We start from the raw sequence: 57,671 nt of genomic DNA, 5'->3' as shown, positions 1-57,671 counted from the left end.
GCAAGTTGGTGTAAATCATGTTTATTTGCTTTAGGAACTTCAATATCATTCAAGTTTTGAAAAGCTAGTGCTGCATATTTCATCATCTCTTTTTCTGCCTCTTCTCTAATCTTTAGTTCATTATATATGGCTGTAACCGCCTGAACTTTTTCCTGAATATCGGAGTTTTTATTGTTAATCCAACCCTGAAGTGCTAAAGAATTAGTTTTCGATAGTGCTTTTAAGAGCAGGAAAGTCTTCTTATTGGCAATAATATCACCGCCGACCTGCTTCCCAAATTTTTCAGGATCGGCATATACATCTAAAATATCGTCCTGTAGCTGAAAAGCAATGCCAATATTTTCGCCAAATTGTTCAATAAGATCGGCATCTTTTTTTGAAGCTCCAGCAATAATCGCTCCCAATTTGAGCGCGCCGCCCAATAGTACAGCTGTTTTAAGCCTGATCATGTTGATGTATTCTTCGATACTCACATCATCACGGCCTTCAAATTCCATATCCAGTTGCTGGCCTTCGCAAACACCTTGTGCTGTAGCATTAAAAGTATCCAGCACATCTTTAAGGAAAAACGGATTTACCTTAGCCAGATTTTTATTGGCTTCTACCATCATCACATCGCCACTTAAAATGGCGACATTGGTGCTCCATTTTTCATGCACGGTTGCCTGGCCTCTGCGTAGTGGCGCATTATCCATAATATCATCATGTACAAGGGTAAAATTATGGAAAACCTCAACAGCCATTGCGGCATGGATAGACTTGTTGGCATCTGCGCCAAACAATTCGGTAGCCATGAGTACCAAAAGCGGTCTTACTCGTTTGCCGCCAAGGTTAATGATGTAACTAATCGGATCATAAAGTTGCTTGGGGTGATCCGGGAACTTTAAATTTTGTATTGCTGTATCTAAAATCTGCTGTAATTGTTCTGTAGTATGCATGCTTTGTTTAAACACTGTGTTTCGGGCACAAATGTCTTAATTTTTTAATCAGGAATAAGGGTGAAATCAATTTGACGCTTAGAAAGGTCAACTTTTTTTACACGGATCATCACTTCATCACCCAGTTGGTATTTTTTCTTCTTTCTTTGGCCCACAATACAGTAGTTTTTTTCGTCAAGAACGTAAAAATCGTCAGATATATCGCGTAAACGGATCATACCTTCGCATTTATTCTCTTCGATTTCTACATACATGCCCCACTCGGTGACACCCGAAATAATGCCTTTGTATTCCGTACCGATATTGTTTTCTAAATATTCGGCCTGTTTGTATTTAATCGAAGCTCTTTCGGCATCAGCAGCCCGTTTCTCCATCGCCGATGAATGAACAGAGGCAACTTCGTAAAACTCCATATCGGCCGATTTTCCTCCGTCTAAATAAGTTTGTAGTAAACGGTGGGCCATCACATCGGGGTAACGGCGTATAGGCGAGGTAAAGTGTGTATAATATTCGAAAGCCAGGCCGTAATGGCTGGTTTTTTTAGTCGTATAAATTGCTTTGGCCATAGAACGGATGGCCAGTGAGGTTAAAATATTCTGCTCTTTTTTGCCTTCCACCTCGCTCATTAAATGGTTTAGCGATTTGGCAATTTCCTTATCCGATTTGGTGTTGATTTTATAGCCAAAACGGGAAGCAAAGTTGGCAAATGTGTTAAGGGTTTCCATGTTTGGCGAATCGTGCACCCGGTAAACAAAGGTTAATTTTTGCTTACCCTTGCTCTTTTTGGCAATAAACTCGGCCACTTTGCGGTTGGCCAGAAGCATGTAATCTTCAATCAGTTTATGGGCATCTTTACGCTCTTTCACATACACGCCTATAGGTTTACCAGTTTCATCGAGCTTAAATTTTACTTCGGTACTCTCAAAGCTGATGGCACCATTTTTAAACTTGCGGTCGCGGAGAATATAGGCCAACTCATTCAGTTTCAGTATTTCGGTTACGTAATCGCCGGTTTTACTTTCAATCACTTCCTGAGCTTCTTCATATGCAAATCTCCGGTCGGAATGGATAACTGTTCTGCCATACCATTCATTTTGGATGTTCGCCTGCTCATCGAGCTCAAAAACAGCTGCGAAGCACAGTTTATCTTCGTGTGGGCGAAGCGAGCATACCCCGTTACTTAAACGCTCAGGTAGCATCGGGATTACACGATCAACCAGGTAAACGGATGTAGCGCGGCTATAAGCTTCTTTATCAAGCTCGCTTCCCTGAATTACGTAATGCGAAACATCGGCAATGTGGATGCCGATTTCATGGTTTCCGTTTGGTAATTTCTGGTATGAAATAGCATCATCAAAATCTTTGGCATCAGCCGGATCAATGGTAAAAGTTAAAACATTCCTAAAATCCTTGCGTTTGGCAATTTCGGCAGCCGGAATTTCTTCGGGAATGGCATTGGCTTCTCTTTCTACCTGTGGCGGAAATTCTAAAGGAAAACCATATTGCGCTAATATGGCATTCATTTCGGTATTGTTCTCACCCTGGTTGCCCAGTACATGTTTAACTATGCCAATTGGGTTTTTAGCACTCTCAGGCCAGTCGGATAGGGTGACCAAAACCCTTTGGCCACTTTTTGCACCATGTGTATCGGCCAACGGCACAAAAATATCGTGCATCATTTTTTTATCATCGGCAATTACAAAGGCAAAGCGGTCCGAAATTTTAATGACTCCGGTAAAATCAGATTTGGCCCTTTTAATGATTTCGATTACTTCGCCATCATTTTTGCGGCCGCTCTTTTTGGCAAATACATAAGCTTTTACGGTATCGCCATGCAAGGCATTTTTAAGCTTTCGGGGCGCAACAAAAATGTCTTTTTCAAACTCATCTTCGGGTACAATATAAGCTGAACCATCGGCAGTCATATCAACGGTACCAATAATGAAGTTCTGCAGTTCCTTAAGTTTAAATTTCCCTTTTTCGGGTTCTAAGAAAATGCCATTGTTTTTGCCTTCTTTTAATATCTCTAAAATCGTTTCTCTTGATTCATGATCGTTTAGGTTTAGTTTGGCTGAAACCTGTTTGTAATTGAGCAGTTGATTATTGTTTTTTTCAAAAACGTCACTAACCAATTGATTCAGAACCAATTTTATATTTGCCGATTTTTTCTTTGCCATACGCTAAACTGAATTTACCGAAGATACAGAAAAGATAGGGAAATGGTGGGTTTTAGGACGTAAAAATGGAAGAGGGATGATGTAATATGTATGAGGGAAGATGGATGATGGAAGAGGTAAAATGGAATATGTATAATGGAAGGTAGCAAGAAACCTCTAGTTACTATTCTGTTAATTTAAGCTCTACATAGGTAATATTTTTGCGCTCCGCCGTGTAACTGAGGTGGATATTCCCTTTTTTATCCTGAATAATGGCCGGGTAGCTGAATTCGCCTTTTAAATGATTTTCGAGAGTATAAATATCTTTCCAGTTTTCGCCATCGGTAGATATGGCCAGCTTTAATACAGTCCGGCCTTCCCACCAGTTTTTACCAGCCGTTTGTGGATTGTAAATGAGCAATTGGCGGCCGTCTTGTAGGGTTACGGCATCGCTGCCCGAATTCGGGTTAGGCAATTGTGTAGGCTTAAGTTTCGACCAGGTTTCACCATTATCAGCAGACCAGCTTTCTACAATTACATTTTGCCGGCTTCTGCACAGCAGCTGTAATTTGCCATTGGGATAGCTAAGAATAGATGGCTGAATAACGCCAAAAGTATCGCAATTGATATTGATTTTTTTCCAGTTTTTGCCTTTTGCATCTGATTTTTCAATATGGATATTCCATGTTTTTTCATCCAGGCTTTCTGTACTCGATGGGTAGAGGATATTTCCGTTTGCTAACTGTATGGGTTTATTTTTAATGGGACCTAAAAAATCTTTAGGCAGTTTTTTAGCTTTCGACCACGTTTTGCCATTGTTGGCCGATGTTTTGTATTCGGCCCACCAGGTACGCGGATTTTGCCCTACTTTGTAATGTAAAAATAAGACCCCGTTTTCTGCTTTAAATAATACCGGATTCCAGCAGGCCAAACGACTGGTATCATTTTGTATCCCATTGGCAATTTCAACAGGCTGACTCCAGGTTTTGCCATTTTTTACAGCCGACCAGATGACCACATCTTTACTGCCTTCGTGTTTACCGCCAAACCAGGCCGCCATAATTTTTCCGTTCCCGAGGTTAACCAGGGTTGAGGCATGACAGGCTTCGAAAGGAACCTGGTTAAAAACAGGGCTTGACTGCACAATTTCTACTTTTTGTGCATAACCGTTGAAGGTGAAAAACAAAAGGGTAACTACGCTGAAAAATCTAAACATATTTATTGGTGCCCGGGAATGGCTGCTATAAGTTTTTGGGTATAAATGGCTTTAGGCGAGCTGAATAACTGCTCGGGAAAGCCTTCTTCTTCAATTTTTCCTTTGTTCATGACTAAAATACGGTCTGAAATGTGTTTTACCACAGCCAGATCGTGGGAAATGAAAATATAAGTCAGGCCAAATTCTGCCTGTAAAGATTTAATCAGGTTAAGAACCTGTGCCTGAACGGAAACATCGAGCGCTGATACTGATTCATCGCAAATGATGAATTTAGGTTGCAGCGCCAAAGCCCGGGCAATTACCACCCGTTGCCGCTGGCCGCCACTAAATTCGTGCGGATAGCGGTTGTAATGTTCTGCTTTTAAGCCAACCTTATCCAGTAATTCCAATACCTTTTCTTTTCGTTCGGCATCGTTTTGATAAAGTTGGTGTACCTGTAAAGGTTCAAGAATGGCTTGACCAATGCTTAGCTTCGGATTTAACGAAGCATAGGGATCCTGAAAAATAATCTGTATGTCTTTTCTAAGCTTTCTCAGTTCGCCTTTGCCCAGGTGTGTAATGTCTTGTTCGTTAAATACAATGCTGCCTGATGTTGGTTGTATAAGTCTTAAAATGGTACGGCCTAAGGTTGTTTTGCCGCAACCCGATTCGCCTACAAGGCCTAAGGTTTCTCCTGGGAAAACTTCAAAATTAATCTGGTCAACAGCTTTAACATAATCAGTAGTTTTACCGAACAATCCGTTGCGGATAGGGTACCAGGAGCATAAACCTTTAACTTGCAACAATGGTTTTTGCTGGTAAAGTATCTGCCGTCGTTGCGCAATTTCAGTTGCAGTTAACTGGTTCGATAGCTGTAAATAAGCAGGCATATCACCGGTTTCGTTGTTTAAAAAGTCGGCTATAACAGGTAATTTTTTTAATTGCAGGTGTGGTGAAGGTCTGCAGGCCAGTAAACCTTTGGTATAGGGATGTTGTGGATTTTCGAATACTGATTTTGCTGGTCCCTGCTCTACAATTTCGCCCTTATACATCACGGCAACTTCATCGGCGATTTCGTTTACCACACCTAAATCATGCGAAATAAAGATCATGGCCATATTGCGCTCTGTTTTGAGTTTAAGCAGCAATTGCAGGATGGTTTTTTGTACGGTAACATCCAGGGCAGTTGTAGGTTCGTCGGCAATAAGCAATTTTGGATTGCAACTCAATGCCATGGCAATCATTACCCGCTGTTTTTGTCCGCCCGAAATCTGGTGCGGGTAACTGTCGAATATTTTTTCGGGCCGGGGAAGCTGAACTTCGTTAAATAAGGCAATAGTTTGTTTTTTTGCTTCGGTTTTACCTACTTTCTGGTGCAGGATAATGGCTTCTGCCACCTGGTCACCACAGGTAAAAACCGGATTTAGGGAAGTCATGGGTTCCTGGAAAATCATCGAAATCTGATTCCCTCTAATCTGCCTAATTTCGTTAGTATTTAAATTAAGCAGGCTAATGTCTTCAAAATCAATGCCGCCGGTAATTTTTGTAAGGCGTTCATCATGTAAACGCATAATTGAAAATGAGGTAACTGATTTACCAGAGCCCGATTCGCCCACAATGCCTAAAACAGTGCCCTTTTTTACATTAAAGCTGATTTTTTTAACGGCGCTAAACCAGTTTTTATCTTCTTGGTTATAGAAATCGATATTTAAGTTCTCAACGTTTAGCATTAAATTTTAGAGATTATGATTTCTTTCGATCCATTTTCCAGACTATTGTATTCATCTAAATGATAGTGGCAATCTAACGGAGTTTCGTTTTGTGCCAGAAAAAGCAGGTGTTTTGCTAATGAGATTAATCCTGCCTGGTTTGCACTAATCACTATCTGATCATTCACTACATCAGTTCTAATGATAAAACCATCCTCCCAGTTGCAGACAGCACCGCTTTCTCTGGAGTATTGCGGGATGTTTAGTTTTAGCTCTCTCATCAGGCTACAATGGTAATGTTTTCTGCCGGAATTATGTCCATTCCTTTAAATTTTAACAATACCTGTGCCGTAGTAATTACATCTTTCTGGCAATAGGTAACAATCCGTGGCAGGTTCTTTTCTTCGTAGTATACCTGTTTCACCTGACTGCCGTTGATATCGTCTTTTGGGGTGGGAATATCCAAAATGGCTGCAAGCAGGTTGAGCGAAGTGAAATGTTTGTGGTCGCCAAATTTCCAGAGCTCCATGGTATCGATGTGGTTTACTTCCCATGGCTTTTTACCCGCTAATTGCAATTGGAGGGGAATTTCGATGCGGTTAATTAAGAGCCTGCGGCACAGGTAGGGAAAATCAAACTCTTTTCCGTTGTGGGCGCAGAACATTAAGTTTGGCGTTTGTTTATTGAGTAATGCCGAAAATTGCAAGAGTATTTCCCCTTCATCATGACCAGAAAAAGACTTGATTCGCAGTTTGTTTGTTTTTTCTTCTGTATAGAAAATACCCAGACTTATACAGATGATTTTACCAAATTCGGCCATTATACCTGCGCGCTCGTAAAATTCTTCTGCACTTTGGTCATGGTTGCGCTGGTAATGTGTTTTATGCTCCCAAAGCTCCTGAAAATGAGGAGGTACATCCTGAAATGACGGGTATTGTGGAACGGTTTCAATATCGAGCACCATTACCTGGTTTAGATCTAGCGTTTTTAACATACGTACAGTTTTCAGTTATCAATTTACAGTTTTCATTTCATAATTATAGCAGACGAACTTTATTTTATAAGTTTGGATATGGCGAAAAGTAAATTCGAGCAATCTTTAGCAGATGGCGCTCATCAACAACTTCAAGGTTTGGTTGGCAACTGGAAGGGCAATACCAAAACCTGGTTTGAAAAAGATATCCTGGCAGACGAATCGCCGTCAGCAGGTGCGATTACTTCTATTTTAGGGGCACGGTTCATTTCGTTCGATTATAGTGGAAGTTTAGAGGGAAAACCTTTTGAGGGTAAAATGATTATTGGTTTCGATATTCCTTATCAACGGTTTACGGTAAGCTGGGTAGATAGCTTCCACATGGGCACGCAGATTATGCTCTCGAGTGGTGAGGCTACCGCCAATGGGTTTTCTGTGTTTGGTGAATACGGGAGTCCGGAATATGGCGAACAGCTTTGGGGATGGCGCACGGTTTTAGCAATAAACAGTGCCGATGAAATTGTGCTTACGGCCTATAATGTTTCGCCGGAAGGAGAAGAAGCCAAAGCGACGGAAACAGTTTATAGGAGGATTTAAAGAAGTTGTTAGTCGGGATTTGCAAATCCCGACATAAGTTTAAATTTGTAAGGTGGGTTAAAAATCCACAACTCATTTATCCGAGATTACAAATCTCGAATAACAGTAAGTTTAAAACAGTGTGGGAGTAGTGGTAGCCAATACCGGAATTTTTAAATCCGTTTCGATTGCTTTGTTTAATTTTTCAATAAAATAGGCAGATAATAGGGGCGAAGCTAACTCTACGTTTTGGTGTACAAAGAAATAGAGGTTTTCGAGTCCTTGTGCCTTCCATTGTACAATTCTTTCTACCCATTCATCTAAACGCGTATAATCGCTTTCGTGATTTGCACCTACATAACGTATAAAGGCGGTTGGGCTAGTGAGGCGCATATGCAGCATATCGCGTCTACCTGCTGTATCTACAATAATATTGGCTACGCCGTTTTCCTGAAATAACTGAGCAAACTCGTCTGCAATAGCCGGATTCGAAAACCATTCTTCATTACGCACTTCTACACCCAGTGGAATTACTTTTGGAAATTCGCTTACTACGGTTTTAAGCCTTTCAAAATCTTTCGGCTTAAAATTATCGTGCAGCTGTAAGAAAGCCATACCGAGTTTGTCTTCAAAATTACTAATGGCATCGCAATATTGCTCAACTGGTTCCTTTACGTTAATTAGTCTTTTAAAATGGCTAATCGTATTGGTTAATTTCGGAAAGAATTTAAAATCAGCCGGTGTTTTTTGTGTCCAGGTGATTACCTGCTCGCTCGAAGGCATGCCATAAAAGGTTGCATTAAGTTCGATTGAATTGAACTGTGTTGCATAGTAAGTTAACTCATCTTTAGTACCTTTTGGGTAAAAGCCTTTTAAATCGGCCTTATTCCACTTTGCGCAACCTACATGAGCTGTAAAAGCCTGTTTGGGTTTATTGGCTGCTAAAATAGCTGCAGTTTCTGGTGCATCTATAGGGAGTTTAAAATCTATTATTGAGGGGTCTTCTACTTGGCCGAATTTCATAGTAAAATGTTTAAGATTTTCTTTAAGTTTTAACGGCTAAGTTAGCAAAGAAACACAAAGAAAATATTTTGCGCGCATAAAAAAGAGCGCCAAGTAAATACTTAGCGCTCTTTGCGAAAAACTTTTGTGTCCTTTGCGGTTAAGACTAGTAACCCAGTATCTTCAATACCTGCTTACTGTTTTGCTCTTCTCCAAAAACTTCGAAGTTGAAACTTTCGTCGCGGTTTCTGCGAATCAGAACATGTTTTGGACTAGGCAATAAGCAGTGGTGTATACCACCATATCCACTCAGTACCTCTTGATATGCACCAGTATGGAAGAAACCTAAATACTGAACTTTACGCGTTTTAGGCATAAACACACTGTTCATATGTGCTTCCTGATTGTAATAATCCTGTCCATCGCAGGTAATACCACCTAAGTTAACCCGTTCGTATTCAGCGTCCCAATTGTTGATAGGTAGTAAAATATATTTTTGGTTCAGCGCCCAAACATCAGGTAAGTTGGTGATGAAAGAACCATCCAACATTAACCAGCGTTCGCGGTCGTTTTGTTGTTTACGGCCTAAAACTTTATATAAAATACCCGAAGCTTCTGCTACGGTGTATTTACCAAATTCGGTAATAATATCTGGTTCCATTACTTCGTGAATGGCGCAGATTTCTTTAATCCTTTTCACAATTTCGTTTACCATGTACTCGTAATCGAAATCAAAAACCAGCGAATCTTTAAATGGCATACCGCCACCAATATCGAGAGTATCTAAATCAGGGTTGATTTTTTTGAATTTGCAATAAAGGGTTACATATTTCTCCAGCTCGTTCCAGTAGTATGGCGAATCGGTAATACCCGAATTGATAAAGAAGTGCAATAGTTTTACCCTGAAATTAGGGTTGTGAACGATTTTATTGTTGTAGAACTCAATTACATCTTCCATACGTACACCTAAGCGTGACGTGTAGAATTGCGAATCGGGTTGCTCCTCAGCAGCGATACGGATTCCCAGGTTACAAGGGGTATCGATATCTACCTCATCATCAAAAAGGTTAAATTCCTCTTTGTTATCTAAAACAGGAATAATGTTGGTGTAACCATCGTGCAGCATATCGATGATATACTGTTTGTACTGGTAAGTTTTAAAACCGTTGCAGATAATGGTAGTATCTTTGGTCAAAGCACCTTTTTTCTCCAGGGCATCAACCATTGGCATATCAAAAGCAGAAGAAGTTTCCAGGTGGATATTGTTCTTAAGTGCTTCTTCTACAATGTGTCTGAAGTGCGAACTTTTAGTACAATAGCAATATTTGTAATCGCCACGATAGTTGTTTTTTAAAATGGCAGTTTGGAAAAGAATCTTCGCCTGTTGAATTTTCTTACTCACCATGGGTAAATACGTGAAACGTAGGGGAGTGCCGTAAGTTTCGATCATTTCCATCAGGTTTAAATCCTGAAAATATAATTCATCATCTATAACATCAAAGCCTTCCTGTGGAAAGCCAACGCTTAGATCGAGAAATTCTGAGTAACTCTGCATTTACTTTTAAATAATTTTTGCAAAAATGTAATTTTAAATCGAGAATTAAACGGTATTGATAATATTTTTACTGTAGAGAAACGGATTGTAGCTTATAGTAGCAGTTGTTGAAAAGATGTTGTTGTAACGATACAATCGTTAGGCTATTTGGGCACGCGTTGGAAACGCGCGCCAGCAAGGAAAATAGGATGAAAATAAATAAAAAAAGTTAATTATGGCTTTGAAGCAGCTGATGCTAAATTGTCTTTTTTTGTCTGATATCTTATAAGTAATTCTTTTAAGGCTTTAAATTTAAAGTTTGAATTCATAACTTCTGATGAGAGTAGAGGTTCATCTGATAGTGCTGAGGATACAAGTTGTTTATAATTTGAGAAATCTAGCGGATAAGTACTACCTTTTTCTTCAAATAATAGTACTTCTCCTTGGCTTACATATACCTTAGATCTAAGGCTAGTTTGATTAGATATATTTTGGCCAGAATACCCCATTATTGATCCATATCTTAAATAAAACTTTCGCTGAGGGGTTGTGGCTAACCATTTCCCCAGAAATTTTTTGTCATCTGACCCTTTATATGTCAGTACAACGAGACTATCTTTGCCAGCCTGTCTTACAACTGATTTTACCGATTCTAATTTTAATCGAATTTTTGCTCCATTTGGGCCTGTACGATAGTATAAAGTGCCATCTGGTTCGTAACAATAAATCAAACCGACATGCTTAATAGATTTTAAATCGTAGTACCAGCCTCTTTGAAATAAAGCATCGGGACTTACTAGGCTTGAACAGCTAGCAAACACTATCACAGATAGTAATAAATAAAAAGGTTTCACTTATTATGGAGTATTAGTTTAATTTTGGAACCGGATAGTTATATTTTTAAAGGCCTTTGTTTAGAAGAAAAACAAGTAATGAGGTTATTGTCGAATTTCATAATTATTATTTAGCTAGAAGCTTTTCTATATTCTTTTTAAGCACGAATTGGAAGCGCGCGCCAGCGAGATAAAGGGGGCTTAACCTTTTCTTAAATATTTTGTTAAAATCACAATGGTTTGTCCTTCTACTTTACCCTCAATTTGTTTGGTATTATTGTGCACTAAACGGATGTTTTTAACCACTGTACCCAGTTTGGCACTGAGTGTTGATCCTTTAACATCAAGCGTTTTAACCAAAACTACGGTATCGCCTTCAAATAAACGTGCACCGTTGCTATCCTGATGAAACTCTACAGTGCCTTCCTGTTCATGGTCTCCGGTTTTTTTAGCCCATTCTAAAGTGTCCTCATCAAGGTATAATATATCCAGGCTATCAGCTGCCCAGCCTTCATTTCTTAAGCGGCTTAACATGCGCCAGGCCACAACCTGAACCGGAGCAAATTCCGACCACATGGTTTCTGTTAAAATTCTCCAATGACTGGCATCAAGCTGTTCGTTCTTTTCAATCTGGTCTAAGCAGGTTTTACAAACTAATATGCTATTGTCGGCATTGGCATTGCTGGTAGGCGGCACTTCGTAAACCGACAAATTGGTTTCGGATGTACATAATTCGCATTTATTGCCTGATCGGGTTTGTAGTTGTTGTACTAAAGACATCTGATTGAAAATTTTCGGCGAAAGTACTAAAACTTGCCGGAATAATCGAGTTTAACTTGCTGTTACTTTTCGGGCAAGTGGATTTCGGCCAGCATGCACCTTGCACTACCACCACCATTTTTTTCGATGGTATAAAGTGGCGCATAAATGATGCGGCTGTATTGTTCCAGAGCCGTGATCTGTTCAGGGGTTAACGATAAATAAGCCTGCTCTGACATTACCAGTAAGCTTTCGCCTTCTGCATTCGAAAGTTGTAACATATTGCCCGCAAACTGGTTCATTTGCCCTAAGCTAATCTCGATAATTTCTTTGCCGCTTCCTTTTAAACTGATACTAACCTGCAACCGCTCTTCTGGATTGCGGATCGAATCGAGGCAGACTACCGCAAAACGATCGCCAATGCACATCATCACATTGGTGTGGTAAATGGGGAAGTTGTCACTATCAACAGCTTGAAAAACAACAGGTTCATATCCCGTGAGCATGCAAAAGTTATTCAGAACTTCCTCATCGGTACGCACACTTAAGCAGGCGTAGGCAATTTTATTGGTGCGATCGAGTACCATACTGCCTGTTCCTTCTAAAAACGCATATTGCATTTCGTAAAAGCTCAGATCGCTTACATGGTTCAATTCAAAACGGTTGTTCAGCCCATCCAATATTTCTTTTCTGCGTTCTAACCGGCGGTTTTCAGAAAACATGGGGTAGAGGTAAACCGATCCGTCTTCGTGAAAGGAAACCCAGTTGTTCGGAAAAATAGAATCGGGTGTTTCGGGTTGTAAGGTATCGTCTACAACGGTTACATCAACATCGTTTCGCCTTAACAGTTCAACAAAACCATCAAACTCTTTTAAGGCCTGTGTCTGTACGTCCTGTGCTTCGGATGCCACCTGAAATTTGTTATTCCCTGCCGTTTGCTCATTAAATTTAAAGTCGACAGGGCGGATCATGAGGATATGGTTGGTAGTTTGCATTTTTCAGTATTGAGTATTTAAAGTAGCAAGAATAAAGTAGCGGGTTATAAGATGTGATTAATTCAAATGTTTAATAATTAATGGTTGATAGCTTTTGTTTTCAGTACTATAACAAATGAACTAATGACTAATGAACCAAATTATCTCTTAAAATTGGTAAACTCATACAATGGAAACCACCGCGGGCACGCGAAAGTTCTGCCGATGGCATTAAAATTAAAGTATCGGTTATGGTTTCTGCATTTACCTTGCCACTTTCCAGATCCTGGATTAAATCTTTTACGTCTATCACATCAAATCCGGCTGCTTTAAAGGCTTCAACCGTTTTATCGTTCCTGTCGTAACCTAAAACCACACCTTCTTTAATGGCTAAAAGGTTGCACGAATCGGTCCATTGTTCTCTTGAGTCGTAGGGGAATGTATTGTTTCCACTATAGATGATCTTAGTTGGCTCGGTGCTTTTTAGGTCGTTCTGGCTAATGTCGTTCAGCAAAGCTTCTACATGTTCGAAATGTTTAGGCTCCTGCGGATTGGCTTTGGTAAACTGAATGGCAGTAGTTGCTTCGAGTTTTTCGGGCTCCTTTAAGAAGTTGATCGGCTCGTAGGGGTTGTATTTTGGTGAGTGTGCAATCGAATTTAAAATAACCCAGGTATTGCGTTTAACCTGGGTGAAAACGGTGTCGAGGTGCATGTAATCGCGTTTACTCGGTATTTTTACGACAGTAACCTTTTCTACCACATTCTGCTCAAACAATAGTTTAATGGCTTCATTTGCTCCATGTTCTGAAGTTCGTTCGCTGCAGCCAATTAATACGTGGTTGGGGCTTACCATCATTACATCGCCACCTTCTAAAGTGGTGCTGAAGGCAGGTTCATCGCCCGGGCGTAAAAAGTGCATGGTTACATCCGGAATTTCGAGGATGTTGTTGCGGTAAGCTTCAAACAAAGGGTGATTAAAGAAAATATAGCGCATTAAAAGGGTTTCGCGCACGCGGGCTTTTTTTGCCGGCTTATTTAACAGGATGTGGTTATTAATGGTGGTCCCCACATCGCGGGTAAAAATCAGATTAGGTATTGGCGCAAAGATCATGGTATCGTTGGCTAAAGTACCCGAAATAAAAATCTCTGCCAGTTCTTTGGCTGGGGTGTTGGTGAGCGCAATCTGCACTTTATAGGTACAGCCTTCAATGGCACAAACTGCGGCTACCAGTTTCTTTCTGATAGATTCATCCTCGAGCATTTCGCTCAATAAATTCTGGATTTCGATTACTGCAGTCGAATTGTGAAAGTCGGGATGATTGGGTTTGTAAAAATTTCGGTTGGCAGCTTCCGAATCAATTTCGGCCAGTTTACCTTTAATTTTTTCAGGATCTAAAAAATACATCAGCAGTTTGATGTAATAATCGTATTCGCCCTTGCGGATGGTATCTAAATGTACAATATCTTCGAAAAGCCAGTCTTGCGCTTTTGATGGCACAACCTTGCCTAAACCGCTATCCGGACTATGAATTAATAATTTACGCAACCTGCCGATTTCGGTGTTTACATTCACTTTAAAATTTAGATTCTGCTCGCTCATAAATAAATTAGTTGCTACAAAGCTATCATTTTTTTTATAGTCCGGAAGTCCGGTGTCGGCGGTCGGAAGTTTTGACAACCATAAAACAAAACCCTGCGGAAGGCTTCAGTTGGATAAATAATATTGCTCCATACTTCTAACTCCGGACTTTCCGACTCCGGACTTTTTTCTCTATTTTTACGCCATGAATTTTATTATTACCGAGACACAGAAAGCTATTTTGGAGCTTTATAAAGAAGAAGTAGCTGAAAGTGTAATCAATATACAAGAAACGCGTAAAGAATTTGAAGGACAGGCTACAATTGTGGTTTTTCCAATTACCAAAATTTCTAAAAAATCGCCAGAGCAAACTGCTACCGAAATTGGCGAATATTTAGTTACCCATGTTGAAAATGTAACCAAATTTAACGTGGTTAAAGGTTTTTTAAACCTGAGTATCGCCGAAAGTTATTTCTTAAAGCAGTTTAATGAAGAAATTTTAGCGCCAGATTTTGGTGTGTATCCCTCAAACGGGAAAAAGGTAATGGTCGAATATTCGTCGCCTAATACCAACAAACCGCTTCACCTTGGGCATGTGCGTAATAACTTATTGGGTTATTCGGTGTCTGAATTGCTTAAGGCTTATGGTTACGATGTAGTAAAGGTAAACCTGGTTAACGACCGTGGTATTCACATCTGTAAATCGATGCTGGCCTGGCAGAAATGGGGCAATGGCGAAACTCCCGAAAGTACAGGTGAAAAAGGCGATCATTTGGTTGGAAGGTATTATGTAATTTTTGACAAGGAATATAAAAAAGAGATAGATGCCTTAAAAGCCAAGGGACAAACCGAAGAAGAGGCCAAGAAAAATGCACCACTGATTAAAGAAGCGCAACAAATGCTTTTGAAATGGGAGCAGGGCGATGAAGAAGTGGTTTCGCTTTGGAAAACCATGAACGAGTGGGTGTACGCCGGTTTCAATATTACCTATAAAAACCTGGGGGTAGACTTTGATAAGTTTTACTATGAAAGCAACACCTATCTTTTAGGAAAAGGTACGGTTGATGAAGGTTTGGCCAAAGGTGTTTTCTTTAAAAAAGAAGATGGTTCGGTATGGATTGATTTAACGGCTGATGGCTTAGACCAGAAACTGGTGCTACGTGCCGATGGTACTTCGGTTTACATTACTCAAGATTTGGGCACTGCTGAGATGAAACACGACGATTTCAATATGGATGAGTCGATTTACGTGGTAGGCAATGAGCAGGATTATCACTTTAAAGTGTTGTTCCTGATTTTAGAGAAACTGGGTAAAAGCTGGGCTAAAGGTTTGTATCACCTCTCGTACGGCATGGTAGATTTACCGAATGGAAAGATGAAAAGCCGTGAAGGAACTGTTGTAGATGCCGATGAACTGATTGAAAGCATGGTGACTACTGCCCGCGAAAAAACTGAAGAATTGGGTAAAACCAATGATTTTAGCGAACAGGATAAAGCCGAATTGTACAAAAATATTGGTTTGGGTGCTTTAAAATATTTCTTACTGAAAGTAGAACCTAAAAAACGTTTATTGTTTAATCCTGCAGAAAGTATCGATTTTCAGGGTAACACTGGTCCGTTTATTCAATATACACACGCCAGGATTAAATCGCTTTTAAGTAAATCTAATTATCAGTTTAGCACTGGTAGCGATCAGTTTTCGGGAATATCGGAAGTTGAGCTTGAAATGATTTTACAACTGGCTAAATACCCTTCAGAAATTGCCATTGCAGCCAAAGCTTATAGTCCGGCGAGTTTGGCCAATTATTTATATGAACTGGCTAAACTATTCAATAAATTTTACCACGAGGTGCCACCAATTGTAAAAACAGAAGAGGGCGACACGAAACAGTTCCGTTTAAATCTGAGCAAGAAAACCGCAGACATTATTTATTCCGGGATGCTTATTCTGGGAATTACCTCTCCGGAAAGGATGTAATATGGAAAATGTAAGAGGGAAGATGGAACATGTTGGGCAGGAGATCTGAATTTAGCCATATTATAAATAACAGAAAAGAGAAAAAGCATCGTTGGTTAAACCTTCGATGCTTTTTCTTTTCCATGCTATGAGCTATGAGCTATGAGCTATGAGCTACTTCTTCTCCGTTCCAGATTTTACAGCCACAGGTTTCTTTTTTCTAAATGCAGGGAAAGTCATAGGGCTTTTGGCTGGTCGTTCATCACCCAATAAAACACCCCATTGTTTAAACGATTCGGTACGATCGAAGATGATTTTCAACACGGCCACAATTGGTAAAGCTAAAAACATACCCGAAACGCCCGCAATACTGCCACCAATAAATACACCCAAAATAGCAAACAGGGCATTAATTTTTACTTTAGAACCCACAATGCGCGGCATCAGGATGTTATTATCTAAAAATTGAACAAATGCAATTACGCCCAGTACAGTAACTACAGGCCAGAGTTCTTGCGAGGAAGTAAGTGTTAGCAATACGCCAATGATATTGCCAATTAAAGCCCCAACATAGGGTATAAGATTTAGGATGGCGAAAATAACCCCGATTAATAAGGCATGCTTAATGCCAATTAGCATTAATATACCACCCAATAAAATGGTCATATAGCTAATCTGGATCAAGAGGCCGATTAGGTAGCTTTTGATGATTGATTCGGTTTCGAAAATAGCTTCTTTTACTTTAGGGTGATCATCGGTTTTAAACCACATAAAAATAAAACGAAGTAAAATATCTTTGTAAAACAGCATTAAGTAAATGTAAATGGGCAATAGACCAATAAATACAAAAACACCACTCAGGGTTACGGCAGCCCCACCAGCAAGCGATGTGCCCATGTTCATCAGGTCGTCGCTTTTGGCTTGTATAAAGGCTTTTTGTTGTTTGTCATCGTAATGAGTAATACGGCTAATCCAATCGCTTAACGAATTAATGTGCTGGCTAACGTTGGCTTTAATTTGCGGAAAATCTTTAACCAGAATACCGATCTGGTTAGAGAAAAACCATACAATCAATCCTACAAAGAGGGCTACCAGTAGAATGGGCAAGATAATAGAGAGTGATTCGGGGATTTTTTTTCTTTTTAAAAAGCGGTAAACCGGTAGGAGCATAATGCTGATGAAAAAGGCCATGAGCATGGGCATAATAATGTCGCGTCCAATAACCATCACCGCTACAATAGCCATCAGGCCCAGTAGCTCAATCGATCGTTTTACGGTCAGGGGTAAATTGTTAGTCATATATAGCTTATTCTGATTGAGGTTTAAACAGCGTTAGGTAGAAAATGTTTTGGTAAGGCAAAGTTAGTTAAGTTTCGCATAGGGGATTGGTTGTGAATCAATTTTAAACAAGCGATTTACAAGTTAACCGAAATAGTTAAAGAATAAGTTTGGCGTATAGTCCTTCGACTACGCTCAGGGTGGCAATCTCATTTAAGCTGAGACTGGGTTAAACTATGGGTTGATACTGTTAAACTATGGGTTGATACTAAAGAACCGGTGACGAATGAACTATTGAACCAATAACCAACTGAACGAATAGTAAAAAAATTACTTCCCAAACACCATATACCCGCAGATTAGGCTTATTTTTGCGGCTTTTACAATTTGATCATGAACAATCAGGATACCATTATCGCATTATCTACCCCGCCAGGATCGGGTGCCATTGGCGTTATCCGTTTATCTGGGCCCGAAGCCATTTCACTTACCAATGCAGTTTTTGCGGGTAAAGATCTCGAAAAACAGGTTTCGCATACCTTGCATTTCGGCCTGGTTAAAGATGGTGATCATATTGTAGATGAAGTGGTAGCCGGTTTGTATGTAGCACCAAAATCCTACACTAAAGAAAATGTGGTCGAAATTTCGTGCCATGGTTCGAATTATATTATTCAGCAGATTATTAACCTATTGATTCGCAAAGGGGCAAGGGCAGCTAAACCGGGCGAGTTTACCCTCCGTGCTTTTTTAAACGGTGCTTTCGACCTGAGTCAGGCAGAAGCAGTAGCCGATTTAATAGCTTCAAATTCAAAGGCTTCGCACGATGTAGCCATGCAGCAAATGCGTGGTGGTTTTGCTACTGAGCTTAAAGGCCTGCGCGAGCAACTGATTCATTTTGCTTCAATGATTGAACTCGAACTCGATTTTGCCGAAGAAGATGTCGAATTTGCCAACCGCGAGCAGTTGAAAAACCTGGTCAAAAAAATTAATTATGTACTGCAGCGCCTCATTTCTTCTTTCGAAATGGGTAATGTAATTAAAAACGGAGTTCCTATCGTAATAGCAGGGAAGCCCAACGTGGGTAAATCGACCTTGTTAAATGCTTTGTTAAATGAGGAACGTGCCATTGTTTCTGACATTGCCGGTACTACCCGCGATACCATTGAAGACGAACTAACTATTGGTGGAGTCGTTTTTCGTTTTATCGATACTGCGGGCATACGCGATACAGCGGACATTATCGAAGCGCTGGGCGTAGAGCGTACGCTCGAAAAAATGAAGCAGGCCAAACTGATTATTTATATGGCCGATGCAGCCCAAAGCGTTGCCGAAATTGAAGAACAGTTACGCGGACTGGAGCAATTGGCTATCCCATATTTAATTCTGGTAAATAAAGCCGATTTAATTACCGAGCTACAGCGCAAGGCTTTTACTGATTTGAATGTGGTGTTTATTTCGGCTAAAGAGAAACAGGGCATTGAGGCATTAAAAACCACTTTGTTAGAACAGGTAAACCTCCACCACATCAATACCAGCGAAACATTGGTAACTAATATCCGCCATGTAGAAGCATTGAAACAAACCGAGCATGCGTTACAACGGGTACTCGATAATGTAGATAATCCGGTAACTTCCGATTTTTTGGCTATGGATATTAAACAAGCCCTCCATTATTTAGGCGAGATTACCGGAACAGTGACAACGGATGATTTATTGGAGAATATTTTTACGAAGTTTTGTATCGGCAAATAATCCAACTACTGCTGCTAAACAATGAAGTGAGGGAGAAGACAAAAAAGGATGATGAATGGCTTTTGGATAAGCTTCAGTTTTCTTAAGCGCTTTAGAAACAATTCTCTTTCTTGTGGTTAACACTGTGTTAAGGTTAGGTAATTTGGTCTGTATTTGATTTTATTGACCCATGTCAGAAAAACTGATACACAATTTAAGTATTCTTAATTAGTAGTGCTAAGTGTCTTTGCGGATTTGCACTGATCGTCCGCTCCGCATCAAATACATCGCCCGGGCTAACACCTGTCTTAGACCAAGCGAATTCATATTGGTTTTGCCAGTGAAAAGTTACACGCGATCCCGTAGAAATCCGCCTAGCAAACCAGGCCAGCGGCATGGTCATACCATCCTGATTGTCCGGCACCTGCTGAAAGATGCAGAAGTTATCATTTGCAGTCGAGTTGTTGACGATCGTTATTGAATAAGGGCGTGACATAAAATAGGATTGAAGCGCTATAAGATAAATTAAATTATAAATTCCCTACCCGGTGATGGATAGGAATAGCGAATATAATAAAATGTTGGATTACCTATTACTAGATCTCGAATAGAAAAATTCCAATATTTTAAAGGCCAGAAAGTATAGGCGTGGTGTTCATGGGAAGGATTTAGCCTCCGTTAAAACCTTTAAATTCTTCACCTTGCCGGGTGCATCTTATTCCTGTCTTTTCGCAAAAACTGTTGATCGAAAAAATTAAAAGCATGGTTTTACATCACTGAATATGCTAAAATTTTGCATCTTTAGCACGTAGATTTTAATTAATCAATCTATCAGGAACCGCCGAAAACTGCATTTTGAAAGAGTAGGCAACAAACGTTTTCAATGAAAAAAATATTTATGGGGTCAATCGCCCTAGCAACGCTCTCGCTATCTATTCTCTTATTTCAAGTTAGTTGTAAAAAAGAAGTAAACGCCCAAAACTCAGGTAACTACGTTTTGCCACCAGCAACAACATCCACAATGGGTGGAATCATTGTCGGAAGCGGCCTAAGTGTAAGCCAGAACGGAACACTCTCAGCCAATGCAGGTACAACCCAATTAAACAAATTAATTTACTCCAGAATAACCTACGATGCTGGCGGGACTTATAAAGGCGCTGAAATATGGACAGCCAATTATGACGGTAGTGCACAAACAAAAATCAATGTTTCCCTACCTAGTGGTATTGTTTTCGCTGAAAACCCATCACCTAAACTTTCTCCTAATGGCACCAAAATTTTCTTTACCGCAGGCCCCTCATCAAGTTATAATCCAACAATGGCTTCAGTTGAAAGCCTCTATTCCTGCAACATAGATGGAAGCAGTGTAGTTAAGATCATCGAGGGCACAACAACAAGCCGTATTGCAGATCTTTCAGCATACTAATGTTTAAGCCTTCGGGAATAAAATTCATTTTTCCATAAGATTATAAATTAGCAAAGGTGGCCACTTGTTTTTTCAGCAAAGTGGTCACTTTTAGCTCTTAACCGACAATTTTTTTTGCTTAAAAAGGGTTGTTTAGCTACATTAGTAGAAGACACCATGTTGGTACATATTATTATTATAAGAAGGAAACAAGGTTCAGTAAATGGAAGTTTGCTTATTTAGTCTTTAGAGTATGTAAGAGATGCGCTATAAAATTTTCTTATTATAGTTTTATGTCAATAGGCCCTATAAAATATCCTATTTCACCACCTCCATTTTACGACTTAGTCCCCTGTTTTTAATTTGATGAATAGCTAAATTTAGATCAAAGTATAACGTAGCAGGGGTAAGGGGTTATTCAGATAAATATAACTTTCGCGGATATATTAAATCTGATTATTTGATACACTGCTATTCTTTTATCCTGTGTAAATTACGCTCTATGATTAAGAAAATTTTTATATGCCTGTTTTTAGTATTGCAGGGTTTTACTTCGTTTTCAAAAACGATACTCCCTGCGCAGCTATTTGCGAATTGGTTATCTCCAAAAACTAATGAATGGAAGTTCTGTTTTACAGATAATTATGCCATTGCTGAGGGTAAATTCTGGAACTATAGGCTAAAGAGCCAAAAGAAAAATAAGCTTGTACTCGTTCTGAGCTACCAAAAGATGGAACGTGAACTGTTTATCACTTTGATTGACCAAAATACGATCAGGATCGGCAACAATTTCCAATCTCAAGCAGTATACACAAAAAAATATAACGAACAACCCGATTTTGGTAATTACGAGCGTAGAGGTTTTCAACTGCCAGTGATCAAGCCTGGCTCTGTCCATCTTAGAGGGGTGCTTAATGGTTATGACCGTCAAAAATCTGGTTATCAGTTTATCTCACTTAATGTAAATGGTTTGTTAGATGAAGAGCAACAGTCGTATCCTATTAAAGTGGACAGTTTAGGGAGGTTTGAACTTAATTTCGTGTTGGATAATCCCCAGGAGGTAATGCTTAAGTATGGTGATATGCTGGCAGGTTTTTACGCTGTACCGGGGCATCGGCAAATGATTGCTATCAATACCGGGATAAAAGCACCAGGCTCATTTGAGGAATTTTTGGCTTTTATCGGTAGGAGGCAAGATTTACTGTTTATGGGACAGGATGCTCTTTTGAACAGCGAGATGAATAATTTTTATCCCAGGATAATGAAATTAATGGAGCCTGGTGTAAATAAAGATAAGCAAGGGACGCTTGATCAGGACAGCTATAAAAAATATCAGCTGCAGAAACAAAAAAGAATGCTTAATAGTCTTTTAACGTATAGCCAGTTACATCATTCGAGCAAGAAATTTTCGCAATACTTCAAGCAATTTATCACTTACCAAATAGCTGATGATTTACTGAGGTATAGTTGGCTTAACGGAAGCAAATACCTTAGTAAGGATTATTTGGCCTTTCTAAAAACGCTGAAAATAAACGAGCAAATAAATGTTATAACGACCAATTATATAAGCGTACTGCGTGAATTAAGTAGGGGGATCAACCTCATGTCCTATAAAATCACTGCTCCTTCAAGTGCAACCGTAATAGTAAAAGCCAGAGCACTCGGGTACCAGTTAACGCCAAGGCAAGAGGAATTAGCTCGCAAAGCGGTCGTTATCGCAAAAGGACTGGATACAATTTTTATTCAACAGGAAATTGAAGGGATAAAAGATGAACTGCTGGTGAGGGCTTTGTATGCTGGCGCAAAAAGTGCAATTGATAAGCAGAAGGAAGACAACATTATCAGGTTCAACCAGGAGTTTGGTATTACTGCCAGAAGCTTCGCGGGTAAGCTTCTTAAAGCGCAGGTAGTATTTGCTACAATAACTGATAAAGGAGGGCTCTCTTCAAGGGAATTAAGCAAAGCAGTAGCAGAAATTGGATCGGCTACATTGGTATCTGTCCTTGTCAGGCATAATCAAAGTGAAGTATCTAAAAATAGTGAGGATTTTCCCTTATCTACCAATGTGTTGTCTGCTATGGCAGCAAACACCGAACAGTTATTGGAGAAGTTAGTTGAAAAATACAAAGGTAAAGTAGTATACGTAGACTTCTGGGCGCCCTGGTGTGGTCCGTGCATGGGCCAGATGTCATCAAGCCATGAGTTGAAGAAAGAATTGGATGGATTGGATGTTGTATTCCTATATCTTGGTGTGAACTGTTCTGAAGAATCCTGGAGTAAAACAATCAAAGAAAATAACATCACTGGTGAACATTATTTGTTGAGTAAAGATGAATTTACACTACTTAGCGGAAGGTTTCAAATTGGTGGAATTCCCCGCTATATGTTGGTAGATAAGCAAGGTAAGATCGTGGACGAAAATGCCAAACTACCAAGTCAAAAAATGGAACTTTTGAAAGAGATCAATGTGTTGGTTAATTAGATGAGCCAAAAGAGGAATGTTTCTTTATAATGAGGACATCCATAATCACTTCAGATGTGAAAATCGATCCTTCTGGCAGCTAGTGCACTGAATGTAATTAGCTACCAGTATAAAACCGGGTATAGCATGAATCGAGGTAGAATGAACCTCCCTTTTAAGTCATCGATAAAAACGGGATATCAATCAATAGGGATATGAAAACTACTGCAGTTATATTTATAGGATGATTATGGGAAATAAATTTTTAATTGCCTTAATATTATTAATCAGCACGGGGAAATCCAATGGCCAGCAGGGGTTTTACAGAGCTATGGATATCAAATTATTGAGCCTGGGTTACTCTGCGGTATTTCAGCTATCAGGCGCTGGATTCCGGATCAGAGGCCAGGGCCCGTTCCTGTTTCGGGCAGGGGTTAAATACTGAACTAATGGGGTACTGGGTCTTTTAAATTGTTATATTTGATCTTATGTACCAACGTTTTTCAAATATTTGTGCGGCACCCTTAGCCTTTTGCTTTTCTATATTGTCCCTAGCGGTTACAGGGCCCTGCTCTTCACGCTTATCATTATTGACCACTATGATCACCAGCTGGTGATCTGATTTGTATTACAACTGATTATAACTTTTTTATATGTTTATTAAACGCTCCAATTTGTTCTTTTTGATTAAAAAATCATCCCTTCCAGCTACCCTGTTATTATTGACGGCTTCGCTGTTTGGCTGTAAGGAAAAGCTTCAGGCTCCCGACAATAACCAGACCGAACCACAGGTTGCTGTAGTGAGTACAGTGGCCGGTAAATATATTCCCGGGGATGTATTGTTAACCTCGACATCAGGTATGGTGGTCAGCAGTAACGGGAATCTATTTGTTACTGATTACTTAAGACATTGTATTCGTAAAATTTCGCCCGAAGGAAGTGTCAGTGTATTTGCAGGCAGTGCCTCGGGAACCGAGGGGCTAAAAAACGGTAAAGGACTTGAGGCGCGTTTCTACCATCCTCAGGATATAGCGCTTGATCCCCAGGGTAACCTCCTGGTAACCGATGGTAACAGTATAATCAGGAAGATCGATATGGATGGCAATGTGACCAGTTTTGCAGGAAATGGTAAGCTAGCGGTAGTGGACGGATCCTCAGAAAATGCTTCTTTTACCTTTCCATACAGTATAGCAGTCAATTCCAGGGGCGAGGTTTACGTTGTTGATTTCGATAGTGAAATCAGAAAGATCGACCTGAATGGTAACGTGACTACCTTTGCCGGCTCGACCCAGCGTGGTTATAAGGACGGCCTTGGCACTGCTGCCCGGTTTGAGGGGCGCCTAAACCTGGCCTTTGATAAAAATGATGTGCTATATGTATCAGACCAGGTGAACCAGCGGATACGAAAAGTTGAGGCAAATGGTTTAGTCTCCACCGTGGCAGGTTCAGGCGCTGCCGGGATGACAAATGGGCTTGGTACAGCAGCCAGTTTTAATGCTCCCTTTGGGATGACATTTGACGCTGCGGGTAACCTGTATGTGGCCGAATTGTCGAACCATGTTATCAGAAAGATCAGTCCCTCAGGGCTTGTGTCAACTTATTGCGGGAATGGGATAAAGGGAAATAATAATGGCCAGGCCGCAGCAGCATCCTTTGACCGCCCTGTTGTGCTCTGTTATGATGATAAACGGGGACTTTATGTTGTCGAACCGGAGAGGCGTACGATAAGAAAGGTGCTTCCTACCGGTGAGGTGGTGCCGTTTTGTGGCGATGTGACCCCAGTCGATGGTCCGGCGCTCGGTGTGTATTTCGCCCGTCCGGATGGTATTGTCCTGGATAAACAGGGGAATATTTATGTGTCCGATATGGATAACAATATGATCAGGAAGATCAGCACTTCGGGGCAGGTGAGCCTGCTTGCCGGGCATGTTATAGCGGGCTTTCAGGATGGAGCAGGAGGCAATGCGAGGTTCGCAGCTCCCATGGGCTTGGCAATCAATGATAAGGGTGAGATCTTTGTTGCCGACAAGAACAATTCGGCCTTAAGAAAGATCTCCTCCTCTGGGGTGGTCAGTAAAGTGACGGGAGACTTAAAACGGCCCAGTATAGTAGCAGTTGATAAAACTGGTAACATCTATTGTAATGATCTCTCTTCCAGTTATCTCTATAAACTAAACCCCGGTGGGGTAATTTTGGAATTAGCCAACGCTTGGGGTACCTCTGGTAACGGCTGGTTCTGGTACAATCCCTCCGGGATCATTGTGGATGCTAAGGGCTATATCTACGTGGCAGATACTGATAACCATACCATCTGCAAGTCGGTTAATGAGGGGATGTATTTTTCGCTTTTGGCTGGAAGAAGGGGCTATGGGAACTTTTCGCTGTCAGGCAATTCAAACGGGACTGCAGATGTCGCTACTTTTAACAGGCCTAAAGGAATTGTGATGGACGGGGTAGGCAATATCTTCGTAGCCGATTCGGATAACCATCTGATCCGTAAGATCAGTCCTACAGGAATGGTTACCACCATTGCGGGGTCGGGGGTAGCGGGCTATGCTGACGGAGTGGCGCTTGCTGCCAGATTTAATCACCCAAGTGGGCTTGCGCTCAATTCGGATGGAACCGCATTGTATGTGACCGATCAGGACAATAACCTGGTGAGGAAAATTGTGCTGGATAAATAATGCGGTACAACTCAATGCAATCACTAATTTAGTTCAGTGGATTATCCTTTTGTTATGAATACGGAACTACAACTCAAGATTACTTTACGCTCGCCTACACCGGGGGTAGACTTTGCGCTGCAAAAAGGATCAGGCAATAGCTGGCAGAGCATTCAGAAACAAAATGTATCTTCAAGTGATATCAGCTTTCTGTTTTTGGTAGGTATAAAAGGGGAGCGGGGGAGGGATCAAGAGCCCAAGCTTTCCGGGCCTTTTGTACAGGGGGCTGCAGGTGGGAAATTTGTGTATATCGGTATAGGGACTTATGTGGGGCAAATAGGTACGGTATGGAGCAGGCGTTTAAAGGTACCCCTTTCAGCTATCAGCTGGGATATGGTGGATAAGTGAGGGGCTGATGCTAAACTGGTATTGGCTACAGTTGTACCCGGTACAGGGAGGGACTGGGGAGTTGATTGGTTTGGGGGGGATTGGTTGGTGGTGAGAGGTTAAGGAAAGTTATTAGGGGGTAGTAAAGGTGTATTGTTTGTAGGGTTTGGTTTGTGGTACGGCTTGTTGGTTTGGTGTTGTTGCTATGTTTTTTTTTGATCCTGGTATTAGCACAGGATTGACCACCAAAAGTGGGGAAGAACCAGTTTCATTGAAATACGCAACCCAACCACAAAATAGATAGAACGCATAACCGCTAAATTGATTATCAAGGCTATACTGCCAAAGGACATACTGCATACGATGAACTCTATCTGGCAGAGTTTAGCAGAGTGGGTAACTATACCTTACCCACAATTGTTAAATTCACCTCGGTAGCGGATAAAGAATTTATCCAGCCAAGAATTGTAACTAAAATTGACTATGAGTTGAAGTAATGATTTTGGAGGTTACCTTAATGTAGTGCTGAATTATTGCAGCAAATTTCGGACAACACAGATCTGTCCGAAAATTGAAGAATAATAATCCTCGCCTAAACTAATATTGATAAATAGACTCGCTGCGAAGTGTTATTGATCTGCTTTTTTAACAGGCCAATGGTCTAAAACATTGTTTTGCAAATTAATCTTTTTACCATTGTAATACAGTGAAACAGCCTGAAAAATGCTGTTTAGTATTTGCGTATTTTGCGGTTTAATTTGTTTATTTACAGTGATTTGTGATTTCTGTATCGGAGCGTAATGGTGAACGATAAAACCGAACTGGTTTTTAAACTCAGCCGGAATCTGATCTGATTACCTTCACCATTATTCCCAAACGTGCCCGGTTAGATTTTGGCCTGTAACCAGAAGTTTAACTGGGCATTTTTAATATTCCCTTCCGCATCAAAATACTTGTCCATCCACAATTCAGGCTTGTCTTTGAGTAAAAAGTCGGCGTAATTGCTGTTCTTTTTAAAGAAATAGCGGGCAGAAAAATGATCATAAACATCTAAAATATGCGTGGTATAAGCCAGGGCCAGTTTATTATTGCCTTTGATGATCGCCAGGTTTTCATCATTATCATACGATGCCTTGTGTCCCAGGTTATGGCTGCCGGTAATGACCACACAATCTTCTGAAAAAGGGTCAATCACCATCACCTTATCATGGATGATGGCAAAGCCGGCGTTGAGCATTTCCTTAATCCAACCCTCCGGAATTTTTTTGCCATCGAAAGCTTCAGCACCGAAAACCCGATAATCCTGCTTAATGGGTGTTTTATCACCATCGGCCTTTTTTGGTGGAACCATACCCTTCAGGTCATAATAGAAACCTTCAGACGCAGATTTATTGGTTACGCAGCCCCGCACAAACAGGTGCTTGTTTTGCTTTAATGCTAAAGCAGACCAATTAGCAATTGAAGGCGAACCAGGATAAAATGCGAGGAATAAAATCGAATGCTTAGCCGCATTGATACACTTAACTACTGCCTCCATATCCACCGGCCTGAGTTCATTTGCATTGTTCGATCTTGCCTTTGGTGTATTGGGAGAAAACCAGCTCTGCAGGGTATGTTCACCAATCGATAAACTTTCTCCCTTAGCACACCAGCTGCGCAAAACGCTTCCCTGCAGGTTTTTAGCAATACCCGATGCTGCATCATTATCCAACACCAGCTGTTTCCAATAATCCATATACCGCCCGGCCAGCGCCGGATCCTCAATAATCATTGTATTATTAGTTTGAGTACATAAACCTGTAGAAGTCCAGTTGGTGGAGCCAAAGAGTACCGATTTTGGTTTATCGTTTTTATCGGTATACACCAAAAATTTATTGTGCCCGATATGGTTTTCCGGCATCACCCTGTCATATACCTCCGCACCAACTGTTTTCAATTCAGCGCGAACCTCATCATTGTGGTCAACCGTGATTTGTGGATATTTTAGTACGCCATTTTTATCCGGTTTTTTGGGCTTACTTGTATCGTCTATTTTGCCTCTGGAATTAGATAAAACAATATTCAGGCTGGTTTTTAAAGCCTTCAGCAATTCAATCAGTTCCGGATCACCTAATTCATACAAAGCCGCATAAATTTTTCCTTCATCTTTTGCTTTATCCAAAAAACCGGTAATCGCTTCCACCATATCGCCCGACAGGCTTTCCCTTAACACATCCTTTCCCTTATAGTCCGCAACCCGTTTCAGAAGCCCGCCTTTTTCAGGTTCATCGGTCAGCGCTTTGGAGATCCTTTGCGTAGAGATCAACCCCCGGTTAAAATAAGCCGACATGTTACTGCCCACATTCGCCGTGATTTCCACCTCATTGGAGATGATGATCGGCAGCTCGCTCATTTCCACCAGCTCGCCGGGTTTGCCTTTCAGCGGAACGATCTTATACCGAAACTTCCGGTTACCGGTTTTCTCCCCAATCCGCCTTGCATCCACATCTTTCCAGTAAAATTTTTGAATAGGGAAGTCCCTTGTTGTCTGTCCTTTTTCAATTTTGTAGCCCTTAAAGACAGAAAAACTCGATAAGGCAGTTTCTACATTTTTGTTATCAATCCGGTAGATGGCGAAACCCATACAGCCAACAGGTTTTTTTCCGAAACTCCAGGCAATGGTGATAACATCATTGTTGGAAAAAGCGATTGCGTTTTGCATTTATTTAGATTTTTGTGTTTTTGATCAAGCTAATCCCATACGCTAATACCCCTTTTAAGCATATTCTAATTTAAACATTTTACTGCATCAATTCCTATACTCAATTCTTGGTATTAAATGGAATATAAATCCATTATTCTAATGGAAATGAAGAGCTGATTATATGGTTTGAGAGAATAGATACCTGGTCATTTCTGTAAAAGGGAGCCTATAATCTATTACTAAGCTGCATAAAATTAAACCTTTAAGGCTGTCTGGAGCGATGGATTACAAGTTCGAATGGTCGTCAATATCGAGTTATACGCTGTAGATGCTGCAAGCTTATAAAAAGAACAGCTTGATTGGAAAAACGATGAGTGAAATTATCCAATCTTTTTTGGCCAATCCTTTTCAGAAGATCCGTTCTTGAGATAAGAACATCACCGCTGTAACAACTGCGACCGTAACATTTATTTTGTGTACGAAATATTTCGTATATTAGCGTGTGTTATGAAAAATATAGCCATACTGATTTATTTCTTATTTACATGTGTTTGCAGCTTTGCACAAAGCAGCGACAATCCGATGAGATCGCCAGTCGATTCTGCGGTAGCTAAACTAATGGCTACATATATGAAGGAGGGGAAGCGGGTAGGTATTTCGATTGGTGTCAATTATAAAGGAAAATCCTATACCTATAATTACGGCGAAACAGCACCGGGATCTAAAAAACTTCCCAGCAGTACTTCCATCTACGAGATCGGCTCAATTACCAAGACCTTTACGGGCCTGCTCATCGCCCATGCGATTACGGAGGGAAAAATGTCTCTTAACGATGATATCCGTAAATTCCTTCCTGGCAATTTTCCAAATCTCCAGTATAAAAACGACGATCCGGTAAAGATCGGCTATCTATTGGCGCATACTGCCCAGTTTCCCAACAGTTTTGGCAACCCAATAGAAACATCCGCTTTTCTGGATTCTCTTCATCATGTAAAGCTTGATTCCATAAAATCTTTTCATTATGCTTATTCAAATGTCGGTTATCAGCTGCTTGGATTAATCTTGGAAAAGATTTATCAAAAAACCTATTATCAGCTCATTAGCCAGCATATCGTTTCTCCCTTAGGCATGGCCCGAACGGCTCTTTCCTACAGGGTAAAGTATGCTAAAGAGCAACTTAGTGGATACGGTACAAATAGAGCAGCGGTTGGTAATATGCCCTGCACCCTTCCAGGGGCGGGAAGTCTTCACTCTTCTGTAAGCGATATGCTCAAGTACCTTCGGTATCAGAACACCGAGAACAATCCCGCACTCAAGCTAAGCCACCGGATCACAGTTGGGGACATAGATAACGGAGCGCACGCCTTTCAATGGGAGATCGGGAAGACCTGGAACTGGGACCAGTACCTTAGAGTGGATGGAGGGACAGATGGCTTTCGCAGTTTCTGCCTCATCTATCCGCTCACCCAAATTGAAATTGTTATTCTTTCAAACCAAAAAGACGACTCGGCCGGCAGTGGACTCTATAGCGTGGCCAGCGGTATATATAAAGTAGTAAAGGAAATCAAATAAATGTAAAACATTAGCCCAAAAACAGGTTGTTAAAGCATTAAAAGTGATGTGAAAAACAAACATCTTATTTTTCGCTCGGCGGTTATTACTAATGTTCGATGCTGCTCCCTTTTTTCGATAAAGGAAAAATTGTTCCATGCAACCATGTCTGAGAATGCTGTTTGAAAAATAAAGTGATTGGATATATTTGGGTCAATCTTTAAGATACCTTAATGTATCCTAAAGTGCTGTCATCTGGCTGCCAAATTAAGGGTAAGTCCGCAGTGAGTCCGTGTATAGTCCGCATTTTTATACTCAAATGCGGACTTACTACGGACTTACCTCGGAGCTATAGTATATCAGGATGCCAGATGGTATGCATTAGCCTGCCACAAACATGCGGTTATCTGGCTATTTTTGATAGTATAGCTAATGCTGTTAGAAAGTGGCCGGTATTATTAGCGTAGCATTAAACTGCTATATTGTACCACCTTTTTCTTAGGGTTAAGCCAAATATATAGTACTAATGGAGATAAGCATTAGGAATATTGCCGGGCACATAACTAATACCATACGCAGCTTTAAGTAACCTGCAAACAACATCCATAATTGTTTTTTCCTCCCGATGCATTTGTGGAAGTAATCCCATCATTGCATAACTAAGTGGATTTACCGCTGCAATAAGTGTTTCCCAGGGATAGCCTTTGCCCCAAATTAGGCCCGGAACGGTGGTTTGAAGATCAGCAGATTTAGAAAGTAAGTACTCCATCATATCTTGTGACTGGTTAGCATTTTGATTAACCGTATGAAAAATAGGAGTTTGACCACCGAAACCCCACGCATCGATTCCTGCTTTGGTATTTACATCGGCACCATATCGAAACAAAACTTTTGCACAAGACAGGTGGTTAAACTCAGCGCAGATATGCAATAAGTTAACTTCAAACAAAGGCGTGTAAGCGCAACGCAAGGTATAACTTGCTTTAACCAATTCCGGATGTTTGCAGAGTTCATCTTCCAGCAATTCATCATCATCAGAAAGTACAGCCAATAATGCCTGGTTTTCGAGCTTTAATCCGGCAGTAATAAACGCCCTCACACAATCTTTAAATCTAGGCGTTCTGGTATACTCACTGGTTAACTCCTCTATTAGTGGCTTCCCATTGAAAAAATCATTAGGATTAACTCCATTTGCAAAACATTCCTCAATGCCACTTACAGAGTGACATTCAATATCACCGATCAATTTTTCTAAATAATCCATATTCATCAATTAACCAATAGCAATCCAGCCACCACAGCAAGCAATCGGCCTATTAAAGTTAGCACATTGTTCGAGCTGTTTTACTGGCTGCTAAATATTTATTCGCCATATCCTAATAAAAGAATTACCTCATGATTTACAAATAATGCTGCTATTTTTGCCCTGGTAAATAAAATTTTTACCAAATAGCACTTCTCATTCAAACTGATTGCTAAAATACATGAACGATAAATTTTCAGACAACAATCAAATTGAAATTGTTGCCAGCTTTTCTGAACTGGTAAATACCAATTTTCAGGGAGATACCAATGCCATGTGCTGGCACAGAAATTTAGCTGGAGATTTTAAAGAAGTTGTGACTAAACTCCAGTTGGAGCAGGATATCACAGTGGTTCTTCCCGAAAACCTTTTATCGTTGCAACTTTCTGAAGAGGGGAGTATGGCTAGGAGAATTATTCTAAATGACCTAAAATTATTAACTGATTTTGGTGCATCTCCTTCGCTCAACCTGATTAAAAGTTACCAGCGTGATGAAGAGCTGGATTTCATTTCAACCGATGTTTATTCTTATCATGTAGACCGGTCGCCCGTTGCAACTGACACTTTTTTATGTACATATTATGGTGCTGCAGGTGATATAATACCGAATCATCAGGTAGAACAAAAAGTTTTAATACCAGAAATCCGCGAAAAGCTTAAAGCATTACATGAAGGACCGGAAGCAGGATTTGAAACTTTTTTAGCAGAATATTATTTTGACCTGCATTATCAGCCGAAAAACAATGCAAAGCCGGTAAATTTAGGTCTGGGGCATCTTTGGAAATTGGCAGTCGATCATCCCGAACAAAAAGTTTTACCCTGTGTTCACCGTGCGCCAGTAGAAAATGAAGGTGAGTACCGGCTACTGCTGATTTGTTAAACAGCTGCTTGCGCTAATAATAACAGTTTTAGATCCTGTTTTTATTAAAAAAAATATATTGCTTATACCGGGATTGTTTTTTGCTGTGATGCCCTTTATAAGCTCGTTTGCAATTTTGCGCATTACATTTTTTGGTTAAAATGGTAAGCTGAACAATTTTATTTCAATAACTAAAAATTGAGTTGTTTTGAAAACTTGCGAGTTTGTTACGATAAAACTATTTTTGGATTATCTTCCCTTAACAAACTTATTACCAAACATAAAAATCAAAAAAGAAACGATGTTCGATTACGGAGCACTGCCTGATGACGATCTCTATTTGCTCTTGAAAAACGACGACTCAATGGCGTACACGATAATTTACCATCGTTATTTTGATACGCTTTATGTGCATGCCGCCAATAAATTGAAAGATAAAGATGAAGCCAAGGATGTGGTGCAGGAAATTTTTGTCAATTTATGGAATAACCGAACCGCAATAAACATCACCACAAACTTTAAATCCTATTTGTACGTATCGATAAGGAACAAGGTATTAGACCGGATTTCCCATCAACAGGTGGCCAGCAGGTATGCCGATTCGTTACAGCATTTTATCATCAGCAATCAATGTGTTACCGATCATCTGGTTCGGGAAAGACAACTTACGCGGATAATTGACGATCAGATTGCACAATTGCCGGATAAAATGCGCGCTATTTTTGAATTAAGCAGAAGAGAAAGTTTATCGCACAAAGAAATTGCCCATAAACTGAATATTTCCGAATTAACTGTGAAAAAACAAGTAGCCAACGCAGTTAAAATTCTCAGAAGTAAACTAAGTGTTAACTTTTTTTTAATTTTTTAATTTTTTTCTACTCCCTCTCTTCCAGTTAGCCGTCGTAGTTATAATTAAGGATAAAAAATCCTTTTGTATCTATGAAACAACATCAAGCTAACGATCTTTTTAACAAATACCAGCAAGGCAAATGCACCGAAGAGGAGCTGAGCCTGTTAGAGAGCTGGTATAATTTACCCGAATCAGAACCTCTTGCATTTAACGCCGATGAAATATTAAAGGCGAAGGCTGAGGTTTGGCAAAAACTTCCACTACACCAACCTAAGAAAACAATAAAACTATGGCGTACAGTAGGTATTGCTGCATCTTTACTGCTCGCAATAAGTATTGGTTTTGTGGTGTTTTCCCAGCGAAACAAAGCCGGACAGGATTTAACGGCAAGTAACGATATTAAACCCGGAGGGAAAAATGCTACCCTAAAATTAGCCGATGGGCGCGAAATTATCCTGAACAATCTGGCTACAGGTGAAGTATTGCAGCAGGAAGGCCTTAAAATTACCAAAACCGCAAACGGACAATTAATTTATACGGTACAAGGTTCTGCAGATCATGAGGCATTGGCTTTTAACAGCATCAGCACGCCACTTGGCGGTACCTATCAGGTTATTCTGCCCGATGGGACCAAGGTTTGGCTAAATTCTGCTTCATCATTAAAATACCCAACGGCATTTAAAGATAACAAGAGAGAAGTTGAACTTGTTGGTGAAGGTTATTTTGAAGTTGCGCACAATGCACAGAAACCTTTTCACGTAATTACAAAAACGCAGGATATAGCTGTACTGGGTACACATTTTAATTTATCGGCTTATCCCGACGATGATTTTGCAAAAACTACCCTTTACGAAGGAAAGGTTGAGGTTCGTGCACAAGACCAGGTGGTGGTGCTCAAACCAAACGAGCAGGCAGTGTTACAGGGCGGGAAACTTTTAGTTAAACAGATTGATAACGAAGGCGATTTAGCCTGGAAAAACAACGAATTTTCTTTCTCCAGCGAACGTTTAGGCGAAATATTGAAAAAATTAGGCAGGTGGTATGATGTAGAGTTCGAATGTCCGAAAGATTTAGAGAACCTCGAATTTGGCGGATATATCAGCAGAGATAAAAGCTTAAAACAGGCATTAAACATGATTGATCAGGAGGGCACAGTTCATTTTAAAATAGAAGGGAGGAAGATTACCGCTATGAAGTAAATTTTACCAGCTTCAGATCAAAAAAAAGGATCAGAGCATTGCAGTGCCCTGATCCCTAAACTCTTGCAGGAGTCGATTTTTTTTGGATCTGTGAAAATAGAATAAACCATTTATCATTTCTTAGACCAAACCCAAACAAACAAATGTATGAAATTTTACATAACATTTATCGGGTAAAATATGCCCGTTTAAATGCTCGTATTTTACTCAAAGTGAAGTTAATAACCTTTATCATCATCGCTACATTCTTACAGGTGAGCGCTTCAAGCTTCGCCCAGATAAGCTTGCGTGAAGAAAATGCTTCGCTGGAACAGGTTATACAAAAAATCAGAAAACAAACCGGATACGATTTTTTTTATAACTCTGCTGCTATTAAAAGAGCTAAACCAGTTACTGTTTCTTTAGAAAATGTTTCTATAAACAAGGCGCTGGAAGCTTGCTTTGCCGGACAACCGCTGGTTTACCGGGTAGAAGAAAAATCTATTATTATCCAGGCACACCGCGAAATGGTAGTTGCAGCTATTTTGGTAACCGGTAAAGTAGTGGATGAAAAAGGGCAGCCTATTCCCGGGGCTTTAATTAGGGTAAAAGGCACCAATGGCATAAGGCCTGTTGCTACCGATGCGAACGGTCAGTTTACAATCCTGGTACCTGATGAAACGGAGACTTTGTTGGTGAGCTATATTGGCTATAGAGTAGAAGAAGTTTCGATTAAGAATAAAAAATCACCTTTCACTATCAAACTTTCACCAGCTACTAAGGATTTGGAAGAAGTAAGGGTAATTAACACAGGGCTATTTAAAAAATCAGTTGAGAGCTTTACCGGAGCCTCAACTATGATTACAGCTAAAGACCTGGCCGATAATGGTAACAGAAACCTGATTTCTACTTTGCGTAACATCGACCCGGCTTTTAATATTATCGAAAGCAATGCCTTTGGATCTAATCCTAACCGTTTGCCCGAAATCCAGATTCGTGGTAACTCGAGTATTCCAAATGTAGGCGAATTACAAGATCAGGCCAGGGCCGAACTTAACACCCCATTAATCATTTTAGATGGTTTTCAATCTACCTTACAAAAATTGTACGATATGAATGAAAACGAGGTAGAATCGATCACCATTTTAAAAGATGCTGCAGCTACTTCCATGTATGGTTCGAGAGGTTCAAACGGTGTGATTGTAATCATGACCAAAGCTCCACGACCCGGAAAACTACGCTTATCACTACGATCAGATGTTAATTTTGAAGCGGCTGATTTGAGCGGTTACAGCTTGTTAAAGGCTGCTGATAAATTAGAACTGGAGCGCATTGCCGGCTATTATAACAATGCAAGGGCAGAAATTGACCTACCCTTAAAAAGATATTACAATTTCTTGCTTAACGAGGTAAACAGTGGCGTAGAAACCGACTGGATGGCTTTGCCCGTAAGAAATGAATTGGGACAAAGACATTTCCTTAAAGTAGAAGGTGGCGATAACGCATTCAGATATTCAGCCTCAGGTCAGTTAAATGATATTCAGGGGGTAATGAAAGGCTCATCGCGCCGTACCTTTAACGGTAATATTACTTTGGCTTATATCTATAAAAATTTAAGGTTCAGAAACAATCTTCAAATTCAGCAAAGCAACTCACAGGAATCGCCTTACGGCACTTTTAGCACTTATGTGGCCATGAACCCATATTGGAGGCCTTACGATGCAAATGGAAATGTTTTGAAGTTTCTCGGCGATCCGGGCAATACCGATTATGTAAATTATTGGGGAACTCTGCCTACCAACCCTTTATATAACGCTACACTAAAAACTTTTGATAAGAGTGCTACCAACGAATTGATTAACAATACCATGGTAGAGTGGAACCTGGTTAAAGATTTGGTATTAAGAGCGCAATTGGGTTTAACCAAAGGTACTACACAAAGTGATGCTTTCAGACCTGCAGAACATACTGCATTTGCCAATTATACTACTGATAATATCTTTAGAAAAGGTGATTACAACTATGGAATCAGAAATAGTTTTGGTTACGATGGCTCTTTAAATTTAGCTTACACGAAGATGCTTGGCCTTAAGCACCTCATTAGTGCTGGTGCCGATTATAACATCCGTCAGTCTAAATCATCATCCTACAATTTTTTAGCTGAAGGTTTTCCTAATGCCAATTTCGATTTTGTATCTATGGCATTACAATATGCCAAAGATGGTAAACCCAGCGGAACCGAAAGCCTGACACGCTCAATAGGACTCACCGGAAACGTAAACTATATTTACGATAATAAGTATTTTGTTGATGCTTCATTGCGTGTTGATGGGTCATCTCAGTTTGGAAGTAAAAAACGTTTTGCTCCGTTTTGGTCAGCTGGTGCCGGATGGAATTTGCACAACGAAGCTTTCTTAAAAGGTAACAGATATGTAAACCGGTTAAAATTACGTGGTTCGGTAGGTATTACCGGCGCGCAAAACTTTAACGCTTACCAGGCTTTATCTACTTACCAGTATTATACCAACGAAAGATACTACAACTGGATGGGATCTTACTTAATAGGCTTAGGAAATGACGAGCTAAAATGGCAGCAAACGGAAAAATATAACATCGGTGTTGATGCAGAATTTTTAGACAGGCGACTTCGCTTTACAGGTGATTATTATATTGAAACCACTAAAGATCTGGTTTCATCGGTTAACTTGCCGGCATCGAGCGGATTTACCAGCTATGTAGATAATATTGGCCGTTTACGTAACAATGGTTACGAGCTAAAAGCTACAGGTTTTATCTTAAACAATCCTAAATCAGTTATCTGGAGTGTTTCTGCAGCATTATTGCACAATAAAAATAAAATTGTAGAAACTTCAAAGGCGTTAAAAGATGCCCAGGCCGCCACGCTTAACGGTAACAGCGACCCAGGTACCCTTTACATCGAAGGTTATTCGAGTAATGCCATATGGGTTGTACCTTCTTTAGGTATCGATCCGAGTACCGGAAAAGAATTGTATTTGGGTAAAGATGGTCAGCCAACCTATACCTGGAAAGCTACTGATATTGTTGCGGTTGGTTCAAGAGACCCTAAATTTTTCGGAAACTTCAGTACCATGATCCGCTATAAGGATTTTGCAATCAATACGTCGTTTAGATATACCGTTGGTGGGCAGCAATATAATAGAACACTGGTTGACCGGGTAGAACTTACTAATTACAAGAATAATGTAGATAGCAGGGTGTTTTACAGCCGCTGGCAAAACCCGGGCGATGTTGCCGCTTTTAAAGGCTTGCTGGTAACTACACCAACTTACAAATCTTCTAGGTTTGTGCAGGATGAAAATACGTTGGTATTACAGAACATTAATTTTCAGTACAATTTATCCAACAAAGAGTGGTTAAAGAAAATGAAACTGGAAAGCTTAAACCTAACCGTTAACGCTTCTGAGCCAATGTACCTGTCAACTATTCGCAGAGAAAGAGGAACCGATTATCCTTTTTCAAGACAGTTCTCCATGAGTCTAAGTGCTACATTCTAAACTTATAGCAATGAAAAAAATTAATTACATATTAATCGCTGTGTTTCTAACCGGGATACTTTTCTCATCATGCAAAAAGTACCTTACGGTAAACCCAAAGACACAAATGCCACAGAATATACTTTTCGATACTGAAGGTGGCTTTAAGGATGCACTTACGGGTGTTTATATCCAAATGAAAAGTAGCAGTACCTACGGTTCGGCTTTAACCCAAACAACGATTGAAAACCTGGTTTCAAGCTGGGATGTTACCTCAAACGCTACAGATCAGCGTTTAGGCTTGTTTAGCTATACCGATGGAGGTGTTCAAATTAGTTTTGAAGCCATTTGGGGGCAGCAATACAAAACCATCGCGAGTGTTAATGCCATATTGGGGCAAATTGATGCCAGAAAAGACGTGTTTAAAACACAAGGTTTATACGAATTGGTAAAAGGAGAGTGTTTGGCCATCAGGGCTTATCTGCATTTCGATATGCTTCGCCTGTTTGGCCCTATACCTACCGCAACAACCGGTGCAGCATCAATGCCTTATGCTACAATAGTATCGACCACCCCGGTTGAGAAAATTTCTTATACCGCATTTCAAAATGCCTTATATAAAGATTTAACTGATGCAGAAAACTTACTGAAAGATATCGATCCGTTAACAAAATATAGTGTTGCCCAGGTTAAAAGCCCTGGACTTACATCAGGTTTTAATCCAAGCGATACTTTTTTTGCTTACCGTTACCTGCGTATGAATTATTATGCAGTGAAAGCTTTGCAAGCCAGAACTTACCTGTGGTTTAATGAAACAGCAAAAGCTTACGAGTGCGCCAAAGCGGTAATTGATGTGAAAAATACCGATGGTACTCCGAAATTTAAACTGGGTGCAGCTACCGATTTTTCCAATAAGGACTTTGTGCTTACTGCTGAGCATGTTTTCGGTTTATACGATTTCGATATGTTTAATAAGTATAACAACAACTATGCTGCCGGAATACTTAAAAAAGGTACTGCAGAAACAACCATCAAAACCCAGTTGTACGGTAATACCGGTACCGATATCAGAGAGAGTAACCTTTGGGAACTGGTTACTTTAGGCAACGGTTCTAAATGTTATATCACCAAAAAATATCAGGTAGTGGCCAATACAGCCGTAACAGCTGCAACAGATTTTAAGCAAATCCCAATGATTCGTTTGAGTGAATTGTATTTAATCGCTGCAGAAGCTGCTCCATATGCAGAAGGGGTAGAATACCTGAAAACATTCAGAACTGCCCGCAACATTGGTACCATGGCTACGCCTGCTAACCCTTCGGCATTGCAAACCGAAATTATTAAAGAGTACCGCAAAGAGTTTTATGCAGAAGGTCAGGGCTTTTACAACTATAAACGCCTTAATGTACCTAAAGCAAGTTTCTTATTTGTACCCTCGGCAGCAACAGTCAATTATTTGATCCCTATCCCAAAAACTGAAGCTATTTAATATAACACCATGAGAAAATTATTTTACCTGGTATTGCTAATAGCTGTAGCAGCTGTTAGCTCATGCAAACAAGATCAGTATTATTTGTTTAACGACATAGGTAGGGTACAATTTGGGCCTGAGCCGAACCGGATATATACCACCTCTTACGATCTTGTAGATACACTAAAGCCTTATACGTTTTATTACAAAGATGCAACCGTACTGCAGGATACCATTTACTTTGATATTTATGCCATCGGTGGAACCACCAAAACCGATAGGGCTTTTACGCTCGAACAGGAGCAGATTCCTAACGCAGTAAACGCGGTTGCAGGTACCCATTATGTGGCCTTTAACGATCCGAAGGTGAGCAAATTTTATGTAATCAAGGCTGGTACGGTACATACCCGTGTACCGGTAATTGTTTTGCGCGATGCCAGTTTAAAAACAAACACACCCAAGTTAAAATTTAAAATTACGGCCAATGCCGATTTCCAGCTGGGTGAACAAAATAAACTCTGGCGAAAAATTGAAGTTACCGATCGTTTAAGCCAGCCGGCCCAATGGACAGCATCTTTTACCCAGTATTATTTTGGTAAATACAGTGTGGTAAAACATAGCTTCCTGATCAATAGCTCAGGCGAGAAATGGGATAACGATTTTATCAACAACCTCTATGCCGTAGGCGGTTTGCTGAGTTATTATCAGATTACCATGAAAACCGCATTAATCAACTATAACAATGCACATCCCGGCGCGCCATTGGTTGATGAATTTGGCGAAGTAGTAGTTTTTCCTTAACCATTAAAAATTAAAAGATGAAAAATCTATGGATATACGTTATGGTCGTAATGGCTATGATGACTGCCTGCAAAAAAGATCACAGTAATTATGATTATAAAACGGGTGAAAAAATAACGGTTAAAGGCATCGAATCGAGTTATACCTTAATTTCAGAACTTGATCGTTTAACCTTAACACCAGAGGTAAGCTCAACAGAGCCAAATGCACAATTTGAATATTTATGGGGTATATACGAAACCAATGTTCAGGGATCGGCTCCGGTGTTGGATACGCTGGCTAAAACCAAAGACCTTAACTACCTGATTAAGCAGGCTGCAAAAGGCTGGGTCCTGGTTTACCGCGTTACCAATAAAACTACCGGTTATTCGCAGTACATTAATGTGCCGGTAAATGTGGTAACCGAATTTACAAGGGGTTGGTATGTGGCCAAAGATGATGGTACACAATCAGACCTCGATTTATTTTTAACCCCAACCAGTATTGTGCCCGTAGGTAAAAGAGAGAATCTTTACAGTAGCATTAACGGTAGTAAGTTACCCGGACAGGCAAATTTGCTTAGTTTTCTTTCAGCCTATAAATCAACGGTTACGGGTACTTTAGGTAATACCCGCACATTGGTTTTATCAACCGATAAAGACGTGGCCACGGTTAATGTAAATACCCTGAAGAAAATCTTTACGCTTGATAATTTGCTTTTTGATGCGCCTACAGTTAAAGGGCCTTGCCAGGTTTTTCCAGGTGGAGGTAGTGCTTATTACCTAATCAATGGCGGGAATGTACACTCCATTGTTAATATCTCGGCTAATATTGGCAAGTTTGGCGGAAGGTTTTTAAAAGACGCCAGCAATACGCCTTACAGCATATCTAAGTATTTCATGTCTAACACGAGTAGTAATGCCTACTTTTTCGACGAAACTTCAAGTACGTTTTTTGGAATTGGCAGTGGCTATGGAACTGCACTTTCAAGCATTAGCGATGTAACAGGTACTTCGATGAGTGCAAGCAATAATAATCAGAAATTATTGTATATGGGGCTAAAATCAGGCACCTATCTGCCATCACCTGCATTACGATATGTATTTTCCGGGTGTGCAGTATTTCAGGATAAGAGCAACTCATCAAATAAAACCTTATCCAATATTGATATCGATGGCTATACGATGAAGTTAACCAATACTTCGTTAACTACTGCCGATCAGTTGTACAACGGTGCCAACATGACTTTAATGTATGGTCAGGAGAATTTAATGTATTTCTCTGTAGGTGGTAATCAGGTATGGAGCCGGAATTTGAGTAACAATTTCGAAAAACTGGAATATACTGTGCCTGCAGGCGAGCAGATTACTTTTATCCGCCACAAAACAGGAGCAGAAACCGGGTATGCTTACAACTACATTATGTTAGGTTCTAAAATTAACGGAACCTACAAAATCCGCATGTTTAACAAAGCCTCAGGTAGTATTTCGGGTAATCCGGTAGCTACCCTCGAAGGAACTGGTACGGCTAAAGACATATTGTACATCTCGCCATCCGTTTCCGAATCTACAAATACAATTCAATGGTAGAATGTTTAATGGGTGCCTGTAACCAGGGCACCCTGTTAAACTGCCATTTAAATAACCACAAATAAACAAAACATCGAAAAAATGATTAAAAAAACTTTAAGCACCACGCTTGCCCTGGTAGCAATTGCGTTGGCGGGTTTAGCACAGCAACCCGTTCAGGTTAAAGGCGAATTGAAACGCCCTAACCGCCCAAATGTTAAACTTTTTAAAGTAGCCAATGGCCGAACTGTAGAGATTGCAAATGCTGCCGTAAGTGAAGGTAAAAAGTTTGGCTTTACCTTTTACCCGGATTATGAAGGAGTTTATGTAATTGGAACAGGTAATGAACTGTCGCCAAATGAAAACTATACTTTCTATTTTAAAGGGGGCGAACAGCTTGATATTACACTTGCGGATACGACCTATACACTAAACGGAAAACTTAACTCCAAAGAAAATATGGTAATGAAACAATGGAACGAATTAACCAATCCGTTGTATCAGAAAGCCATCAATTTTATGGGTAAGAACAGTACGTTTATGGATTATTTTCCTCAGCAGGAAGCCATTGTAGCCAAAGCCAAAACATTTTTAAACGGAAAAGCTACCGGTAATGCGAAGTTCGATAAACAAATGAAAGATATTATTGAACTGGATTTGGCCAACTACGCTACTAATTTTTTAAATACACCACGTTCTGCACATCCTGGTGTAGAAGAATACAGCGACTTTTATAGCACACTTAAGGCCAATGAAATGGGTAAGAGCGCTCAAAAGATTTACAACTATCCATATGGCATGCGCGTATTATCAGCATTAGTTGGTGTAAATATGCGTCAGGATAAAAAGCCATACAAACCAGGCATTGAAGGTTTAGAAACTTATACCACCTATGTGCCAAACGATACCTTAAAAGGTGAACTGGTGTTAGAAAACCTGGCCAGATATAAAAGCCACGACGAGTACAAAGCAGTGGCCGATCATTTCGAAAAATACATTGTAACCAAAGCACAAAAAGAAAAAAATAATGCTTTAATAACACCACTTCTTTCTTACAAACCTGGTACCGATGCTTTACAGTTTAGTTATCCTGATAAAACAGGAAAAGATGTTTCTTTTGCAAGTTTAAAAGGGAAAGTGGTATTGGTTGATGTTTGGGCAACTTGGTGTGGTCCGTGTAGAGCTGAATTTCCGCACCTTAAACAACTCGAAAAAGATATCGAGGGACAGCCTATTCAAGTAGTAAGCATTTCTACTGATGCCGATAAAGACAAAGAGAAATGGTTGAAAATGATTAAAGATGAAAATTTAGGAGGTATGCAGTTGTTTGCAGGTCAGAATAACGAATTCTCTAAATATTATAAAGTAAATACCATTCCAAGATTTTTAGTGTTTGATAAAAAAGGAAAAATTGTAAGTGTCGATTCAGCACGTCCTTCAGATCCTAAATTGAAAGAACTTTTGTTGGCAGAAGCTGCAAAATAAATCGTTACGAAGGGTAGGACTAATCAGTGCTACCCTTTAAATCAAAACATTTAAACTATGAAAACACTAAAAAATTGGTGTACGGGCATTGCCATGCTTTTGGTTTCGCAGGCACTTTATGCACAACAGGATAGTATCCACATTAGTGGGAGCCTGAAAGGCCTTAAAGAAAACAGCGTAAGGGTAAGCTTTGCAGATGATGCCGGTCAAAATATTTTTTTTAAAGCTACTGCCGTTAACGATGTTTTTACCATTACGGTGCCCAAACAAAAAGTTCCTGTTGTTGCGCGAATGGATGTTGGGATAAAAAGAGATCTTTCTGCCATTGTTGATGGTAAAAGTGTTGGCAACCCAGCTCCGCCACTCGATCTGTTTATCTACAATCAGGATATTAACTTAACCGGCGATGCATTGTTGGTACAATTTGCCGATGTAAAAGGCGATCAGGAAAATAACATCTTCAACAGTTATAAGCAAAGCGTTAGAGCAGAGGAGCGTAGAACTTACCTGATCTATAACAATCTGTTTAATGCCCAGTACCATGGCGAAAAACTCGAAGCAACAACAGAAATGCTGCAGGAAGAGGCAGGTGTTAATTTTAAGAAAATCAGAGACAAGCAGAAAAGCTTTGTAGCACAACATCCCGAGGCCTTTGCATCTGTATTTTTATTGAGCCGAATGCAGAATATTTATACAGCTGATGGTTATACACAGGCTTTTAACGGTTTGGCTGCTAAATATAAAGACCATCCTATGGCATCAGGAATAAAAAGCTACCTGAAAAAAGTAAGTAACTCTTTGGCTGGCTCACCAACTGTCAATTTCGAAAGAAAAGATAAAGCAGGAAAACTGATTCGCCTGGCCGATTATAAAGGGAAAGCCGTACTTCTCGATTTTTGGGGCAGCTGGTGCGGTCCGTGCAGGGCCAGTCACCCACACCTGAAAGCGCTTTATGAGCAATACAAAAAAGATGGATTCGAAATTATAGGCATTGCTCAGGAAAGGGGTAAAAGCTTAACCGAAGCCCAGGCAGCCTGGACAAAAGCCATAGCCGAGGATGGAATTAACTGGGTTCATATCCTCAATATGGATGGAATTGAAAAGCAAGACCTGGTAAAAGATTATAATGTAATGGCTTTCCCGACCAAGATATTGGTTGGCAAAGATGGAAAAGTGCTTTTAAGAATTACGGCAAGTGCTACAGATGATATAGACCAGGCTTTGGCAAAAATATACGGACATTAAGCAAACTCCAATGAAATTTAAACTTACCCTATTTATTTTGCTGATGAGCTGTTTTACCCTGGTGGTAAACGCGCAGCAAAATAAACCCGTAACAACCATCCCTTTTGAGATGGTACACGGCTCTATTGTTTTAAAAGTTAAGCTAAATAACCACAACAGGGTTTTTAAACTCCTTTTCGATACCGGTGCAGATGGCATGGCGCTTGAGAAAACACTTGCTGATAGCATTGGGCTTAAAATTACGCGAAGCAACAATGCTTCTGTAGTTGGAGGCTCCATGAAAATTGATATTTCTGGTGATAATGATGTTACCATGGAAAACGGATTTGTGTTGAAACACCAGCCTATTGCTGTATTCCCGCAAACCGGGAAAGATTTAGATGGCATTATTGGCAATACCATGACCAGGAGTTATATCACCCAGATCGATTTCAACAAAAAAGAACTTTCCCTTTATAATTTTGAAGGATATGAATACGAAAAAGGAGGGACTGTAGTGCCAGTTACTATTCCTTCAGGTGTATTCATTATACCTGGCAATGTAGAAATTGTTGCGGGGAAATCGAGCACTGGTAACTTTGTGTTCGATACCGGAGCTTCGTATAACCTGATTTGTTTCAGGCCCTTTGTAAAACAGAACCGTTTATTGGTAAGTGGCTTTACCTCAGAATATCCTGCCAGTACTGTAAGTATGGGCATTGCCTCGCCAACCTTTAATGGCAAGGCAAGCAGCTTCTCTTTTACCAATATGCCCGTAATAAAAGAAATGCCTGTTACTTTAATGGCTGGCGGCGGTCAAAATGAAAACTGGAGTCCGGGTTTCGATGGCTCTATAGGTATGGGGATTATTTCCAGATATAATTTTACCATCAACAGAAAGAAAAACGAGATCTATTTTATGCCAAATCACACCTACGTATACCCGCAGAGTTTTACATTAGGTAGTTATTTATTGGGTTTTAACTTAAACGGACAGTTAGAGATAATCAGTTCAATCAGGCAACTGCCACCAAATGAAACACAGCTTGAAAAAGGTACTTTAATTACCCAGATTAACGGAACCAATACAGCCGATTTACTTAAAAATACTAAGAAACTGGAACAGCTGAAAAAACTGCCGGCCAACAGCCCCTTAACTTTTAGCTATACTGTGGGGGATACCAAAAAGGATATTACATTAACCAAATAAAACATGAAAAATATAAAATATTACCTCTTAGGCTGTTTGTTTGCCTGTACTTTAGGTACCAGGGGACAAACTTATCAAAGCGCACTAAAACAAGCCAAGGAAGAAAACAAGCTAATTTTTATAGATTGTTACTTTACAGGCTGTATTCCCTGTGCACAAATGGATGAAGATGTGTTTCCGAATGCTGCTGTGAAAGCGGCAATGGCGAAAGATTTTGTAATGCTTAAAGTTGATATTTTTAAAGACAAATTGGGCGATACTTTAAAAGTACAGCACATTTTAAATGGGTTTCCTACTTTTTTAGTGCTTAACGCAAAAGGAGAGTTGATTAGCAATAACTCAGGTTACAAAGATCCGGGCGATTTGATCGGACTCTTAGCTGATGCAAAGCAAAAACAGCTACAAAATAAAAGTTTAAAAGGCTATTCCGCAACATTTAAAGAAAGCGATTACCCAGCCTTTTATCACGAATTTGCAAAGACCCGCAAAGGCATAACCGAGCAGATTATTGCAACCTATGCGGATAGCTTAAAGAATATGAAGGCTACAAATGCCCTGATGCCCTTTTTAATTTCAAGGATAAGTACAGCCAAACTGAATGAGGCAATATTAAATGACTATAAAGCTTACCAGGCACTTTATGGCGAGGCAGTTGTACAGGCATTGGTTGACAAAGCTTTGCTTCAAAAAATGGAGCAACAATTAAAAACCGATAAAGGCGCAGAAGCATTTACACAATTTTTAAAAAGCTACGAAGGCAAGTTCCCTGCCAATATCTGGAAAATTAACCTGCAAACACTAAGCGATCGTTACTATTTGGGGATACAGAAAGATACAGTAGGCTATTTGAAGTTCGCTATTCAACACCCCGTATTGTACCAATATCATTTCTCCGCATTATACAGCAGGTTATTATCGAAAAAACAATTGACAGGCGAAACAGGTCAGTTGTTTGGCAAATGGGCCGATGCCATTATAAATGAGGATAGCAGTTTGGAGTTAATTAAAACTGCAGCAAATCTGAATAAAGCCATTAAAAACGAGCAGAACTACAAGAAATTTATGCAGATGGCCATTGCCAGAGCTAAAAAATACCAGATGCCAACCACGAGCCTGGAGCAGGAAATGGCCGCGAGGTAAAGATATTATCAGTTTGGAATTGATAAGTTTAGTTAATGATCGAGAGCCTATCCGGATGGATAGGCTTTTTGTTGACAAAAGAAGAATGAATTAAAGTTTAAACAGCCACGGATGCACGGAATACACAGAGAACCCAGTACCATAGAATTTTTATAGTTAACTACGTTCAGCATTGCCTTAAAGATGATTTAGTCCCCCTTGTTGAAGGGGGCAGGGGGATGATTAAGTTTAACAGCCACGGATGCGCGGAATACACAGAGAGGCTCAATGTCGTATAAATGGTGAAAAATACATATATCTACTAGCTCTAAGCATCTAGGAGCATATATAGAGAGTACAAAAAACAGATGTGCTAAAATGCCTTATATGGTAAAAAGAATAAAATAATACTTATTCCTCTATTGTCATGATGCCTTGCTGTTTAAGCTTTTCAATACCTTCTTTCATTGCATGAACCTGCTCGGCCGAATGACTTTGCCATACTGTAACCTCTCCAATAACTTTAAACGGATGTATCGACCGGTAAGACATAGTAGGGTTGCCCGGAAATTTCTTGTCGGTTACATTTGGGTCATCTTCAAGAGGTCCTGTGGCTTCTACCAGATAAATACGTTCGGGTCCATCGCCCGAAGCCAGTTCAGCGCCCCATATTGCTGCATTTAAGGTAGCGGAGAGGTAAATGTGTTTCAGTTTTTTGTCTATAAAATTAGATTGATATCCCGTTGCAATAAAATCTCCGGATTTTAAATCGGCTTTGGTGCCATGAAAAAAGGTTTGGGCAAAAGCTTGTTGAATAGGCGATTGTTGTTCCTGTCCCTGATCGGTTGTTTTCATTGTGTAGTTGTTTTTGGTTCAAGATGTTTGAGGTAATGACAGACCTTTAAAATTAAAAAAAATAATGGAAACTCGTTTCAAGATAGAATTGCATCCGTTGCGGTTAGTAGCCACGGATTCCGGGAATACACGGATTGTTTACTGACTCTCTCGTGGTTATTTACATTTTGCTTTGTGCCTCTGCGCCTTTTCTCTCCGTACTTTGCGGTTAAAAACCTATCTCATTAAAACTCACATATTGCACAAACCTCGGTAAATCAGAATGGTTCGGACTGGCAGCATGAGGAAGCGATTCTAACCAAACAATTAAATCGCCTTTTTTACCCTCAACCGGAATTTCCAAACCTTTATTTCGCAAAGCGGTAATTGCAATTTCAGGATTATCGAAACGGGATAGATGCTCCTCAATCTGGTGATGAAAGCTCGGAATTAAGGTAAAAGCACCCCTGTTGGCAGGAACATCGTTCAGATACAATAAACCCTGAATATAGTATCTTGGGCCTTTCTGGAAATCGATATCCCAATGCAACGGACTTCCCTTAAAAGAAAAATGCCGATTCACTGGCGGATTATAACTCACTTTTTCGCAATTCGCTAAGATGTTGTTGTGTTGGTACAAACTGCTAAAAGCTGCCTTTATTTGTATATTGTTGCGAATGTTGGCAATAGCTTCATCCTGATATTTTTGCAACATTAAGCCCTGTAATAACTCGTGTTGTGGATACCAGGTTTGTGGATTGGTTAAATCAATATTTAAGGTTTGGCAAATTAGATCAGTTACTGCATCGCAGTCTTGCCCGTTAATAATTTGTTCTATTTTGAGATAACCATTGGTATTCCAGAAAGCATGTTGTTCGGCAGTTAGTATGTCCGCAAAGTCAGCCTTTTGCTGACTATTATTACCACTTTGAAGTTTAAAGAATTGCTGCGAAGCTGTATTAAAAAAGTCTGCTCCTTTAAGGTCAATAATCCATTGTTTAAAATGATCAGTGTCCAGGCATTTAGAGTATAAGAAATCGTAAATTTCAAATATTCCGAGTTCAAATGTATTCAGGAAAACCTGCTCTGATTGAATAAAAGATTCATCCATTTGTTTCTGCGGATGTTTGGGGTGATGATGCAGCCGGTAAATTTCGAGAAAGGCAATAGTACTGCTGGAAGAATCGTGCATAAAAGATTGAAGCAAATTAATTCACCCAATACTAAGATTAAAATTACAATTTCAGAAATATTTAAACTAATCTAAAGTAAGCATCATCGATAAAAAGCAGATTAAATATTTGCTCAATAAGAAACACTTAGCTAATATTACAAAAAAAACATCCCGGCCTTGCTAAAATACATCCAGTTTAACCAGGAATATAACATTCCGTTGCTCAAGAGTGAGCTATCCATTGCATTACAACAAAATTGGGTTGATCATTTCAACAAGAATGATTACGAGGGGGATTGGCAAAGTATTGCACTTCGCTCAGCCAGTGGGCGAGAAAACGATATTTTAGCCAACTACGGGGTAGATGAGTATCAGGATACACCTTTACTAAATCAATTGCCTTACTTAAAATCAATTATCGAAGAGTGGCAATGCCCTAAAGAAGCGGTTCGTTTGCTTGCATTACATCCGGGGGCAGAAATAAAACCGCATAGAGACCGAGGCTGTAATTATGAAGGGGGCGCATTGAGGATACACATTCCTATTCAAACTAATAATCAGCTAAAATTTATAGTGGGAGGAGAGCAGTTAAGGCTGGCAGAAGGCTCCTGCTGGTATATTGATTTTGATCAAACGCACAGCATTATTAATGCTGGCGAAAATGTTAGGGTACATTTGGTTATTGATGCATTAAGGAATGAATGGACAGACCGTTTATTCGAAAGCTATGGCTATAAATTTGAAGAAGAAAGCCAGGGACAGGCTTTAGATCGGGATACAACCTTAAAAATGATTGAAGAACTGGAGCGAATGGATACACCAGCAGCCGGGGACTTGGTCGCGCAATTGAAAAAAAATCTTGAATGAATACGTTAATAAACTGGATTCCTTACCAACTTGTTTACGAAGAAAATGATTGGCAGCTTTTGTGGGTGGATCTGGAAGATAGGCATATACAAGAACCTTTTTTTGATGAAACCATTCAGCTTTGCAGGATACGCATGAAAGAAAGATCAGGATATTTGCCAACAAGCAGTTTAGATTTTTTAGTTGAATTGGCAAAACAGATCGATTCGATACCACCAAATGCCTTCATCTTTCATGTATCGAGGTGCGGGTCAACTTTATTATCGCAGGCTTTGGCCACCGCTCTAACAAACATAGTTTTTCCTGAGGCTCGGTTAATTGATGAAATTTTGCGAATGAAAGAGCAGGATCCTACTGTAACAGAAGAACAGCAGGAGCTTTTGCTTAAATCGACTATTGCCATAATGGGGCAAAAAAGAAAACCAGCATATAAACAACTCTTCGTGAAACTAGACAGCTGGCACATTCATTTTTATCCTTTGTTAAGGAAGTGGTACCCAAGTACACCATTCTTTTTCCTTTCAAGAGAACCTAATGCTGTTATTGCATCGCACCATCAGAGAAGGGGGCTGCATGCTGTTCCGGGTATGGTTAATTCAACTATTTTAAAGGTTGAGGTACAAGAGAAACACTATCAGGACTTTAATTTATTTACTGCAGAAGTGCTTGCAAATTACTATAAAACCCTGGCCGATATTATGTTGGTTAATCACCCTAAAAATACCTTTTTCGATTATAACTGGGGAGTAGACTTATTGTTATCGCATTTTCTAAATGTAGTACAATGGGATAAATCGGCATACGAAAAAATGGCTGAGCGGTTAAAGTACCACAGTAAAAGCCCGGGCGAAAAGTTTAGTGGAGATAATAAGCTAAAACTTGTAAGTTATGCCGATGTCCTTACGGCCTACGAAAATTTTTCGAAGCAGTTAACAAAGCTGAATTAAAAAAATGTAGGAGCAGTTTATAGTTTAATTGAACCGAATAGTACTTTCTAAAAACAATAAAAACCACCCTCGATTGTAAATACCATTCAATTAATCTCAATAAAAAGTGTAAACCAATTACACGCTTTATTTATAAAACATTCTTTTTGTAATACTAAGAATACTCTTTTGTGTTGATTTGTCTGATTGAAAATGACTGATTTTTCTAATTTTAATCAATATCGACAGGTGTCAATACTCTATCTTATCTACTAAAAAGCTATTTTAATATACTATTTTGGGTATTTTGACTACTGAAGGTGGGGGTTTGTATAAATGTAAGGCCGTAGTAATTGTACTATAAGTAAAATTGTCACATCTTTACCGAAACAAACATCCTTATTATACTTTTATGAATACCAATAGACGCTCTTTTCTGAAGAGGAACGTCTTGCTGAGCAGTAGTCTCTTATTGGCCGGTCCAATTGATTCACTCGCTAAAGCAAGCCGTACCATCTATACCAAATCTTTAAACCAAAAACAGGTTAATATCATGTATAGCAATGATATTTGTGGCGCTGTTAATTCAACCTCCCAGGGATTTGGTGGCTTAAAGTCTTTAAGAACTACCATCAATAACGAACTTGTTTCTACTTTATTGTTGGATGCCGGTGGATTTTTAAATTTTAATCGAAATAACCATACCGAAACCATCCAATGGATGAATAAGGTAGGTTACCATGCGGTTAATCTTAGCGCTGCCGACTTAAAACAAGGCATTGATGCTTTTGCCAATTTACTTCCACACATGGCTTTCGATCTATTAAGCTGCAACTACCATTTTGAAGATCAAAAGGTGCAAAAGGCTGTAAAAAGTTATCAGGTAATTACTTATGGTAAATATAGGGTAGGAGTTACCGGGGTTGGAGAAACAACTAGAATGACGGGTGTAAAAGTATCTGATCCGGTTGAGGCTTTAAACAATATCGCTAAATATTTAAAAGAAGTTGAAGCATGTGATTTGGTGGTTTGCTTATCTCATTTAGGTTTTGATTTAAATGGCAAGGAGAACAACCATGATCTGGCTGCATCGAGCACAAAGGTAGATTTGGTTATTGGGGGTAACACCAAAATGGGGCGAAGCCTACTCCAGGCAATCAAAAATGCTGAAAAAGAAGAAGTTTTATTAGGACAGAATTATAATGCTGCACAATCTGTATCACAAGTAAGCTTTGTATATGATAGTACTAAACAAAAAATTTCGGTTGATCTGAAACAACGCGTACCTGGTGCAAGTCAAGCTGTACACGTATCCGAAAGTTTAAGCCTGATCAAAACAAAGCATAGTAAATACAATACTTAATCAAATTGAGTCACTTATAGCGGTTAAGTTACCATAGTAAGAGCTAAGCGAAATTCAAGTTAGATTTTACCGCACGGGCAGCATGAATGACTTTCTAGAAGGGACTGGAATCTCGCTTAATTGTGAATTCTTTCCCAGCTAATCTGAGTAAATGTAAAAACCAACTTATTCACTATGTTAATTATTGGCTAAAATGATGTTTTTTGTAGTATTAATTGTACTCATTAGTGTTGGTTTTTAAGGTTGTTTGAGAAAAAATATTTGTTTTTTTGTAAATATTGACATATGTCAATAAATAAATAATATTGCTTGTTAACTACTAAAAAGGCTATTTTGTATACTATTTTAAATGTTTTATCTACTGAAAGGGTTTGTTTAAGTAATTGTAGATTTGTAGTATTTGTACTATAGCTAAAATTGTCCCATCTTTACAGTAACAATCATCCCATATTGAATTTTTTATGAACACCTACAGACGCTCTTTTCTGGATAGGAACGTTTTGTTAAGCAATAATCTTTTGTTGGCAGGCCCAACAGGAGCGCTTGCTATAGCAATTCGTACTATTTCTCCCCAATCTGTAAATCAAAAACAGGCTAATATCATGTATCACTACGATATTAACAGGGGCTTTAATTCCACCTCAAAAAGATTTGGCAGCTTAAGCTTTTTACAAAAGCAGCATATGGGTAATAACGGACCTATCGCTACTTTATTATTTGCTGTCGCAGGATTTCTAAATTTCAATAAAATAACTACCTGAAATTAATCATTTAACAGGAGATCGGATAGTACTAACTGTGCTATAAATCTTAAGCAGGGAATTGTACAGTTATCAGCTTACTTCGCCATTCTGAAAATAATTTTAACCCTGTTGCACCAAATTAGAATAATACAAAATCCTTAACCAATTCAATTTTTAAACTATATAAATAAAAATTATGTCTACAGAACCATTCATTGGAGAGATTAAAATCCTGGGATTCTATTTTGCGCCCAGGGGCTACATGACCTGTGCTGGTCAGATTTTGTCGATTGCGCAAAACACTGCTTTATTTTCATTATTGGGTACTACTTATGGTGGTAACGGACAAACTACTTTTGCTTTGCCTAACTTACAGGGGCGTGCGCCTATCGGTCAGGGGCAAGGGCCAGGCTTACCTAACTACGTAATGGGCGAAGCAGCGGGTACAACAAGTGTAACTTTGTTAACATCGAACATGCCAGCACACGTGCACACGGCTAATGCGCTTCAGGTAAAATTAAAAGCTTCTTCTGCAAATGCTGACGAATCGGCTGCGGATGGAAACTATCTGGCTACAGGAAGCAGTTCAATATTTTCGGGTAACGGTGCAACACCTAACGTATTTACAGGCGGTACACAGGTTTCAGGTACTACAGATATTGCTGGATCTGGCCTTCCTTTCTCGATTTTGAACCCTTATCTGGTAATCAATTACTCTATTGCTACGCAAGGAATTTTCCCAAGCAGAAACTAATATAAATACATAGAGGAGGGGAGTTTTTAAACTTCCCTCTTTTTAGATAAGTGTAACTATGCAAACAATAGGGATTTTATTACCCAGATCAACATACTATCAAACCATTGGTTTTGATTTATATGAAGGATTACGATCTGGCCTAAAACACCAGGGGAGAAGTGACGTTAGAATAGTTACTGAAAATATCGGTTTTGGAGCAGAAAAACAGCAGTGCTACCGTAGCGCAGAAAAGCTTTTGCTCGAAGAAAATGTTTCGGTGGTAATTGCCTACATCGGGCACCGCATGGCACAGCTGCTGAGGCCTCTTTTTTTAGCTGCCAATAAAATGCTGATCGTTTTGGATGCAGGCGCTAATTTACCGAATGAATGGCCCAGTTGCCCCAATATCTTTTATCATTCCCTTCATAATGCTTTGGGTGCCTCATTGGCCGCTAAACAGGCTGCTAATGATGGGCTTAAATCGGCCGGTATGGTAACCGGATACTACGATGGTGGCTACCTCCATACCTATAGTATTTCCAAAGCATTCGAAGAAAAGGGTGGTGCCATTACTTTTAATCATGCCACAGGTTTCCGATCCGAAGAATTTACAGTAGAACCCTTAAAAGAATATTTGGCGCAATACCCTGATAGTGCTTTGTTGAGCATTTTCAGTGGCGATTTTGTGCAATGGTATTTCGAAGGAATCAAAAAGTCGTTCGATGGGCAAAACCTACCGGTTTATCTGCCTCCTTTTGGTTTTGAGGAAATGATGCTGGCTGACACCGAATATCCTGGTAATAAGATCAAAGGAATTGCTGCATGGTCTAAAAAACTGGTGTCTGATGAAAACGAGGCCTTTATGGATACCATTACAGCTGCGGGTAGAATGCCTAATTTATTCTCATTATTGGGCTGGGAAGGAGCTTCAATTGCTTTAAAAGTACTGGATTTAATTGAGACATATAAAAACAGCATCCCACAAGTTGTAAACGGCCTATACGAATTCGAATTTGAAGGGCCAAGGGGGAGGATTTATTTCGATCCTAAAACCAATACTTCGATTGCTCCACTGTATCACGCGAATATAATTGCAAATGCTGAAGGAAAATGTGAAGTGCATATAGAGCGCATAGCCGATGATGTACCTGAGCATTTTAGTGAAATGTCTGCTTACGAACTGGATAATGCTATGTCGGCATGGTACAATAGCTATACCTGTATTTAATGATGGAAACGCAGAAAAAAATATTGATACTATGTGGCGGAAAGTTTGCTTTCCCATCGTTGCAGTTGCTTGCATTCGAAAAATTTATTTGCGGCATCGGTATAGGCAAAGGAGCCGAAAATATTGTAGAAGCACTGGAAAGAGAAGCTGAAGAAAATCACATCGGCTTTAAATCTTTCGCAGATAAAAGAAGTATGTCTGAGATGAGGCAATGGATCGATGCTGTTGCGCCTGATTATATTTTCTGTATTTCCTTTCCTTTCTTGCTTCATGAAGCCGTTTTATCGTACGGAAAAGATAAGTTTATCAATTTCCACCCAGGCCCCCTGCCACAGTACAGGGGAGTGATGCCAATTTTTGAGGTATTGAAAAATCTGGAAACGGAAACCGCAATATGCGCCCATTTTATGAATTCGAAATTTGATGAGGGCAATATCATTTTTAACGATCCGGTACCTATCAAAACCGGTGATACCTACGGCAAACTTACCGTGAAGTTAAGTAACCGGATGGCGCAGGTTGTACTTAACATGGCCAATATGTTACAGTTTGCCAGCAGCATTCCAAATCAACCACAAGACGAATCATTGTCTTGTTATTATGAAAAACCGGAACTATCAGATACTTATATCAAGTGGAACCGGATGGAAGCAGAAGAAATTGTTGCACTGATTAATGCATGCAATCCATGGAACGGCGGAGCGGATGCTACCTTACAAGGTGAGCAGGTTAAAATAATTACGGCTTCCATATTGGACGAGTCTCACGATAATCAGCCCGGTACAATAGTATCGTTAAGCGAAAGGATATACATAGCCTGTAGAGATGACCAACAGTTAGCTGTTGAAATTCTCAGTACAGATTACGGTATCATGACTGCTATGCAATATGCCATGTTACACCCTGAAAAAACAGGGGTTCTAAATTAACCTTTTTAAAAAAAAGTAATTCAATTAAAACTATGGAATTATGAAAAAAAACTTTACTTTAATTTTTGCACTGCTCCTCTGTTTCTTTAGCATTGGGGCAAGTGCACAATCCCAATTTTGGAGCGACACCTTTGAGGATGCCGGGGCACCAAGCACGGGAGTAAGATCTTACTCTATTCCTGAATTTTCCAATGGTTCACCATTTGCGTCTTATTTTATACGCACAACGCCAGCTCAGCTAGCTTTGCAGAATGGCGCATATAGTGGGTTTCAGGGAACCAAAATTTTCGCTGCTGAAGATATTGATAAAGGTCCAACCAATAGCAATAACTCCATTGCTGCAAACCAGCAGGTAACCTGGAACAATATCAATATTGCCGGAAAAACAGGCTTATCATTTAAAGGTCTTTTTGCAGCCGACAATCTGGGTGGGTGGCAGGGTTCTGCCTGGAATAGTCAATCTGTATCAGGGTCAACAACGCCACAACAGGATTTTTTGGCATTCGAATACCAGATTGATGGTGGTCCGTGGGTAAGGGCAATTGCGTTTTATGCAAATCTTGCTCCATCGAATGCCGGATCGGCCAATACGCTTCAGTTGGAAACCACCGGCGATTTACAGGGTGATGGTGCCAGCTTAACTTATGCTTTTGCCGAATATTCGGCAGATATTCCAGGAACTGGGACAACTTTGAATATCCGGATGAATTGCCACACAAATGGTGGCCTTACTCAGGAAGTTGCAGTTGATAACTTCCGTTTATTCGAAACAGTTGGCTCAGCGCCAACGGTTACCACGGGAGGCAATACACCATCATACACTTCGGCTGCTTTGTCGGGTGTAATTAACGATAATAGTGCTACTACCACAGCAACTTTCGATTGGGGACCAACCAATGCTTACGGTTCATCTGTAAATGCAACACCAAGTTCCATTACTGCAGGTACAGGCAGTACTGCAATTACAGGAAGTTTAACCAGTCTTACACCTGGTACTACATATTATTACCGCGCAAAAGGGGTAAATGGTGTGGGTACTACTAATGGTTTACAAGTTTCGTTCACCACACTTTCATTAGCAACAGTAACTACCGATGCAGCCACAAGTATTACCACTACCTCGGCAGTGCTTGGGGGGAATGTAACAGCGGCAGGTAGTTCTGCCGTTACCGAACGTGGTATTGTTTATTCATTAACTCCCAATCCAACTGTAGCCAATACCAAAGTTCCTAATGGTACGGGTACGGGTACTTTTTCAGCAACTGTTAGTGGATTAGCATCAACCACCTTATATTATGTAAGGGCCTATGCTACTAACGATGGAGGACCAAATTATGGTCCGCAACAGACTTTTACTACAGCATCATCAACCATTACTGCGGGCAGTACATTCCCCGCCGGATTAACTACCACTTATGGTGTTGCATCGGCTTCAACCAGTATTTCGGTTTCGGGTACAGGTTTATCGGCAGGTATTACGGCTACTCCATCTTCAACAGCTAATTTTGAGGTGAGTGCCGATGATATTACTTACGGTCCGAATGTGACCATCGGTACCTCGGGCAACATATCAGGTACGGTTTATGTAAGATTAAAAGCTACGGCTCCTGCAAATGCTGCTATAACAGGTAGCGTAACTTTAACCAGTACAGGTGCCAATACACCAGTAATTAATATACCAACAAGTTCTGTTGCCAAAGCAGTATTAACATATACTTCGGATGCAAAATCGAAGATTTATGGTGCTGTTGTTCCGGCATTAACCGGAACAGTTTCTGGTTTTGTAAATTCTCAAACCATTGGCGATGCTACAACAGGAACACTGAGTTTTACCACTACGGCTACTGCAAGTAGTTCAGTTGGTTCGTTCGCAATCAACGGTACAGGTTTAACAGCGGCCAACTATACTTTAGTACAGGCAGCAGGTAATGCAACGGCATTAACAATTACTGCCAAAACCTTAAC

At 39.9% G+C, this 57,671-nt stretch carries 44 protein-coding genes (1 of these 44 running past the window's edge); 26 read left to right on the top strand and 18 right to left on the bottom strand.

Annotation, left to right across the window (positions count from 1 at the left end; genetic code table 11):
* From DBR40_RS03900 to DBR40_RS03875, 6 genes are all read right to left on the bottom strand, one after another.
* Positions 1 to 938, bottom strand: partial view of a polyprenyl synthetase family protein gene (locus DBR40_RS03900; RefSeq protein ID WP_124558506.1) — the 5' portion only. It extends 28 nt beyond the left edge of the window; only the first 938 of its 966 coding nucleotides appear in the window; it begins with the start codon at positions 936 to 938; its stop codon lies beyond the left edge, outside the window.
* A gap of 44 nt (positions 939 to 982) precedes the next feature.
* Positions 983 to 3,115: a ribonuclease R gene (gene rnr, locus DBR40_RS03895; protein ID WP_124558505.1), complete on the bottom strand. Its 2,133-nt coding sequence runs from the start codon at positions 3,113 to 3,115 to the stop codon at positions 983 to 985.
* Between the two features lie 163 nt (positions 3,116 to 3,278).
* On the bottom strand, positions 3,279 to 4,310 hold the full coding sequence (locus DBR40_RS03890; protein WP_124558504.1) for a sialidase family protein: 1,032 nt from the start codon (positions 4,308 to 4,310) through the stop codon (positions 3,279 to 3,281).
* Positions 4,311 to 4,312: 2 nt separating this feature from the next.
* The gene (locus DBR40_RS03885) at positions 4,313 to 6,019 is read right to left on the bottom strand and encodes an ABC transporter ATP-binding protein (RefSeq protein WP_124558503.1); all 1,707 of its coding nucleotides are present in this window, start codon (positions 6,017 to 6,019) and stop codon (positions 4,313 to 4,315) included.
* Positions 6,019 to 6,279, bottom strand: a complete 261-nt coding sequence (locus DBR40_RS03880) for a hypothetical protein (protein WP_124558502.1) — start codon at positions 6,277 to 6,279, stop codon at positions 6,019 to 6,021. Before DBR40_RS03880 ends, DBR40_RS03885 begins: the two co-directional genes overlap by 1 nt.
* Positions 6,279 to 6,992, bottom strand: a complete 714-nt coding sequence (locus DBR40_RS03875) for a 3'-5' exonuclease (RefSeq protein ID WP_124558501.1) — start codon at positions 6,990 to 6,992, stop codon at positions 6,279 to 6,281. The genes DBR40_RS03880 and DBR40_RS03875 overlap by 1 nt, the downstream gene beginning before the upstream one ends.
* 78 nt (positions 6,993 to 7,070) lie before the next feature.
* Here DBR40_RS03875 and DBR40_RS03870 point away from each other — a divergent pair, with 78 nt between their 5' ends.
* The gene (locus DBR40_RS03870) at positions 7,071 to 7,568 is read left to right on the top strand and encodes a DUF1579 domain-containing protein (RefSeq protein WP_124558500.1); all 498 of its coding nucleotides are present in this window, start codon (positions 7,071 to 7,073) and stop codon (positions 7,566 to 7,568) included.
* Positions 7,569 to 7,679: 111 nt separating this feature from the next.
* On the opposite strand, the gene DBR40_RS03865 is transcribed toward DBR40_RS03870, so the two are convergent.
* The 6 genes from DBR40_RS03865 to DBR40_RS03840 all read right to left on the bottom strand — a co-directional run bounded on the left by DBR40_RS03865 (position 7,680) and on the right by DBR40_RS03840 (position 14,249).
* Positions 7,680 to 8,570: a DUF72 domain-containing protein gene (locus tag DBR40_RS03865; RefSeq protein ID WP_124558499.1), complete on the bottom strand. Its 891-nt coding sequence runs from the start codon at positions 8,568 to 8,570 to the stop codon at positions 7,680 to 7,682.
* Between the two features lie 145 nt (positions 8,571 to 8,715).
* Positions 8,716 to 10,104, bottom strand: a complete 1,389-nt coding sequence (locus DBR40_RS03860) for an arginine decarboxylase (RefSeq protein WP_090764474.1) — start codon at positions 10,102 to 10,104, stop codon at positions 8,716 to 8,718.
* A gap of 212 nt (positions 10,105 to 10,316) precedes the next feature.
* On the bottom strand, positions 10,317 to 10,937 hold the full coding sequence (locus DBR40_RS03855; RefSeq protein ID WP_124558498.1) for a hypothetical protein: 621 nt from the start codon (positions 10,935 to 10,937) through the stop codon (positions 10,317 to 10,319).
* A gap of 180 nt (positions 10,938 to 11,117) precedes the next feature.
* Positions 11,118 to 11,696, bottom strand: coding sequence for a PhnA domain-containing protein (locus tag DBR40_RS03850; protein ID WP_124558497.1), 579 nt, complete (start codon positions 11,694 to 11,696; stop codon positions 11,118 to 11,120).
* Between the two features lie 62 nt (positions 11,697 to 11,758).
* Positions 11,759 to 12,670, bottom strand: coding sequence for a citrulline utilization hydrolase CtlX (ctlX, locus tag DBR40_RS03845; RefSeq protein ID WP_124558496.1), 912 nt, complete (start codon positions 12,668 to 12,670; stop codon positions 11,759 to 11,761).
* 127 nt (positions 12,671 to 12,797) lie between these two features.
* On the bottom strand, positions 12,798 to 14,249 hold the full coding sequence (locus tag DBR40_RS03840) for an arginine deiminase family protein (RefSeq protein ID WP_124558495.1): 1,452 nt from the start codon (positions 14,247 to 14,249) through the stop codon (positions 12,798 to 12,800).
* Positions 14,250 to 14,433: 184 nt separating this feature from the next.
* Between DBR40_RS03840 and argS the strand changes: the two genes are divergently transcribed.
* Positions 14,434 to 16,206 carry an arginine--tRNA ligase gene (gene argS / locus DBR40_RS03835; protein WP_124558494.1) on the top strand — a complete coding sequence of 591 codons (1,773 nt, stop codon included), beginning with the start codon at positions 14,434 to 14,436 and terminating at the stop codon, positions 16,204 to 16,206.
* 153 nt (positions 16,207 to 16,359) lie between these two features.
* Here argS and DBR40_RS03830 read toward each other — a convergent pair whose 3' ends face one another.
* Positions 16,360 to 17,484 (bottom strand): AI-2E family transporter, encoded by a 1,125-nt coding sequence (locus DBR40_RS03830; RefSeq protein ID WP_124558493.1) that lies wholly within the window; start codon positions 17,482 to 17,484, stop codon positions 16,360 to 16,362.
* 372 nt (positions 17,485 to 17,856) lie between these two features.
* On the opposite strand from DBR40_RS03830, the gene mnmE reads away from it, so the two are divergent.
* Complete coding sequence (gene mnmE, locus DBR40_RS03825; RefSeq protein WP_124558492.1) at positions 17,857 to 19,215, top strand: tRNA uridine-5-carboxymethylaminomethyl(34) synthesis GTPase MnmE; 1,359 nt, start codon at positions 17,857 to 17,859, stop codon at positions 19,213 to 19,215.
* A 193-nt stretch (positions 19,216 to 19,408) separates the two neighbouring features.
* Here the strand turns inward: mnmE and DBR40_RS03820 are convergent, their stop codons facing one another.
* Positions 19,409 to 19,690, bottom strand: coding sequence for a hypothetical protein (locus DBR40_RS03820; protein WP_124558491.1), 282 nt, complete (start codon positions 19,688 to 19,690; stop codon positions 19,409 to 19,411).
* Positions 19,691 to 20,077: 387 nt separating this feature from the next.
* Here DBR40_RS03820 and DBR40_RS03815 point away from each other — a divergent pair, with 387 nt between their 5' ends.
* From DBR40_RS03815 to DBR40_RS03800, 4 genes are all read left to right on the top strand, one after another.
* Entirely contained in the window at positions 20,078 to 20,620 is a 543-nt protein-coding gene (locus DBR40_RS03815) for a hypothetical protein (RefSeq protein WP_124558490.1), read from the top strand.
* A 481-nt stretch (positions 20,621 to 21,101) separates the two neighbouring features.
* Complete coding sequence (locus DBR40_RS03810; protein WP_124558489.1) at positions 21,102 to 23,081, top strand: TlpA family protein disulfide reductase; 1,980 nt, start codon at positions 21,102 to 21,104, stop codon at positions 23,079 to 23,081.
* 632 nt (positions 23,082 to 23,713) lie between these two features.
* A complete protein-coding gene (locus DBR40_RS03805; RefSeq protein ID WP_124558488.1) occupies positions 23,714 to 25,744 on the top strand; it encodes an NHL repeat-containing protein in 2,031 nt (676 codons plus the stop codon).
* A 54-nt stretch (positions 25,745 to 25,798) separates the two neighbouring features.
* Entirely contained in the window at positions 25,799 to 26,131 is a 333-nt protein-coding gene (locus tag DBR40_RS03800; protein WP_124558487.1) for a DUF5990 family protein, read from the top strand.
* A gap of 865 nt (positions 26,132 to 26,996) precedes the next feature.
* On the opposite strand, the gene DBR40_RS03795 is transcribed toward DBR40_RS03800, so the two are convergent.
* Entirely contained in the window at positions 26,997 to 28,811 is a 1,815-nt protein-coding gene (locus DBR40_RS03795) for a phospholipase D-like domain-containing protein (RefSeq protein ID WP_124558486.1), read from the bottom strand.
* 489 nt (positions 28,812 to 29,300) lie between these two features.
* On the opposite strand from DBR40_RS03795, the gene DBR40_RS03790 reads away from it, so the two are divergent.
* Positions 29,301 to 30,365 carry a serine hydrolase domain-containing protein gene (locus DBR40_RS03790; RefSeq protein WP_124558485.1) on the top strand — a complete coding sequence of 355 codons (1,065 nt, stop codon included), beginning with the start codon at positions 29,301 to 29,303 and terminating at the stop codon, positions 30,363 to 30,365.
* 502 nt (positions 30,366 to 30,867) lie between these two features.
* Here the strand turns inward: DBR40_RS03790 and DBR40_RS03785 are convergent.
* A complete protein-coding gene (locus DBR40_RS03785; RefSeq protein WP_124558484.1) occupies positions 30,868 to 31,608 on the bottom strand; it encodes an ankyrin repeat domain-containing protein in 741 nt (246 codons plus the stop codon).
* Between the two features lie 220 nt (positions 31,609 to 31,828).
* Between DBR40_RS03785 and DBR40_RS03780 the strand changes: the two genes are divergently transcribed.
* From DBR40_RS03780 to DBR40_RS03730, 11 genes are all read left to right on the top strand, one after another.
* The gene (locus DBR40_RS03780; protein WP_124558483.1) at positions 31,829 to 32,527 is read left to right on the top strand and encodes a DUF1826 domain-containing protein; all 699 of its coding nucleotides are present in this window, start codon (positions 31,829 to 31,831) and stop codon (positions 32,525 to 32,527) included.
* A gap of 280 nt (positions 32,528 to 32,807) precedes the next feature.
* Positions 32,808 to 33,374: an RNA polymerase sigma-70 factor gene (locus DBR40_RS03775; RefSeq protein WP_124558482.1), complete on the top strand. Its 567-nt coding sequence runs from the start codon at positions 32,808 to 32,810 to the stop codon at positions 33,372 to 33,374.
* Positions 33,375 to 33,445: 71 nt separating this feature from the next.
* Complete coding sequence (locus DBR40_RS03770; protein ID WP_124558481.1) at positions 33,446 to 34,555, top strand: FecR family protein; 1,110 nt, start codon at positions 33,446 to 33,448, stop codon at positions 34,553 to 34,555.
* 143 nt (positions 34,556 to 34,698) lie between these two features.
* Entirely contained in the window at positions 34,699 to 38,070 is a 3,372-nt protein-coding gene (locus tag DBR40_RS03765; protein ID WP_124558480.1) for a SusC/RagA family TonB-linked outer membrane protein, read from the top strand.
* Positions 38,071 to 38,080: 10 nt separating this feature from the next.
* On the top strand, positions 38,081 to 39,538 hold the full coding sequence (locus tag DBR40_RS03760; RefSeq protein ID WP_124558479.1) for a RagB/SusD family nutrient uptake outer membrane protein: 1,458 nt from the start codon (positions 38,081 to 38,083) through the stop codon (positions 39,536 to 39,538).
* 9 nt (positions 39,539 to 39,547) lie between these two features.
* Complete coding sequence (locus tag DBR40_RS03755; protein WP_124558478.1) at positions 39,548 to 40,321, top strand: DUF4843 domain-containing protein; 774 nt, start codon at positions 39,548 to 39,550, stop codon at positions 40,319 to 40,321.
* Between the two features lie 17 nt (positions 40,322 to 40,338).
* On the top strand, positions 40,339 to 41,889 hold the full coding sequence (locus tag DBR40_RS03750; protein WP_124558477.1) for a PKD-like family lipoprotein: 1,551 nt from the start codon (positions 40,339 to 40,341) through the stop codon (positions 41,887 to 41,889).
* 81 nt (positions 41,890 to 41,970) lie between these two features.
* Positions 41,971 to 43,353 (top strand): TlpA family protein disulfide reductase, encoded by a 1,383-nt coding sequence (locus DBR40_RS03745; RefSeq protein WP_124558476.1) that lies wholly within the window; start codon positions 41,971 to 41,973, stop codon positions 43,351 to 43,353.
* A gap of 57 nt (positions 43,354 to 43,410) precedes the next feature.
* The gene (locus DBR40_RS03740) at positions 43,411 to 44,598 is read left to right on the top strand and encodes a TlpA family protein disulfide reductase (RefSeq protein ID WP_124558475.1); all 1,188 of its coding nucleotides are present in this window, start codon (positions 43,411 to 43,413) and stop codon (positions 44,596 to 44,598) included.
* A 10-nt stretch (positions 44,599 to 44,608) separates the two neighbouring features.
* Entirely contained in the window at positions 44,609 to 45,787 is a 1,179-nt protein-coding gene (locus DBR40_RS03735; RefSeq protein ID WP_124558474.1) for an aspartyl protease family protein, read from the top strand.
* A 3-nt stretch (positions 45,788 to 45,790) separates the two neighbouring features.
* Positions 45,791 to 46,927: a thioredoxin family protein gene (locus DBR40_RS03730; protein ID WP_124558473.1), complete on the top strand. Its 1,137-nt coding sequence runs from the start codon at positions 45,791 to 45,793 to the stop codon at positions 46,925 to 46,927.
* A 390-nt stretch (positions 46,928 to 47,317) separates the two neighbouring features.
* Here DBR40_RS03730 and arr read toward each other — a convergent pair whose 3' ends face one another.
* Together arr and DBR40_RS03720 are read right to left on the bottom strand one after the other, a co-directional pair.
* Positions 47,318 to 47,761: an NAD(+)--rifampin ADP-ribosyltransferase gene (gene arr / locus DBR40_RS03725; protein WP_124558472.1), complete on the bottom strand. Its 444-nt coding sequence runs from the start codon at positions 47,759 to 47,761 to the stop codon at positions 47,318 to 47,320.
* Positions 47,762 to 47,969: 208 nt separating this feature from the next.
* A complete protein-coding gene (locus DBR40_RS03720; protein ID WP_124558471.1) occupies positions 47,970 to 48,932 on the bottom strand; it encodes a phytanoyl-CoA dioxygenase family protein in 963 nt (320 codons plus the stop codon).
* A gap of 159 nt (positions 48,933 to 49,091) precedes the next feature.
* Here DBR40_RS03720 and DBR40_RS03715 point away from each other — a divergent pair, with 159 nt between their 5' ends.
* From DBR40_RS03715 to DBR40_RS03685, 7 genes are all read left to right on the top strand, one after another.
* Entirely contained in the window at positions 49,092 to 49,781 is a 690-nt protein-coding gene (locus DBR40_RS03715) for an aspartyl/asparaginyl beta-hydroxylase domain-containing protein (RefSeq protein ID WP_124558470.1), read from the top strand.
* A complete protein-coding gene (locus tag DBR40_RS03710) occupies positions 49,778 to 50,728 on the top strand; it encodes a hypothetical protein (protein ID WP_124558469.1) in 951 nt (316 codons plus the stop codon). The genes DBR40_RS03715 and DBR40_RS03710 overlap by 4 nt, the downstream gene beginning before the upstream one ends.
* Positions 50,729 to 51,119: 391 nt before the next feature.
* Complete coding sequence (locus DBR40_RS03705) at positions 51,120 to 52,070, top strand: hypothetical protein (RefSeq protein WP_124558468.1); 951 nt, start codon at positions 51,120 to 51,122, stop codon at positions 52,068 to 52,070.
* 939 nt (positions 52,071 to 53,009) lie between these two features.
* Positions 53,010 to 53,567 carry a phage tail protein gene (locus DBR40_RS03700; RefSeq protein ID WP_124558467.1) on the top strand — a complete coding sequence of 186 codons (558 nt, stop codon included), beginning with the start codon at positions 53,010 to 53,012 and terminating at the stop codon, positions 53,565 to 53,567.
* Positions 53,568 to 53,625: 58 nt separating this feature from the next.
* Positions 53,626 to 54,777: an ABC transporter substrate-binding protein gene (locus DBR40_RS03695; protein ID WP_124558466.1), complete on the top strand. Its 1,152-nt coding sequence runs from the start codon at positions 53,626 to 53,628 to the stop codon at positions 54,775 to 54,777.
* A complete protein-coding gene (locus DBR40_RS03690) occupies positions 54,777 to 55,706 on the top strand; it encodes a methionyl-tRNA formyltransferase (protein ID WP_205944124.1) in 930 nt (309 codons plus the stop codon). The genes DBR40_RS03695 and DBR40_RS03690 overlap by 1 nt, the downstream gene beginning before the upstream one ends.
* A gap of 40 nt (positions 55,707 to 55,746) precedes the next feature.
* Positions 55,747 to 57,671, top strand: a 1,925-nt coding sequence (locus DBR40_RS03685; protein WP_148090172.1) for an MBG domain-containing protein, incomplete at its 3' end; no start/stop codon positions are given.

The organism is Pedobacter sp. KBW01 (assembly GCF_003852395.1).
GTDB lineage: Bacteria > Bacteroidota > Bacteroidia > Sphingobacteriales > Sphingobacteriaceae > Pedobacter.
The sequence above is the reverse complement of the archived record's forward strand: the minus strand, read 5'-3'. Positions and strand labels throughout refer to the sequence as shown.

Excerpts from the sequence above, each read along its gene's own strand:
- DBR40_RS03785 (WP_124558484.1), bottom strand. The coding sequence starts at position 31,608 with ATGGATTATTTAGAAAAATTGATCGGTGATATTGAATGTCACTCTGTA.
- DBR40_RS03865 (WP_124558499.1), bottom strand. The coding sequence starts at position 8,570 with ATGAAATTCGGCCAAGTAGAAGACCCCTCAATAATAGATTTTAAACTC.
- DBR40_RS03795 (WP_124558486.1), bottom strand. The coding sequence starts at position 28,811 with ATGCAAAACGCAATCGCTTTTTCCAACAATGATGTTATCACCATTGCC.
- DBR40_RS03745 (WP_124558476.1), top strand. The coding sequence starts at position 41,971 with ATGATTAAAAAAACTTTAAGCACCACGCTTGCCCTGGTAGCAATTGCG.
- DBR40_RS03810 (WP_124558489.1), top strand. The coding sequence starts at position 21,102 with ATGATTAAGAAAATTTTTATATGCCTGTTTTTAGTATTGCAGGGTTTT.
- rnr (WP_124558505.1), bottom strand. The coding sequence starts at position 3,115 with ATGGCAAAGAAAAAATCGGCAAATATAAAATTGGTTCTGAATCAATTG.
- DBR40_RS03885 (WP_124558503.1), bottom strand. The coding sequence starts at position 6,019 with ATGCTAAACGTTGAGAACTTAAATATCGATTTCTATAACCAAGAAGAT.
- DBR40_RS03735 (WP_124558474.1), top strand. The coding sequence starts at position 44,609 with ATGAAATTTAAACTTACCCTATTTATTTTGCTGATGAGCTGTTTTACC.
- DBR40_RS03805 (WP_124558488.1), top strand. The coding sequence starts at position 23,714 with ATGTTTATTAAACGCTCCAATTTGTTCTTTTTGATTAAAAAATCATCC.
- DBR40_RS03700 (WP_124558467.1), top strand. The coding sequence starts at position 53,010 with ATGTCTACAGAACCATTCATTGGAGAGATTAAAATCCTGGGATTCTAT.
- DBR40_RS03790 (WP_124558485.1), top strand. The coding sequence starts at position 29,301 with ATGAAAAATATAGCCATACTGATTTATTTCTTATTTACATGTGTTTGC.
- DBR40_RS03890 (WP_124558504.1), bottom strand. The coding sequence starts at position 4,310 with ATGTTTAGATTTTTCAGCGTAGTTACCCTTTTGTTTTTCACCTTCAAC.
- DBR40_RS03750 (WP_124558477.1), top strand. The coding sequence starts at position 40,339 with ATGAAAAATCTATGGATATACGTTATGGTCGTAATGGCTATGATGACT.
- mnmE (WP_124558492.1), top strand. The coding sequence starts at position 17,857 with ATGAACAATCAGGATACCATTATCGCATTATCTACCCCGCCAGGATCG.
- DBR40_RS03875 (WP_124558501.1), bottom strand. The coding sequence starts at position 6,992 with ATGTTAAAAACGCTAGATCTAAACCAGGTAATGGTGCTCGATATTGAA.
- DBR40_RS03870 (WP_124558500.1), top strand. The coding sequence starts at position 7,071 with ATGGCGAAAAGTAAATTCGAGCAATCTTTAGCAGATGGCGCTCATCAA.
- DBR40_RS03695 (WP_124558466.1), top strand. The coding sequence starts at position 53,626 with ATGCAAACAATAGGGATTTTATTACCCAGATCAACATACTATCAAACC.
- DBR40_RS03820 (WP_124558491.1), bottom strand. The coding sequence starts at position 19,690 with ATGTCACGCCCTTATTCAATAACGATCGTCAACAACTCGACTGCAAAT.
- DBR40_RS03710 (WP_124558469.1), top strand. The coding sequence starts at position 49,778 with ATGAATACGTTAATAAACTGGATTCCTTACCAACTTGTTTACGAAGAA.
- DBR40_RS03815 (WP_124558490.1), top strand. The coding sequence starts at position 20,078 with ATGAAAAAAATATTTATGGGGTCAATCGCCCTAGCAACGCTCTCGCTA.
- DBR40_RS03755 (WP_124558478.1), top strand. The coding sequence starts at position 39,548 with ATGAGAAAATTATTTTACCTGGTATTGCTAATAGCTGTAGCAGCTGTT.
- DBR40_RS03880 (WP_124558502.1), bottom strand. The coding sequence starts at position 6,279 with ATGAGAGAGCTAAAACTAAACATCCCGCAATACTCCAGAGAAAGCGGT.
- arr (WP_124558472.1), bottom strand. The coding sequence starts at position 47,761 with ATGAAAACAACCGATCAGGGACAGGAACAACAATCGCCTATTCAACAA.
- DBR40_RS03770 (WP_124558481.1), top strand. The coding sequence starts at position 33,446 with ATGAAACAACATCAAGCTAACGATCTTTTTAACAAATACCAGCAAGGC.
- DBR40_RS03765 (WP_124558480.1), top strand. The coding sequence starts at position 34,699 with ATGTATGAAATTTTACATAACATTTATCGGGTAAAATATGCCCGTTTA.
- DBR40_RS03800 (WP_124558487.1), top strand. The coding sequence starts at position 25,799 with ATGAATACGGAACTACAACTCAAGATTACTTTACGCTCGCCTACACCG.
- argS (WP_124558494.1), top strand. The coding sequence starts at position 14,434 with ATGAATTTTATTATTACCGAGACACAGAAAGCTATTTTGGAGCTTTAT.
- DBR40_RS03720 (WP_124558471.1), bottom strand. The coding sequence starts at position 48,932 with ATGCACGATTCTTCCAGCAGTACTATTGCCTTTCTCGAAATTTACCGG.
- DBR40_RS03705 (WP_124558468.1), top strand. The coding sequence starts at position 51,120 with ATGAATACCAATAGACGCTCTTTTCTGAAGAGGAACGTCTTGCTGAGC.
- DBR40_RS03775 (WP_124558482.1), top strand. The coding sequence starts at position 32,808 with ATGTTCGATTACGGAGCACTGCCTGATGACGATCTCTATTTGCTCTTG.
- DBR40_RS03730 (WP_124558473.1), top strand. The coding sequence starts at position 45,791 with ATGAAAAATATAAAATATTACCTCTTAGGCTGTTTGTTTGCCTGTACT.
- DBR40_RS03780 (WP_124558483.1), top strand. The coding sequence starts at position 31,829 with ATGAACGATAAATTTTCAGACAACAATCAAATTGAAATTGTTGCCAGC.
- DBR40_RS03760 (WP_124558479.1), top strand. The coding sequence starts at position 38,081 with ATGAAAAAAATTAATTACATATTAATCGCTGTGTTTCTAACCGGGATA.
- DBR40_RS03830 (WP_124558493.1), bottom strand. The coding sequence starts at position 17,484 with ATGACTAACAATTTACCCCTGACCGTAAAACGATCGATTGAGCTACTG.
- DBR40_RS03850 (WP_124558497.1), bottom strand. The coding sequence starts at position 11,696 with ATGTCTTTAGTACAACAACTACAAACCCGATCAGGCAATAAATGCGAA.
- DBR40_RS03740 (WP_124558475.1), top strand. The coding sequence starts at position 43,411 with ATGAAAACACTAAAAAATTGGTGTACGGGCATTGCCATGCTTTTGGTT.
- DBR40_RS03690 (WP_205944124.1), top strand. The coding sequence starts at position 54,777 with ATGATGGAAACGCAGAAAAAAATATTGATACTATGTGGCGGAAAGTTT.
- DBR40_RS03860 (WP_090764474.1), bottom strand. The coding sequence starts at position 10,104 with ATGCAGAGTTACTCAGAATTTCTCGATCTAAGCGTTGGCTTTCCACAG.
- DBR40_RS03840 (WP_124558495.1), bottom strand. The coding sequence starts at position 14,249 with ATGAGCGAGCAGAATCTAAATTTTAAAGTGAATGTAAACACCGAAATC.
- ctlX (WP_124558496.1), bottom strand. The coding sequence starts at position 12,670 with ATGCAAACTACCAACCATATCCTCATGATCCGCCCTGTCGACTTTAAA.